This is a genomic window from Paenibacillus sp. FSL R5-0519 (assembly GCF_037974275.1).
Taxonomy (GTDB): domain Bacteria; phylum Bacillota; class Bacilli; order Paenibacillales; family Paenibacillaceae; genus Paenibacillus.
This window is the reverse complement of the sequence record NZ_CP150234.1, coordinates 2,766,474-2,824,144: the sequence shown is the minus strand read 5'-3', so window position 1 is coordinate 2,824,144 and position 57,671 is coordinate 2,766,474. Positions and strand designations below refer to the sequence as shown.

50 protein-coding genes and 1 pseudogene (2 of these 51 cut by a window edge) are annotated in these 57,671 nt (G+C 45.7%); 8 read left to right on the top strand and 43 right to left on the bottom strand.

The window, feature by feature from the left end; translation table 11 throughout:
* From MKY73_RS13005 to MKY73_RS12995, 3 genes are all read right to left on the bottom strand, one after another.
* Positions 1–996: the 5' portion of a LacI family DNA-binding transcriptional regulator gene (locus MKY73_RS13005; RefSeq protein WP_339307910.1), read on the bottom strand. The gene continues 54 nt to the left of window position 1, outside the view; 996 of the gene's 1,050 nt are visible here — the first part of the coding sequence; the start codon lies at positions 994–996; its stop codon lies beyond the left edge, outside the window.
* Positions 997–1,274: 278 nt separating this feature from the next.
* On the bottom strand, positions 1,275–2,357 hold the full coding sequence (gene glpX, locus MKY73_RS13000) for a class II fructose-bisphosphatase (RefSeq protein ID WP_339307909.1): 1,083 nt from the start codon (positions 2,355–2,357) through the stop codon (positions 1,275–1,277).
* A 701-nt stretch (positions 2,358–3,058) separates the two neighbouring features.
* On the bottom strand, positions 3,059–3,568 hold the full coding sequence (locus MKY73_RS12995; protein ID WP_339307908.1) for a GNAT family N-acetyltransferase: 510 nt from the start codon (positions 3,566–3,568) through the stop codon (positions 3,059–3,061).
* A gap of 130 nt (positions 3,569–3,698) precedes the next feature.
* On the opposite strand from MKY73_RS12995, the gene MKY73_RS12990 reads away from it, so the two are divergent.
* The gene (locus MKY73_RS12990) at positions 3,699–4,343 is read left to right on the top strand and encodes a YitT family protein (RefSeq protein WP_339308572.1); all 645 of its coding nucleotides are present in this window, start codon (positions 3,699–3,701) and stop codon (positions 4,341–4,343) included.
* 79 nt (positions 4,344–4,422) lie between these two features.
* Here MKY73_RS12990 and MKY73_RS12985 read toward each other — a convergent pair whose 3' ends face one another.
* The 19 genes from MKY73_RS12985 to MKY73_RS12895 all read right to left on the bottom strand — a co-directional run bounded on the left by MKY73_RS12985 (position 4,423) and on the right by MKY73_RS12895 (position 31,261).
* Positions 4,423–7,002 (bottom strand): glycosyl hydrolase, encoded by a 2,580-nt coding sequence (locus tag MKY73_RS12985; RefSeq protein WP_339307907.1) that lies wholly within the window; start codon positions 7,000–7,002, stop codon positions 4,423–4,425.
* Between the two features lie 354 nt (positions 7,003–7,356).
* The gene (locus tag MKY73_RS12980) at positions 7,357–7,875 is read right to left on the bottom strand and encodes a (2Fe-2S)-binding protein (RefSeq protein WP_339307906.1); all 519 of its coding nucleotides are present in this window, start codon (positions 7,873–7,875) and stop codon (positions 7,357–7,359) included.
* The gene (locus MKY73_RS12975) at positions 7,872–10,322 is read right to left on the bottom strand and encodes a molybdopterin cofactor-binding domain-containing protein (RefSeq protein ID WP_339307904.1); all 2,451 of its coding nucleotides are present in this window, start codon (positions 10,320–10,322) and stop codon (positions 7,872–7,874) included. Before MKY73_RS12975 ends, MKY73_RS12980 begins: the two co-directional genes overlap by 4 nt.
* A gap of 33 nt (positions 10,323–10,355) precedes the next feature.
* Entirely contained in the window at positions 10,356–11,273 is a 918-nt protein-coding gene (locus tag MKY73_RS12970; protein WP_339307903.1) for an FAD binding domain-containing protein, read from the bottom strand.
* A 269-nt stretch (positions 11,274–11,542) separates the two neighbouring features.
* Positions 11,543–12,211: a nucleotidyltransferase family protein gene (locus MKY73_RS12965; protein ID WP_339307901.1), complete on the bottom strand. Its 669-nt coding sequence runs from the start codon at positions 12,209–12,211 to the stop codon at positions 11,543–11,545.
* Positions 12,177–13,385, bottom strand: a complete 1,209-nt coding sequence (locus MKY73_RS12960; RefSeq protein ID WP_339307900.1) for an XdhC family protein — start codon at positions 13,383–13,385, stop codon at positions 12,177–12,179. The genes MKY73_RS12965 and MKY73_RS12960 overlap by 35 nt, the downstream gene beginning before the upstream one ends.
* 42 nt (positions 13,386–13,427) lie before the next feature.
* Positions 13,428–14,750 carry a 5'-deoxyadenosine deaminase gene (locus MKY73_RS12955; RefSeq protein WP_062834805.1) on the bottom strand — a complete coding sequence of 441 codons (1,323 nt, stop codon included), beginning with the start codon at positions 14,748–14,750 and terminating at the stop codon, positions 13,428–13,430.
* Between the two features lie 60 nt (positions 14,751–14,810).
* Positions 14,811–16,406: a gamma-glutamyltransferase gene (gene ggt, locus MKY73_RS12950; protein WP_339307899.1), complete on the bottom strand. Its 1,596-nt coding sequence runs from the start codon at positions 16,404–16,406 to the stop codon at positions 14,811–14,813.
* Complete coding sequence (locus tag MKY73_RS12945; RefSeq protein WP_339307898.1) at positions 16,400–17,641, bottom strand: alanine--glyoxylate aminotransferase family protein; 1,242 nt, start codon at positions 17,639–17,641, stop codon at positions 16,400–16,402. The genes ggt and MKY73_RS12945 overlap by 7 nt, the downstream gene beginning before the upstream one ends.
* 6 nt (positions 17,642–17,647) lie before the next feature.
* Positions 17,648–18,955, bottom strand: coding sequence for a M20 family metallo-hydrolase (locus tag MKY73_RS12940; RefSeq protein ID WP_339307897.1), 1,308 nt, complete (start codon positions 18,953–18,955; stop codon positions 17,648–17,650).
* Entirely contained in the window at positions 18,952–20,355 is a 1,404-nt protein-coding gene (allB, locus tag MKY73_RS12935) for an allantoinase AllB (RefSeq protein ID WP_339307896.1), read from the bottom strand. The genes MKY73_RS12940 and allB overlap by 4 nt, the downstream gene beginning before the upstream one ends.
* Before the next feature lie 43 nt (positions 20,356–20,398).
* Positions 20,399–20,776: a hydroxyisourate hydrolase gene (uraH, locus tag MKY73_RS12930; protein WP_091019526.1), complete on the bottom strand. Its 378-nt coding sequence runs from the start codon at positions 20,774–20,776 to the stop codon at positions 20,399–20,401.
* On the bottom strand, positions 20,776–22,281 hold the full coding sequence (pucL, locus tag MKY73_RS12925) for a factor-independent urate hydroxylase (protein ID WP_339307895.1): 1,506 nt from the start codon (positions 22,279–22,281) through the stop codon (positions 20,776–20,778). The genes uraH and pucL overlap by 1 nt, the downstream gene beginning before the upstream one ends.
* Positions 22,282–22,520: 239 nt before the next feature.
* Positions 22,521–24,143 carry a PucR family transcriptional regulator ligand-binding domain-containing protein gene (locus MKY73_RS12920; protein ID WP_339307893.1) on the bottom strand — a complete coding sequence of 541 codons (1,623 nt, stop codon included), beginning with the start codon at positions 24,141–24,143 and terminating at the stop codon, positions 22,521–22,523.
* 221 nt (positions 24,144–24,364) lie between these two features.
* Positions 24,365–27,109 carry a CHASE3 domain-containing protein gene (locus MKY73_RS12915; RefSeq protein ID WP_339307892.1) on the bottom strand — a complete coding sequence of 915 codons (2,745 nt, stop codon included), beginning with the start codon at positions 27,107–27,109 and terminating at the stop codon, positions 24,365–24,367.
* A 178-nt stretch (positions 27,110–27,287) separates the two neighbouring features.
* Complete coding sequence (gene fumC / locus MKY73_RS12910; protein WP_074095411.1) at positions 27,288–28,676, bottom strand: class II fumarate hydratase; 1,389 nt, start codon at positions 28,674–28,676, stop codon at positions 27,288–27,290.
* Between the two features lie 132 nt (positions 28,677–28,808).
* Positions 28,809–29,819, bottom strand: coding sequence for an aldose 1-epimerase (locus MKY73_RS12905; protein ID WP_339307890.1), 1,011 nt, complete (start codon positions 29,817–29,819; stop codon positions 28,809–28,811).
* Between the two features lie 179 nt (positions 29,820–29,998).
* On the bottom strand, positions 29,999–30,808 hold the full coding sequence (locus MKY73_RS12900; protein WP_339307888.1) for an MBL fold metallo-hydrolase: 810 nt from the start codon (positions 30,806–30,808) through the stop codon (positions 29,999–30,001).
* A gap of 180 nt (positions 30,809–30,988) precedes the next feature.
* Positions 30,989–31,261, bottom strand: coding sequence for a hypothetical protein (locus tag MKY73_RS12895; protein ID WP_339255752.1), 273 nt, complete (start codon positions 31,259–31,261; stop codon positions 30,989–30,991).
* Positions 31,262–31,494: 233 nt separating this feature from the next.
* Here MKY73_RS12895 and MKY73_RS12890 point away from each other — a divergent pair, with 233 nt between their 5' ends.
* From MKY73_RS12890 to MKY73_RS12875, 4 genes are all read left to right on the top strand, one after another.
* The gene (locus tag MKY73_RS12890; RefSeq protein WP_339307886.1) at positions 31,495–32,727 is read left to right on the top strand and encodes an aminopeptidase; all 1,233 of its coding nucleotides are present in this window, start codon (positions 31,495–31,497) and stop codon (positions 32,725–32,727) included.
* An 87-nt stretch (positions 32,728–32,814) separates the two neighbouring features.
* Positions 32,815–34,047, top strand: coding sequence for an aminopeptidase (locus tag MKY73_RS12885; protein ID WP_339307884.1), 1,233 nt, complete (start codon positions 32,815–32,817; stop codon positions 34,045–34,047).
* A gap of 244 nt (positions 34,048–34,291) precedes the next feature.
* Positions 34,292–34,882 carry a sigma-70 family RNA polymerase sigma factor gene (locus MKY73_RS12880; RefSeq protein WP_339234332.1) on the top strand — a complete coding sequence of 197 codons (591 nt, stop codon included), beginning with the start codon at positions 34,292–34,294 and terminating at the stop codon, positions 34,880–34,882.
* Positions 34,860–35,813, top strand: coding sequence for a hypothetical protein (locus MKY73_RS12875; protein ID WP_339307883.1), 954 nt, complete (start codon positions 34,860–34,862; stop codon positions 35,811–35,813). Before MKY73_RS12880 ends, MKY73_RS12875 begins: the two co-directional genes overlap by 23 nt.
* A 2-nt stretch (positions 35,814–35,815) precedes the next feature.
* Here MKY73_RS12875 and MKY73_RS12870 read toward each other — a convergent pair whose 3' ends face one another.
* The 16 genes from MKY73_RS12870 to MKY73_RS12795 all read right to left on the bottom strand — a co-directional run bounded on the left by MKY73_RS12870 (position 35,816) and on the right by MKY73_RS12795 (position 50,254).
* Positions 35,816–36,328 carry a hypothetical protein gene (locus MKY73_RS12870; protein WP_339307882.1) on the bottom strand — a complete coding sequence of 171 codons (513 nt, stop codon included), beginning with the start codon at positions 36,326–36,328 and terminating at the stop codon, positions 35,816–35,818.
* A gap of 282 nt (positions 36,329–36,610) precedes the next feature.
* Positions 36,611–37,927 (bottom strand): hemolysin family protein, encoded by a 1,317-nt coding sequence (locus tag MKY73_RS12865; RefSeq protein WP_339307881.1) that lies wholly within the window; start codon positions 37,925–37,927, stop codon positions 36,611–36,613.
* 380 nt (positions 37,928–38,307) lie between these two features.
* The gene (locus tag MKY73_RS12860; protein ID WP_339307880.1) at positions 38,308–39,894 is read right to left on the bottom strand and encodes a sigma-70 family RNA polymerase sigma factor; all 1,587 of its coding nucleotides are present in this window, start codon (positions 39,892–39,894) and stop codon (positions 38,308–38,310) included.
* A 223-nt stretch (positions 39,895–40,117) separates the two neighbouring features.
* Positions 40,118–40,519 carry a spore coat protein GerQ gene (gerQ, locus tag MKY73_RS12855; protein WP_339243111.1) on the bottom strand — a complete coding sequence of 134 codons (402 nt, stop codon included), beginning with the start codon at positions 40,517–40,519 and terminating at the stop codon, positions 40,118–40,120.
* Between the two features lie 159 nt (positions 40,520–40,678).
* Positions 40,679–41,101, bottom strand: coding sequence for a cell wall hydrolase (locus MKY73_RS12850; RefSeq protein ID WP_278294688.1), 423 nt, complete (start codon positions 41,099–41,101; stop codon positions 40,679–40,681).
* A 160-nt stretch (positions 41,102–41,261) separates the two neighbouring features.
* On the bottom strand, positions 41,262–42,947 hold the full coding sequence (locus MKY73_RS12845) for a hypothetical protein (protein WP_339307879.1): 1,686 nt from the start codon (positions 42,945–42,947) through the stop codon (positions 41,262–41,264).
* Positions 42,948–43,151: 204 nt separating this feature from the next.
* Positions 43,152–43,901, bottom strand: coding sequence for a glucose 1-dehydrogenase (locus MKY73_RS12840; RefSeq protein WP_339307877.1), 750 nt, complete (start codon positions 43,899–43,901; stop codon positions 43,152–43,154).
* A 147-nt stretch (positions 43,902–44,048) separates the two neighbouring features.
* Complete coding sequence (locus MKY73_RS12835) at positions 44,049–44,441, bottom strand: DUF2500 domain-containing protein (RefSeq protein ID WP_339307876.1); 393 nt, start codon at positions 44,439–44,441, stop codon at positions 44,049–44,051.
* Positions 44,442–44,551: 110 nt separating this feature from the next.
* Positions 44,552–45,145 carry a C39 family peptidase gene (locus MKY73_RS12830; RefSeq protein WP_339307874.1) on the bottom strand — a complete coding sequence of 198 codons (594 nt, stop codon included), beginning with the start codon at positions 45,143–45,145 and terminating at the stop codon, positions 44,552–44,554.
* A gap of 41 nt (positions 45,146–45,186) precedes the next feature.
* A complete protein-coding gene (locus MKY73_RS12825; RefSeq protein WP_339307873.1) occupies positions 45,187–45,729 on the bottom strand; it encodes a GNAT family protein in 543 nt (180 codons plus the stop codon).
* A 90-nt stretch (positions 45,730–45,819) separates the two neighbouring features.
* Positions 45,820–46,269 (bottom strand): AAA family ATPase, encoded by a 450-nt coding sequence (locus tag MKY73_RS12820; RefSeq protein ID WP_339307871.1) that lies wholly within the window; start codon positions 46,267–46,269, stop codon positions 45,820–45,822.
* Positions 46,270–46,303: 34 nt separating this feature from the next.
* On the bottom strand, positions 46,304–46,846 hold the full coding sequence (locus MKY73_RS12815; protein WP_339307869.1) for a GNAT family protein: 543 nt from the start codon (positions 46,844–46,846) through the stop codon (positions 46,304–46,306).
* A 23-nt stretch (positions 46,847–46,869) separates the two neighbouring features.
* The gene (locus MKY73_RS12810) at positions 46,870–47,616 is read right to left on the bottom strand and encodes a class I SAM-dependent methyltransferase (RefSeq protein ID WP_339307867.1); all 747 of its coding nucleotides are present in this window, start codon (positions 47,614–47,616) and stop codon (positions 46,870–46,872) included.
* Positions 47,617–47,698: 82 nt separating this feature from the next.
* Positions 47,699–48,124, bottom strand: coding sequence for an NUDIX hydrolase (locus MKY73_RS12805; protein ID WP_339234368.1), 426 nt, complete (start codon positions 48,122–48,124; stop codon positions 47,699–47,701).
* Between the two features lie 59 nt (positions 48,125–48,183).
* Complete coding sequence (locus MKY73_RS12800) at positions 48,184–48,963, bottom strand: phosphotransferase (RefSeq protein WP_339307866.1); 780 nt, start codon at positions 48,961–48,963, stop codon at positions 48,184–48,186.
* Positions 48,964–49,309: 346 nt separating this feature from the next.
* A complete protein-coding gene (locus MKY73_RS12795; protein ID WP_339307864.1) occupies positions 49,310–50,254 on the bottom strand; it encodes an MBL fold metallo-hydrolase in 945 nt (314 codons plus the stop codon).
* 228 nt (positions 50,255–50,482) lie between these two features.
* Here MKY73_RS12795 and MKY73_RS12790 point away from each other — a divergent pair, with 228 nt between their 5' ends.
* On the top strand, positions 50,483–50,884 hold the full coding sequence (locus MKY73_RS12790) for a MerR family transcriptional regulator (protein WP_339307862.1): 402 nt from the start codon (positions 50,483–50,485) through the stop codon (positions 50,882–50,884).
* Between the two features lie 95 nt (positions 50,885–50,979).
* Positions 50,980–51,571, top strand: a pseudogene (locus MKY73_RS12785) (DUF2441 domain-containing protein).
* Positions 51,572–52,218: 647 nt separating this feature from the next.
* On the opposite strand, the gene MKY73_RS12780 reads toward MKY73_RS12785, so the two are convergent.
* The 4 genes from MKY73_RS12780 to MKY73_RS12765 form a co-directional block, all read right to left on the bottom strand.
* A complete protein-coding gene (locus tag MKY73_RS12780; protein ID WP_339307860.1) occupies positions 52,219–52,896 on the bottom strand; it encodes a hypothetical protein in 678 nt (225 codons plus the stop codon).
* Between the two features lie 68 nt (positions 52,897–52,964).
* Positions 52,965–53,378 carry a hypothetical protein gene (locus MKY73_RS12775; RefSeq protein WP_339307858.1) on the bottom strand — a complete coding sequence of 138 codons (414 nt, stop codon included), beginning with the start codon at positions 53,376–53,378 and terminating at the stop codon, positions 52,965–52,967.
* Positions 53,379–53,922: 544 nt separating this feature from the next.
* Positions 53,923–54,132: a hypothetical protein gene (locus tag MKY73_RS12770; protein ID WP_339234377.1), complete on the bottom strand. Its 210-nt coding sequence runs from the start codon at positions 54,130–54,132 to the stop codon at positions 53,923–53,925.
* A gap of 147 nt (positions 54,133–54,279) precedes the next feature.
* Positions 54,280–55,557, bottom strand: a complete 1,278-nt coding sequence (locus MKY73_RS12765; protein WP_339307856.1) for a YCF48-related protein — start codon at positions 55,555–55,557, stop codon at positions 54,280–54,282.
* Between the two features lie 336 nt (positions 55,558–55,893).
* Between MKY73_RS12765 and MKY73_RS12760 the strand changes: the two genes are divergently transcribed.
* Positions 55,894–56,823, top strand: a complete 930-nt coding sequence (locus MKY73_RS12760) for an L-lactate dehydrogenase (protein ID WP_253437053.1) — start codon at positions 55,894–55,896, stop codon at positions 56,821–56,823.
* Between the two features lie 292 nt (positions 56,824–57,115).
* On the opposite strand, the gene MKY73_RS12755 is transcribed toward MKY73_RS12760, so the two are convergent.
* On the bottom strand, positions 57,116–57,671 hold the 3' portion of the coding sequence (locus tag MKY73_RS12755; RefSeq protein ID WP_339307854.1) for a tyrosine-type recombinase/integrase. The gene runs 365 nt beyond the window's last position; 556 of the gene's 921 nt are visible here — the last part of the coding sequence; its start codon lies off the right edge, out of view — the gene reads right to left on this strand; the stop codon is at positions 57,116–57,118.

Sequence of the window (57,671 nt, the reverse complement as noted above, 5' to 3'; positions counted from 1 at the left end):
CGCTGATTCGCTTACCGTTGAAACAAGGTTATTCGCTTGATGCCTCTCACCCACAGACCCATGCATAACCTTCGATGCTGCAAGTTCACCCATCTCAAAAAATGGAACCCTGACGCTGCTCAGCGGCGGAACCGCCATCTCGGCGGCATCGGAGTCGTCATAACCCACAAATGCCGGGAAATCCGCAGGCCCTATTCCCCGCTCACGCAAACCATGCATCACACCAATGGCCATCCGGTCATTGGCCGCAAATACAGCATCAATCTCATGTAGCCGATCTGCTACAATCGCTGCTGCCTCAATGCCGCTTCGTCTGCTATAATTCCCCTCAAGCAACAGACTCGGGTCCAGTTCCATACCTGCTTCTTGCAGACCAAGACGGACACCTTCCATTCGTTCCTGGCTGTTGGAATAGCTGTCTGGACCATTGAGAAAAGCGATTTTGCGATACCCCTGATCCGTCAGATGTCGTATGGCAAGCCTGCTGCCTTCCACATGATCCGCATCCACTTCCGTAAACAATTGGCCCGCAAAATGCTGATTCATAACACAGAACGGGTGTCCTTCCTGGTGAAGCTGCTGCATGGCTGCCAGTTCTTCATGTTCATCTCTGGCACCAAGGATAATGCAAGCGTCCACTTTCTGACGCCGGAACAGATCCGTATAATTCATTACTTCACCGGGTGTCCGGAACATAACCAGCAGATCCATGCCATGGTCTCTGGCTTTGCTTCCAATCCCACTCAGCATTTCCGAGAAAAAATACGCCGAGAACAGATGCGCCTTCGGAACATAAGGTAATACCACGCCAAGGTTCCCGCTTTTACTTCTGGCAAAACTGCGAGCAAGAGCACTGGGCACATAGCCTAACTGTTCGGAAGCTTCAAGAACCTTGCGGCGTGTCTCTTCCTTAATAGGGCCTACCCCATTATGCACCCGGGAGACCGTCGCCTCGGAAACACCCGCAAGATCAGCCACTTCTTTACGAGATGCCATGATTCCCCCCCCCTTTCTCGCTCATCATTAATAATCAAATAAATAAAAATCGATATTTATGTACGCGCGTACATTTTCTCATGCCATGTAACCGTTGTCAATGCTTTAATACAAAAAATAATGAGGGTTCGGATTAATCCAAGCCCTCATTATTATCTTACCAGAGATGGTACTTTCAATGATTCAAGCACCTGTAATCTTAGGGGTTCAAGTTACTTATCAAACTTAAATACAAGGATTTCAGTTGATCCTGTTTGTTCAATTATGGGGAGTCCAGCTCACAACGTGGTTGTAACGCCAAGATCAACGGAGGATTGACTAAACTCAGCCTGCTCCATCGTTTTCACATGACTCGGAATGCGGTCCGATGGTTCTGGCGTGGATTGGAGCTGTCTTACTTTGTGCAGCACTTCTTTGTTAGGTAAGAAGTGTTGGGAACGAATAAAACGAATGGTTTTGGTTTTGGCACGCATGACAATCGAATCCGTCTCGGCGCGATCATCTGCAAGATACCGTACCCCTCCCAGAATCTCACCTGGCGTCACTCCCGTTGCGGCAAAAATGACGTCCTCCGTGCCGATCATATCCTGCATCGTTAACACTTTGTATGGATTATCAATCCCCATCTGCAGGCAGCGCTGGAATTCGTCCGCATTGGCAGGCATCAGGCGACCTTGAATCTCGCCTCCCAGGCAAGACAGCGCTGCGGCAGCCAGCACACCTTCTGGCGCTCCTCCAGATCCGACATAGAGATCTATACCCGCCTCGGGGAAGGCCGGTGCCATCGCACCCGCAACATCACCGTCACTGAGGAACTTGATCCGCACGCCGACTTTGCGTAAGGTCTTGATTATGCTCTCATGGCGCACACGATCCAGAATCATTACCGTCAGATCCGAGATGTTTTTGTTCAATGCGGAAGCAGCTTTCTCCAGTGTGACTTCAACCGGATCTTCAATGCTGACCTTGCCTACTAACGCAGGGCCTACCGCCAGTTTCTCCATATACATGTCCGGTGCGTGGAGCAGGTTACCTTTTCCCGCCACTGCAATAACCGATAGAGCGTTGTTTAGTCCTTTGGCCACAATTTCTGTACCTTCGAGCGGGTCTACAGCCACGTCCACCTCTGGCCCCTCAGCGTTGCCCACTTCCTCGCCGATGTACAACATGGGTGCTTCATCCATTTCTCCTTCACCGATTACCACCGTGCCGCGAATGGACACGGAATCGAACATGGCGCGCATGGCCAAAGTAGCCGCTTCATCTGCACTGTTCTTGTCGCCTCGTCCCATCCAGGGTGCTGAAGCTAACGCAGCCAATTCTGTTACTCTGACAATTTCCAACGCCAGTTCGCGTTCCATTTTTCCCACTTCCTTTCCAATTTCCAAAAGCATATCGTGAAAGCGGTACTAAATCCATCGCAAATCCATATGAAATTGATCTATAAAATGGCGTAGTAGCGCCTTTCGAACATTTTATACCTTATTTATCCAATTAATATTTTGATTCTTTTCCCTCCATTTTCGGTTCGTTTCACGAGTCCAATCCATTTGATTTCGCACTTAAAATATTAATTATACTTTCCATTTTCTGAGTAAAGATCTAAATGCTTTAACATGGAGATTTAACATGATCGTTTCATGCGCAAAAAGTTCTTTTAACATGAGGTATATACAACTTACATCGTGATTTTTAAGAACATAACGCTATCTAATAGGCTACAAACGAAAACGATTTTCGAATGGCTGTCCAAACGCAGAAAAAAACTAATAAATTGTAATGATTGTCCTTGAGGTCAATCGGCTCCCTTAACGATTATTGAACCAAATTTTACTGCCATTATGTATTAATCAGGACTTTAACTTTTACTAAAGCCATAGATACAGCTTATGAAGGTCATCGAAAATAATAAGTTTACATAATATTTGTTATGTGTTATTTCTCATCCGTTTCTTCTTTTTAGTATTCAACGGTACTGGCAAAACATAAAAAAGCCCGAGGGAATTCTGCTTAACAGCATTTTTTCCCCCAAGCTTATCCCCTCATTAAACCAGTTACAGGATCATTTGGTCATTATAAAGTCAATCTGCTCCTCATCTCCCATGTAAAAAGCATGAGATCCAGTCTGTACAAACCCCATCTTTTCATAAAATGCGATGGCATTTTCATTTTTCTCCCACACGCCTAACCAAATATTCGTTTTGTGATGTTCTGTTGCCAACTCAATGGCTTTGTGAAGCAATACTTTACCAAGGCCATGTTTTTGGAACTCTTTTCTGATATATACCCGCTCAATCTCAAGGGATTCCACGCCCATCTTCTCAGATTGCGCATCATTGATATTTACTTTCATGTACCCTGCAAGTTCATGGTTGACATAAATAAAAAGAAATTGCGAATCCGCCATGGACAGTTCCGTTTCTAATTGCTCCCGATTAAACGCCTTTTCCAGATAAGCTTTCATGTTTTCGGGTGAATTTTGCGCTTTGAACGTTTCATTAAACGTCTCATAACTAATCTCCTGCAGTTCACTTACATGTTCAATGGTACATCTCTCTGTACGAATCATCATCTATATTCACATTCCTTTAACAAATTAATCATGAATCATTTGTTGCAAATGCAATTAAAAAGGATTACATTGAATTTATCTTATTTTTGTTGCATTTGCAACATAATATTAAAAAAGAGGTTGAATGAATTTGAAATATGTGCTTTTTGTCGCAGGTATTCTAATCCTAACGCTTGGCATTTCCCTTACCATCCAATCTGAACTGGGCACCTCACCGTTTGATGCACTTCTGGTGGGGCTTTCCCAACATGTAGGGCTAAGTGTAGGAAGCTGGGAGGTCATCATTGCACTCTTATTAATCGGATGCAATTCCCTTCTAAAGCTGCAAAAACCCGAGTATCTGGGGCTCGTCACCGCATTCATTACTGGTGTGGGGATTGATCTATGGCTTTATGTATCTGAATCTTTAGTCACGCCCGAAGTCTGGTACAGCAAACTCATGACTTTTGTCATTGGATTAGCGATCATAAGTATCGGCACGGCCATCTATTTACAGACTAATTTCGCACCCATTCCGATTGACCGCCTAACATTAATCCTGCATGAACTCACTCGAACTCCCTTATTTGTATCGAGAACATTGATTTACTTAGTATTTTTGATATTGGCATTCCTGGTCGGTGGGCCGATCGGGCTTGGAACGTTGTTAACCGTATGTTTTGCAGGTCTACTTCTTCAGTTCATCATGGCCTACACGAAAAGGATAATAGATCGCCTATTAACAGACATGGATATATCGTCACGTACTGAGCGTGAAAAAGAACATTCCGTCTAATGGTTGTACACCGTCTACATCATAAAAGGCTGGATCAGAGGTTAACCCCCTGATCCAGCCCATAAACCGTGCTTCTACCTTACGGCTCAATTCCCCACACAAGCTGACCGTTCACATACCCGGTAACCTTATCATGGTTTGCGAACTGACTATTGGAGGCCTTGAACGAGTAATCGTTCGTCTGAGTGTAATTCAACCAATTGTTTTTGGAAAAGCGTGCTTGAACCTCTGCACTCTGGCCCGCATTCAGTGATCCCGCTGCACTTGTAAAGCCCACTTCAAGATAATGATCCGCCCCGGCAACTGGCGTCGCCAATTTAACGAAATTGCTCGTAACATTCGCACTACCCATACTGGCCCAGTCTGACCAGAACGTCTGAGTTTCTTCCCCGTCAATGGTATAGTAATACCGGAGTTTTACATCACTCAACAGGATGGCCGAATTACCAGAGTTGACCAATTTGAATTTGGGTGATATTCCGTTCGTGGATGCACTTGTATTGCCGTTAAACGCTTGAATCGTCAAATCTCCGGCAGGTACAGTAACTGTACTGTCTACTACGTTCACTGTTAATACAGCGTTATTTCCTCCATTGAAGTGAAAGGTCAATACGTTCTGTCCCAAGGGCAGCGTAGCAAGATAGGTTTTATTCAGAACAAAAGCAGAGCTGGATGCTGTATAATGCTGACCCGCTACAAGTGTGACATTCCCCTTCGTGATGCTTGTGAGTTGACGGCCATTTAAGGTCATAGATACATTAATGTCTTGCGCGGAATTCGTCGCTTTATCAAATGTTGCATTCACAGGAGAGATCGCAGCATTCGTACTCGGTGTTGAATCCACAATTTTGACTTTTAACACAGGGTCCTGCCCTTGATTAAAATCCAGAACAATCGAATGCTCGCCAACTGGCAGGGTCGTCAGATAAGCTTTTTTCAGCAGTAATGTGCTTCCACTCAGGGTATAGTCCGTATTTACGGTCAACACATTGTTTCCTGCCCGGAGAGCAGTTAGCGTATTACCATTTGCATTCACGGTTACGGTTTTATCGCTTTGATTGGGTGCATATTTGTCAAATTCAGCGTTTCCAGGTGTGATGGATGCGCTTGGGTTGGGATTGTTAACCTTTAAATTCGGCAGCTCATCCAACGTAATGACATAATCACTTTGATAGAGCGTTTTCAATGTTGCCGGGTAATTAAATGCAGAACTCATCAGATGCTCGCCATACCAAGGACAGAAGTACAACCATCCTGATTTCTCCTCTGTCAGATTTTTCACGCTTGGAATCGTGTCGTTCTCCGTCATTGCTACCATTTTCGTACCGCCTGTCAACTCAACAAGCTTATAGAAGATCGAGGTGATCGCATCCTCATTGGGCACGCCGGACAAGCCGTCATAACGGTTGTAGATCGTATTATATTTATCGTATCCGACGAGATCCACCTGATCATCGCCTGGATACCAGGCCGGAGAAGTACTATATACATAGCTGTTGTAGGTCCAGATCAGATTGTGCAAGCCATACGTCTCCGTTAGTTCGGTATAGAGCATATCCCACAGCTCTTTGTACACCTCTGCGCCTGCCGAAGCCCACCAGAACCAGGCTCCTTCCCCGTTCAGTCCGCCGTTGCCCTCTGCTTCATGATACGGACGGAATAGAACCGGCACGTTGTTGTCCTGCAAGATCAGCAGTTGTTCAGCCAGATCCTCAATGGTCATCATCACGTATTGATACTCTTTGGTACCGGGAATGACCGCATTCGCTGTATTAAAATTCGTCTCGGTTGGCTTGTAGGTAGCTTCTTTCCAATCAACAAAGTCCCCTAGCTCATACGTATTGAAATTGCGGGGTACATTGATATGCCAGGAAGCTGTTGCAATACCTTCACGGTTATTCACCCAATCAATCATGCGATCGGTTGTACCGTCCTCCCAACCATACAGCGGATTGTAATTCATGAAATCAAAGCCGCGAATAGCCGGATACTTTCCGGTCAGATCATGAATCCATTCGAATTCAAGCTCTGAATCTCCGTCATTCCCTCCCCCGTAGATTTCTTGCTGTCCAGAAATAATATGGTTACCATATACCTCCGTTAAATAGTTCATCAGAATTTGCGTTTCCGGTGTGGCCTCAGGATCACTTAGAATAGGCTGTACATTCAGCGGGTCCAGATCTGCATAATCCACGGTAAACGTATCAAAATACGCGAAGCCCCAACCAGCCTTCAGCTCAATGGTATTGCTACCCTGATTCAGCTTGTGAAAGCCAAAATCGAAGTCTGACCATGTAGTCGTGTAAGGCAGCATGTACGCACCTTTTGTAACCCCATTCACGATTAGATTTTGAGACCTTCCATCCGCACTGAGCTCCTGCATATATCGTGTGGAGATTGCGTACATGCCGGTTTCCGGGACAGTAACAGTGAACGTTAATGTGCCAGAGTTCTGCATCCAGACAAATCCGGCCCCTGAGAATCCGGGCTTGGGTTGTCCATAGATCGAAGTGACCACTTGAAGATCTGGAGTGAGCTGCGCATCTTCGCTTTCGATGGTGAACAGTGGGGTGTCTGCATGAACGGGCGCTGTCATTAATCCAAGCAGCAGGGCCAATGCCAGCATCATTGCGGTTGCCTTTTTGAGCCAATTTTTCATCAATTCCATCTTCCTTCCCAAGTGAAATATGATAGTGAAATGTCAATGAACCCATTCATGATGACGCTTTCATTGTAAACATAGCATGTGCATCAATTTTTGTAAATATATGGTGATTATGATTATACAGACTTCTGTTATACCAACACTTTAAACATTAATTCCTAAAACAATCTGTAACCTAATGATTTACCGAAAACGATTCATTATCTCACCATAATCGGGCCTGAACTTCACCTCCCGTTATGTGATAGAAAACATACAAAAACAAAAAAAAGCATTCAGGGATCGAATGCTTTTTTAAAGAATGTTTCTTCAATTTATCTTGCTTAAGTCTACGTTCTGCGTTCCGTCTCATCGAACAGTCTCCTCAGCAGACGTTTCCTTTATCGCACAGCTTTCCCCTGCCTTGCGTACCGCCCGAATAATGCCACCGTAACCGGTACAACGACATAGATTCCCGCACAATCCCGTTTCAATCTGTTCCTTTGTAGGCTCAGGATGTGCATCCAGCAATGCCTTGGTTGAGATTATCATGCCCGGAGTGCAGTAACCGCACTGGAAGCCACCTTCCTCCACAAAAGCCTCTTGAATCGGATGCAGAGTCCCTTTCTCATCCCCGTGCAGACCTTCAATCGTTGTAATGTCACTGCCATTAAATTGATAAGCCATGACAAGACAGGAGTTCACGGGCTCTCCATCCATCAGAACGATACATGCGCCGCAGCGACCAACTTCGCAGGATACTTTGGTACCCGTCAGTTGCAAATGAGTCCGAAGCACATCGACAAGTCGGGTCGTTTGCGCGATCTCCAGATGTTTCTCTTCGCCATTCACAACGGCTGTCCAGTGACTTTCAAGTGGCTTACTCATGATGGACTCACTCCTTCCTGCAAAGGTACATTTAAAGGTCTGACCAGTTGTTCTCTCGGTACAGGAAGCCGATTAACCCATACGCCTGTCGCCTGGTGAATGGCGGCTGTAATGGCTGGCGCAAGCGCTACGGAACCAATCTCACCAATGCCCCTCGGGCCGAATGAATCCCCCTCAGGCAAGTCTTCAATGGCTTCAACCTCCAGATGGGTATGAATATCCTTAATGGTTGGGATCAGATACGTGTCGAGGTTCGTGGTTACATAGCGGCTGTCCTGCATGACCGCATCCTCCGTCAGCGTGAATCCAAGGGCCATGACACTGCCGCCTTCAATCTGTCCGATATAGCCCATGGGGTTGATTACCGGACCTGCCGCTACGACATGGCGTGTATCCAGCAGCTTGGTCTCTCCGGTTAACGTATTAACTTCCACCTCTGCCGCAACCGCCGCATACGTATATAAATAATGCCCGCCTACCACATTGTCCGGCGTAGTTGGATAATCGAACTTTGTATCGAAAATCCATTCATCGGCTTCGCCCTGCGTCGCGAGTTCAGCATACGAGATCACGAAGCCTGAACGCAATCCTGCTTTCGCAATCGGATCAGATGCACCTTCATGTTCAGCATCTTGATCTGCTACATTCAGCGCTGGAATTTCCTTCTTGTCGCTCTTTCCTATTCTTTGCACATCTGTTTCTACTTCTGCTTCTGCTTCTGATGTTTCGGCAGGAAGCTGGCCTTTGCGCCATACACCACCAAGTCCTGTTACCAGTTCATCCGCCGGAATGCCTGACATCTCAGATGCAACAGCGAGAACACGGGAACGAAATGGAGTCTGCAACCGTTGAAGGGCCATCCAGGCCATTGTCGTTGAACGTGAAGCCGTACTTGAGCCGCTGTGTGGCACACGATCCGTATCTCCAATAATGATACTGAGATCCGATGCACTGCACTGGAATAGATCACACAGCATAATTTCCAGCGTTGCAATGAGTCCCTGACCGAATTCCTCGTAGCTGAATGCCACCTCAATCTTGCCTTCATTATTGAGGGACAAGCGACCGCCCGCAGGGTCTGGAATGCCATAACCCAGCCCTGCACCATGCATGGCAATGGCTGCTCCCACACCGCGTTTGATCCACGGCGGCAGAGTAGGATCTGTCGGGGGATGCTGATGTTTTTGCCACAGTTCGGAGCAATTCAGGGCCTCCCATACTTGGGACAGTCCATCCGTAACCAGTATGCGTTGATTCAGCGGTCCGGGATCATTCTTTTCCCTCATATTACGTCTGCGGAACTCCCAAGGGTCCATGTTCATGATCTCTGCAAGCCGATCCATCTGACCTTCCATGGCAAATATCGCCTGGTTCCCGCCAAATCCGCGAAACTCACCGGACAATCCATTATTCGTATACACAGACACACCTTCCACATCCACATGAGGGATGGCGTAGGGTCCAAGGCAATGCTCGGTACAGAAGTTCAGCACCGGTGCACCCAGTGTGGCATACGCGCCGGTATCTGCTGTAATGCGGACACGATGCGCTTGTATAATACCTTCCTGACTCATACCCGTTTGCATTTCAATCTTCATTGGATGTCGTTTCAACCCTGCACGCACGGATTCTTTACGTGAATTATGCATTTTCACAGGACGTCCGCATCTCAAGGCGAGCAATGCACCATAAGGTTGTACGTTGAGTTCATCTTTTCCGCCAAATGAACCACCAATCGGTGAAGAGACCACCCGGATATCTTCTTCAGGACAGCCAATAATGCGCGCAAGCTGCATCCGGTCTTTATAACCATGTTGCGTTGCCGCGTATACATTCAGCCTTCCCGCTTCATCCGGGACAAACAGGCCACCTTCCGTCTCCATATACGCATGCATCTGGCGAGGCGTATAATACGTCTCCGTCACGATATGATCACACGTGGCAAAAGCTTGCTCGGCATCTCCACGTTTGATCTCCGTCCGATGCAGCACATTACCCGGACCATGCTCATGCAGCTCTGGTGCGCCGGGCGCCAATGCAGCGTCGGTACTATTCAGCGGCGTGAGTTCCTCATACTCTACATGAATCGCATCCAGCGCAAGTGCTGCCCGTTCCGGGGAATCCGCAGCAACGGCTGCAATGGCATCCCCGACATAACGAACAATATCCTCGCAGAACACCGGCTGATCCGGGGTTGCTATGCCAAAACGATTCAGACCAGGCACATCTTTGGAGGTCAGAACCGCATAGACACCTTCCAACACCTCAGCTTCCGAAGTATCTATAGATAATATGCGAGCATGAGGATATTCACTTCGCAATACTCTTCCATGAATCATGTCAGGTAGCGTCATATCCGTCAGATATTGAAGCTGCCCGGTTACTTTGGGTGCCCCATCTGGCCGCAAGTGCCAGCGTTTCCCGCTCTGTTTCCGATTCAACAGCATGATCCCTCTCCCCCTTACCTTGATCCCATTTATCTATTCGAGAAGTGCTTCCCATAGCCCCGCGCCAAGTAGGTTGCCTACGGTCTGTTTACGATAATGTTCCGTTGCAAATGCATCGCCATAAGTAGTAAATTCGTCAGCCACAGTAGCTGCAAGATTAGCCGCTTGCATGACGGAAGCTTCGCTACCCAGAAGCTGTCGTTCCGTCTCCAGAAGTCGCATCGCCATGCCTGAGCCCCCGCCTGCAGCAATCGCAATCTTGGTCCAGCGATGATCCGAATCAATCTCACCGTATAACGCAACCGTCACCAGCGATGCACTGAACGTCTCCCGTCGACCCAGCTTGCGGTAAAAGGAAATTTCTCGTGCAGCAGGTCTGTGTTGCTCATCGTGCACATCGAACATCGATGACGATCTCATCGTAAGATGAATCGAGATCAATACATCCCCTGGATTACGGCTGCCATCCCGTCCGCCCTGAAGCCACGAAGACACACTGCGGATCTCAATTCCTTTGTCAGTCAACCAATGCAGTTCCGCATCATATACAAGCAAAGCAGGCAGCGTATCGCCTACTCCGGATACAATATTCCCGCCAATGGTTGCCACATTTCGAATGGAAGGAGCTGCAATTGCATTCACCGCTTCATGCAGAATCGGCAGTTGATGCAGCAACGTCTGTGTAGCACATTCCTTTAAACGGGTCATTGCACCAATGATGATCTCATCTCCACGATGAGATATACCGCTCATTTCAGGAATACGAGCCAGGCTAATCATGTGTTCAGGTGCTGGAACCAAGCCGCCCTCCCACTGGGTTCGCAGTAACGTTCCACCTGCTGTCAAACAATATATTCCCTTCAATTCACTTCTCAACGTTTGCAGTTCTTGCAGGCTCTCCGGCTGCCATACGGATGGCAATGCTCCAGAACCATATGCCGGTGTTACCATCGCTGCATCCCCTTTCTCTCTCTTCCTTGGGCAGGAAATTCAACCGTCTGATCCAGATAATTCTTCAAATCATATGAGAGTTAAGCAGCAACGTCAATTACCTTTACATCGTTTTGGATAAATGTATAAAACCTGCGTTCTATTTGTGCTTGATGCATGATGATCTATGAAAAGCTAACATGAAGTCTCTTTCGCCAGACGTGAAAAGAAGCCAAAAAGGCCAACCAGACTGCCTGGCTGACCTCATCATGTTATTAATTTATACATGGTCATTTATTTTCTCCTGTTATATAGTCTGCCTGCTCCGATTCATATACATGACTCAAAATGCGTTCCAATTCCAATTCCGTATCCGCATCCCAAAAACTCGTTTCAGCCAGGGGTACATGTACGCCTGAATAGTTGGCGCTGCGCATAATCTTGCGCGCCCCCTCATCTCCATGCAGAGACAACAGAGGTCCGAACATATGGGAGCGAAAAGCAACGGGCGGCTTGCCACCCTCTCCGTCAGTAGCTGCCGCATAGTCACACAGCTTGTGGGTAGCCAGTGCCGTAATCACCCGATTCATATCCTGCGCTTTTAATAGAGGCTGATCACCCAGCAACATGAGAACGCCCTCCGGTTGGTACTCCATGGCCGACAATACACCAGCATGAAGAGAGTTGGCCATGCCGCAAGCATAGTCAGAACAGACTACAATTCGAAGTCGCTTTGTGGGATGATACGCATACGCGACAGAATCAATCCATTTTACAGGCAGCCAAGCCAACGAATCTTCCGGTTTGACCACACAGACCACTTGATCCAGATCCGAATTCAGCGCCGCTTCCAGTGACCATGCAGCCAGTGACCTCCCGTCTGGCATGACAACCGAAAGTTTATCCCGACCAAGGCGACAACTCCTACCTGCTGCCAGAACGATGCCCGTCATTCGCATGTGCAACGCTTCCCTTCTCCACCACCCCAGAGCTCAAGGCAGAAACCTTATGTTTACATGCGATCAATTCCGCTGCAATGCTGATGGCGATCTGTTCGGGACCGTCTGCTCCGATGCTCAAACCAACGGGAGAATGCACATGTTTCAACGGTGGTAAGCCATCCAGCAGGCGGGCTGTTCGTGTTTTGGAACCCATGATGCCCAGATACGCGTACTCACAGTCCACTAACATCTCCAACAGCTCACGTTCGCGGGGAAAATTGTGACTCATCATAATCAGATAATCCCCGTTGTTTACATTTAACAGAGGCATGATCTCAGCTGGGAAACCCAGTACGAGTTCGGTTCCAGGAAACCGTTCCAAGGAGCATAAAGACTCTCGCCAATCGGCTACCACAACACGGAATCCTGCGGATTGGGAGAGCGTGGCAACAGGAATAACATCATTCCCGGCTCCGATGATAATCAGGCGAGGTTTGGGCGTGTACAGTGAAGTGAGTTGCTGCGGGAGATCCCAGGGATTGGTTGAAAACGCATCGCTTGTCGGTATTTCAGGTACAAGCGTAAGGCGAGGTAGTTCGGCATCGAGAGATGGTTGTGTTGATTCCGTATGTTCATGTTTAAGATTCCCACTGCTGTGTTGTACATCAACCTGCAATGAAGTTAGATTATCATTTGCCAGACGATCATGAGGAGGTACCAGCGCAGGTCGCAAGACTGGTTGGTGCCGCTTTTCCGCAGGTTCAATCCGTTTCCAGTCATATTCAACCCTCGTATAATCATCTTGGAACGTTCGGGTTAACGCTACCCAAGTACCGGATTGAAAAGACTCGTGCATCTTCTGCAAAATAAAGCGGAGATCATCACATACGGGTTCAAGCAGCACAACAACGAGTCCGCCGCAGCCAATCGTCTCACCCCAGGACAGATCATCCTCGGGCCGCATGTCATATTCCGCGAATTCCATCTGCTTCGTATCCAGAACATGGCTCACCCGGGCCTGAAGATCACTCTCCAGACATCCCGGGCTGATACTGCCATACATTTCGCCATCCTCGGTCAACAGCATAGAGACTCCCTGCTTACGATAAGCATGACCCTCTACCTTGATCGCAGTGGCGAGTACACAGTGCGTTTCGCGGGCTGCAATTGCACACAGATCATGCATTTCCATCGTCGTCTCCATCCTTTCTGGCATTGCATAAGATTGCTTCAATCAGATGCGCTTCATCAATCTTGCAATGCTTTTATCAGACTCACGCAGAACAATGCCACGATCAATCGTCTGAATCTTGCGATTCTTGAGTACAATGCTGCCATCGATAATAACGGTGTCCACACAGCTACGTGTTGCAGAATAAACCACGCGGGAATAGACATCTGTCTCATAGGAAGGGTACGTGTGGAAATCATCCAGATCCAGCAACAGCATATCTGCCTTTTTGCCCACTTCGAGACTGCCGATTTCCTTCGACAAACCAAGCACCTCTGCACCACCCATGGTAGCCATACGTAATACAGTCCGGGCATCCATCACCGTTGGACCATGAGGAATCTTCTGCATCAGCGCCGTGAGGCGCATCTCCTGAAACATATCCAGATTGTTGTTGCACGCCGCACCATCGGCCCCGATCCCAACCGCGATCTGACGATTCAGCAGATCTGGAATATCCGCTACCCCGGAGGAAAGCTTCATATTCGATCCAGGACAGTGAGTGACTTTGACTCCGCGCTTGCGGATGATCTCTTTCTCTTCCTCACTTAGCCATACACAGTGGGCCAACACCAATCTTGGAGTTGCCAGACCAATATGATCGAGGTACACGATGTTACGCATTCCACGTTCATGTTCTACCAGTTCAATCTCTCCGCGATTTTCGGAGGCATGGGTATGGACTTTGACATGATATTTATTGGACAGGTCGCGGACCTCTACCAGCAATTCTTCGGTACACGATACAACGAAGCGAGGACAGAACGCATATTGAATGCGACCTCCGCCAAACCCGTTCCATTTCTCCAGCAGATCCACACTTTGTTGCAGCGAAGTTGCCGTATTCTCACGCAAAGGTTCCGGAACCTCGTCACCATGATCCATCATCACCTTGCCAGAGATGACCCGGATGCCGCTCTGTGCCATCGCCTGAAAGGCCGAGTCTGTGTGATGTACCGTCTCCATATCCAGAATCGTCGTAGTACCGCTGGAGATTAATTCGCCGAGTCCAAGCATTGCTGAATAATACACAGACTCCTCATCATGCGCTGCTTCCAGCGGCCAGATCCGTTGACGAAGCCAATCCATCAGTTCCAGATCGTCCGCCCGTCCACGGAACAAGGTCTGACACAGATGAATATGCGTCTGGATGAAGCCAGGCAACAGCACTTTGCCGCGAGCATCAATGACCTGATCAGCCTGAACGTCAATGTGAGCTGCAATCTCCTTGATTTTATTATCCTCGATTAACAGATCTCCAATGAACACTTCCTCTTCTGCATTCATCGTCACAAGCTGTGCGCCTTTCAGCAGGATCGTTCCCATGCCAATCTCCCCTATCTGTGTCTGTCTATATAGTAGAACTTATAAGTGCTCACATAGCTGCTACCATCCAATAGCCATCCCGTCGCCCCTGGGGTCTGCCGCGCCGCTAATCATGCCGTCCTCACGAATGACAATGCCTTGCGACTGTCCCATAATACCGTCCCACGGTGCTCTAGCTTCAACGTTATGTCCCCACTTGGCCAGGGTTGCACATACGTCATCGTGATATCGGTTCTCCACACGCATCGTATCACCTTCTTCGCCCCATGTACGTCCATACACCCAACGTGGCAGGCTGATCGCTTCCTGAATATTCAGCCCGTAATCAAGCACGCCGGTAAGCACCGATAATTGGGTCTGCGGCTGGCCTTCTCCTCCCTGTGTACCCACGAGCATATAGGGTTTGCCATCTCGTGTAACAAGGCCCGGCATGAGGGTGTGGAATGAGCGTTTGTTCGGTTCCAGTACGTTGGCATCTCTCGGATCCAAGGAGAAAAAAGATCCCCGGTTCTGCATGATCACCCCTGTACCCCCTGGGACATACGCTGCACCAAAGTCAAAATACAGGCTCTGAATGAAGGAAACGGCGTTGCCTTCGCTATCTACAACCGCTGCATACGCCGTGTCCTGACCTATCGTTTTGGACAAAAACGGCTGTGCCACAGGTGGCGCAGATTGAATCTCATTCCACAATTGGTCTCCATAATCCTTGGATAACAGATGTTCCAGCGGTATGTCCCTGAAATCAGGGTCCGTCAGATACTGGTCACGATCACGAAACGCCTTTTTCACCACTTCCGCCATCAGATGATAGAATTCCGGTGAGGTACGTGCAACCGAGGACAGATCGATATGCTCCAGCATATTTAACATCATTAACATGGAGAAACCCTGCGAGTTGGGCGGCATCTGATGAACTTCATACCCACGGTACCCCGTACTGACCGGCTTCACCCACTCCCCTCGATGACCTGCAAAGTCCGCTGGTGCAAGCATACCTCCATCCTCACGAATAGCCGAAGTCAGCCGATCCGCGAGTTCTCCTGTATAAAAAGCATCTCGCCCTTCCGTCTGAATCAGACGAATGGAGGCAGCAAGATCAGACTGGATCAATAACTCGCCTTCCTGCAAAAGTGTACCCAAGGGCGCAAATACCGCTCGCAGCGGTGTATGCCCCATAATGTAATCTTCATCCCTTTCCATCCACAGGCGGAGATTCCGGGATACAGGGCATCCTTTTTCTGCATACTGCGCAGCAGGTTCAAGCAGTTGCCCCCAGCTTAACTTACCGTACCGGGACCAAACTTCCCACCAGGCATCGACCATTCCCGGAACCGTGATGGCACTAAGCACACCGCGCTGAGGAATCGCACTCATGCCCATCGCTTTGAACGTTTCTGCATGAATGCCTGCTGCTGAGCGGCCGCTTCCGTTATACGCGGTAATCTCACCGCTGGCTCCGTCATGAATCAGGAAGAAGGCATCCCCTCCAAGTCCGGTCATATGCGGATATACCACGCCCAGTGCTGCACTGACCGCAACAGCAGCATCATAAGCATTCCCGCCCTGCTGGAGGATGGAGCTTCCCACTGCACTCGCCAGATAATGAGGAGTAGTAACCATGACCTCTCTGGAGATTGGCATCTGATTTAACATAAGGCGCCCTCCTTCCCTGCATACACATCCAATGCGGCCTGCACTGCTTCACCGGCAGGCAATACGTGTCGATTACGTAATAGAACAGCTTCCAGCGCTCCAAGCACATGAAGTACGTTCTTGCGCTGGCAGCTGAATCCCATTGTACCGATTCGCCAGATTTGTCCTTTTAATGGCCCGAACGAACTGGCAATCTCAATACTGAAGTCGTTCAGCAACATGCTGCGCACCGACTCACCATCAATCCCCTCCGGAATCGTGATACAAGTGACCACCGGAAGCTTACTGGACATATCCCCATACAATTGCAGTCCCATTCCCTGGAGTCCAGCGACCAATGCACGTTCATTCACCAGATGTCTCTGGAACCTGGCTTCCAACCCTTCTTGCAGCAAAATGCGCAAACCTTCGTGAAGACCATAAAGCATGGAAGTAGCTTCTGTATGGTGGTTCAACCGGGCCGAACTCCAGTAATCCTGCAATTGGCTCAGGTCAAAATAATTACTGGCAATGGTGCGGCCTTCTGCCCGCGCACTAGTTGCGTCTCGCAGTCCACGTTCAACAGTTTTCCGGCTCATCAGCTTCTGTTCCACACGACTGTTGTACGTGAGAGGTGCCATCCCTGAAGGAACGGATAGGCATTTCTGCGTTCCGCCCATCACCGCATCCAGACACCAGGCATCCGTCTCCACCGGTGTCCCGCCAATGGTTGCTACAGCATCGACGACGAGTAAAATATCAAGGTCGCGACAGGCTTTACCAATGTCGGCAAGGGGCTGCATCTGACCAGTGGAAGTCTCACCATGAACCATCGCAACCAGACTTGGTTTATGGGCATGGATCGCCTTGATCACCTCTTCCGGATCAAATACCGTTCCCCATTCCGTTTCAAAAAAGACAACCTCTGCACCACAGCGTTCCGAGATTTCAACCAGCAGATGTCCGAATCGTCCATAGATCGGAACGAGAACTTTGTCACCGGGCTGGATCAGACTGACCAACACCGCTTCAATGCCTGAACGGGATGTGCCATCGACCGGATAACACCACTCGTTATCTGTCATGTATAACTCACGCAGCATCGCCATCGTCTCGTTCATCAAGGATGTGAACTCCGGGTCAAACTGCCCCAGGATCGGGAAGGATAATGCTCTGAGTACACGTGGATCAACTTCAACCGGTCCCGGGGTCATAATGGTCCGCAAGGACGGAGATAACTCTTTATAGCTGGACATCTGCATTCAACTCCCGTAACCGTATTTATAGAGTAGCCGGACCAGAACCCGAAAACCGTGCATCAGGTCTGCTTCAGCTGTATATTCAAGTGGATTATGACTGATACCGTCCTGACTCGGCACAAAAATCATGGCTGTCGGACAAGCCGGCTGAAAAATCTGCGAATCATGTCCCGCTCCGCTTGGCATTAGCCAATAGGACAACTTCTCCTGCTCACAGGTATCTTGGATGTCTGAGATCATCTCTGCATTCATAGGAATGGGCGTCACCGACAGATGTTCTTCCCAGTCCAGTCCGAGCTGCTGCTCGGCTGCGATCCGACTAAAAGCCTGAAGTATATCCTGCCAGCAGCGATCAATACTCTCCTGCCGGATATGGCGGATATCCAGTGAAAACACCGCTCGTGCTGCAACCACATTCCCCACACCCGGATCGGCTGTGATTCGCCCAACCGTGGCTACCAGCGGTTCTCCTGCTTGCAATGCAATATCCCTTACTGCAGTAATCATCTCAGCCGCTCCGGCTAATGCATCCTTGCGCCAGGACATCGGTGTCGTTCCCGCGTGATTCGCTTCTCCGCTTACCGTAATACTGAACCGCTTCTGACCTACAATGTCGGATACAACGCCAATCGAATGTCCGAGACGTTCCAGAACCTGACCTTGCTCAATATGAAGCTCAATAAAGGCACCATATTTTTTTGCGGCCGGTCTATATGCACTATCGGGTCCAAAGCCCGCATCGCGGATCGCTTGTGCAAAGGTGACGCCGTATTGATCCTTCAAATGCTCTACATCTTGCAGAGACGTTGTTCCTGTTATACTGCGTGAGCCCCAATATGCAAAAGGGAATCGACTTCCCTCTTCCTCACATAGGGAAACCACTTGAAGCGTGCGCTTCGGTGCTCCAAAATGCTTCTGCAAATACTCCAAAGCAAGGACACCGGCAACCACACCGTAAGCACCATCATACTTGCCTCCATACACCACGGTATCGATATGTGATCCGGTCACGATTGGTAATTCTTCAGTACCAGTCGCCGATCCCTTACCCTCGCCCTCCAGTGTGCCATAAAGATTACCGGACTGGTCGAACTCGGGAGACAGCCCTTTTTCCTGCATTTTGGCAGCAAGGGCACCTTGTGCTTCACACCAGGCCGAGTCATACAACAGCCGTGTGACGCCCCCCTGTGCATCCGCACCATATGTCGACAGCCAGTCAAGCATGGCTTGCAGCTCCACCTGTTCCACATTTGGCAAAGGAAGCGGTGCATTATTCGTACCGGATGACCGGTATACTCCAGACTCCGTCATGGATTCCCCTCCGTTCCCGCTTCGATGGGACTAGAAGAGTAAGCCACAATGTGTTGCCCGATAGGCACAGGGGATAAGCCGGATTCCGAGTTGTAGACGCGCTGCCCTCGGCAAAATACGTCTGTGATCTGACATTTAAATGTACGTCCTACATAAGGACTCTGTTGATGCGTGTAGAGCAGATCCTCTGTGTTCAGGGTTGTGCTCTTCTCCCAGTCAATCAGCACCAGGTCTGCATCCTTGCCAATTGCAATCTCTCCTTTGCTCTCCAGACCAAGCCTTCCAGCAGGTTGCAGAGAGAGCACTCTTCCGAGCAACGGAAGGTCAATATTGCGTTGAAGATGTCCATCCTCCAGCATGATTAGCAGTGTGCTTTGTGCCCCGGATATGCCGCCCCAGATTTCAAAGAAGTTATCCGATTGTTTCATGGATGGTGGGCAAGGAGAATGGTCTGAGGCGATAACATCAATCAATCCTGAAGTCAGTGCATCCCATAACTGCTCCTGTTCGGAAGAGCTGCGAAGCGGTGGAGCGCATTTTGCTACAGCACCCAAACGGACGACATCCTGATCGGTCAGCGTCAGATAATGAGGACATGTCTCTGAAGTGACATCCTGCCCACGCCGTTTGGCCTCTGCAATCAGATCCAGCGCTTCCCGGGTGCTAATATGCACAAAATGCAGCGCACACCCGGTCTGTTCGCCGTATTTCAACGCTCGGGCAACCGCGACGACTTCAGCTTCCACAGGACGAGACCGGACATAATCCATCGGTTCCGTCTTACCCTCTGCGATGCTTCTCGCACCGAGTTCGGCAACGATGCCTTCGTCCTCTGCATGAAGTGCCAGCACACGGTTTAATGTTGCAAGTTCTTTCATCCCGTCCAGCAGCGTATGGTCATCAGCTCTGGCAAAGATGTCTTCCCCTTCACCTCCCGGCTCGGACATAAATGCCTTGAATCCGGCAGCACCCAGCCGTGACAGTGGAGCAAGTTGCTCACGGTTTCCGGGAACCAAGCCTCCCCAGAAAGCATAATCCACATACGATTGGTCTGCCGCTGCTTTCATTTTCATCTCCCATGATTCCGGCCTTGTGGTTGGCGGTACGCCGTTAAGCGGCATATCGACATACGTCGTAATTCCCCCGGTGGCAAGGGCTGCCGAACCTGATCGGAATCCCTCCCAACTGGCGAGTCCGGGTTCATTGAAGTGTACATGAATGTCCACGACACCTGGCATCACTGTAAGTCCCTCAGCTTCTATGATCCATGTCGCTTCGCCAGCGGTCAGGCGTGTGGATATGTCTGTTATTTTTTCACCCGTAATGCCAATATCCAGTTGCTCTACCCGATCTCTCAGCACCACCCGGGCCCCCCGGATGATGGTATCAAATGTTGTCATGTGGATGACCCTCCCCCTGAATCCGAACCGGATGCGTGCATGCTTAGCTTCCCCGGTATGTACTGTAACCTCCTGGAGCAATCAATAATGGAATATGGTAATGGCTTGAGGCATCAGATACGGCAAACCGTATCGGAACAATCGTCCATAATGCCTGCCCCAGCTCCTCCAATGAACGATGTGCGTAATAACTCTCGACATGGAATTGAAGCTCATATATCGCTGGCTCCAACTTGCCTCCATCCAGCAGCGGTGCATCCAAACGCCCATCCGCATTGGTCACCGACTCAGCTACTTTTGTCTTGTTTTCCTGTTCTCCATCCCTCTTCAGGGTATACAGTTCGATCCGAACACCCGCAGCAGGGACACCCTTGGAGGTATCCAGCACATGTGTTGTAATTCGGCCATCAGACATCGACATTAGACGTCACCTTCTTTCCCGGCGTCACGGCCGCCTGTTCCCAGATCATCCCTTGTCATCGAGAAACCCTGGAATCCATAAGGTGGCCTCGGTTCGGTAAATACTTTGCCTTCTCCCTCTTTCACTTCCTCCAGCACTGTTTCCCAAGTCCGATTGTTGGATTCAAATGAAACCTCACTCAGTTGCTCAAATCGACTTAACAACCTTCGTCCAATCTGGTAGATCAGATGTTGAATGGAAGCGGATCGACACTCATGAAACACCGCAGCAGCCAAATCTCTGACCTGTTCCGCCGCTACATACCGTCCATGCTGATCATCCATGCCATCTCTCGGATCTTCATAACGCCAATTGATGTTCAGGAAAATAAATAACGGTCGATCCCATGTCTCTGGAAGAGTGGTATATTCATCCTGCATAAATCCGGCAAATTCACTGCCTTTGACCTTGATCAGTCTCAGATCAGCTACACCACTGAAATGGTTGCTTAGTTCAATCGAGCCTCCGGTTCGTTCTGCTTCAACGGCAGCTGTCGCACGATCATTCTGTGAATAACGAAATACGAGCGTACTCGGTCGATAACTTCCTTCTAATCCAATGGGTATATCTTCAAAAGGAATCTGGTCCGCTGTCATCTGAACCTTGCTCATCTGCGGATACGTCTCCAGGAAACGCCGACTCACCAGCGCAAGAAATCCTTCCACCGTTGCCCCTGTGTAATCCGCTGCATGTTTGAGAATAAAATTTTTCATTGAATCGGTTGCGACCACCAGCGAATTATCCCCTTCTGCAAAAGAAGGCAAGAATTCATCCCCCTGCACGGCCACCTTGATGTTCAATCCAAAGAGAATATTGCTGCGTCCCATAAAAGGAGATTCCGGAATGGACTGAATACCCGTCAACGGTTTGGCGTAGGAACGGTACATCCACACATCCCCTTTGCCGTAATACATGGTCCGCTGCTGCACTGCGGCTGGCTTGCTCACGAACTCATGTTCATGACCGATCTGTACAAGCCATTGCTCCAAACGTATGCCTGCAATCTTGAATACTTCCTTCAATGCAGTCTCGAATTCTTCTTCCCTGCCTCGGCGATGCCGTTGCCTCATGGATTCGAGGATGGAGCTTGCGGTATGGCCTTTTACAGCCAATATAAAAGGAAAGCCAAATTGGCTTGTATATGCTTTGTTTAATTGTTGAAGTTCGTTGTACTGCTCTTGTGAGAGTGAATCAAGGCCTGCTCCAGCTTGTTCCTGAACGGAATTGGTGCTCATGCTGATTCGTGCTCCAAGATCCGGGTGATTTCGAAGCAACTGCAACTTCACCTCATCATCCGATGCCTGAACCTCATTCTTCATCACATTCATCATCTGTTCAAATGAATCGAAAGGTCGTAAAAGCCCGGAACGTTCAGCCACCCATGGTGATTCCTCAAATAAGCCGCCAAACGTATGCACGAACTGCGTGATAGACCAGTTGTTAACAAGTTTAATTAAGTCGCTCATGTTAGAACCTCCGGTCTGTTATGGATTATTGTTCTTCATTCTAAGTGTCGTTCAATGTCGCGACAACAATATTTACGCAATTTTGTAATATAACATAACATCAGAGTTGCGATTTGTTTGCTGTGCACGGGAAGTTCAGCTTTTGTTGTCCTTAAACATGAAAAAACCGCACTCCATCAAGGGAATGCGGTTCATGGGTCTAAGCCCCAGTAGCATTGTAACGATGCACAAAGTGCGGTCTAGAGCTGCGCGTTGTGCGGTCTTGCAGCTGCTTTGTCCCGCACAAACTTGCGGAAGGTGAATACCAGCTTTAATTTGAGCAGATCATTCGTTTTCTTAAAGTCCATTTGCAGCAAGCTGCCAACTTTCTCCATACGATAAGTGACCGTGTTACGATGCACAAACAGCTGCTTGGCAGCTTCATTGATCAGTCCATCATTCTCGATAAAGGACTCCAATGTATTCATCAATACCTGATTGGGATCACCGTCCCTGGCAAGTAACGGTTCAAGCACTTTATTACAGTAGTTCTCCATGATGTTATCCGGTACATGTTGGAACACGTAGGCAAATTCCAGCATTTCAAATTGCAGCGCACGGTCTTTCATGCCGAACCGACGAGCCAGTTGTCGTGTATCCAGACACTCTTGGTAAGCTTCACGGAGCGATTTGGGTTCATGCTTCATCTTGCTGATCCAGAAACGCGGAGCCGGTGCTCCTTTTGCTTCTTGTGCTGCCAGAACATCACCGAAGCGGTTCAACAGAAAACCTGACAGCTCCTCTCCATAATCTCGCCCTGTTGGACAGGTATAGATGGACAGAATGCCATCTTCGATCTGAAAATGCTGTGAAGCCGTGAATTGCATCAGCGGATTGTACTGCAATTCGCGATGAATCTGTTTAAGCAACTTCCCCTCGGCAAACAGAGTTGGCTCAAGCGTAATCAGTACGCACTGATACGTTCCCTGGAACAGATGTACACCTTTGTTTTCACTCAAGGTGGTCAATTCCTGAATGGTTATTTTGTTATCCAGATACTGTGAAAGCAGCGTACGCATCTCATCTTGCACGGTCGGATTAATATGCTCTCGATACGTCATATCCATATAAAATGCCAGCACATCAGCAGCCTGTTGGAACAGTTCTTCTTCTGCCCGAAGGGATAGGGCTGAATCGGTAAATACCAGCAACGATCCGTATTCTTCATCATTTTGCTTGATCGGTACGCGATGACAACTTCCCTGATTCCATTTCACTCGGTGCATGACGGATTTCCAAGGCCAGCCTTGGGTTACAGCATCCCCTGCAATGCCCTCACTACCGTAAAGCACATGCCCACGAGAACCAATGACGGCAAGCGGATAGTTCAACACTGTGGCAAGTTCGGCGAACACATTCCGGTGTGGCTGCTGTTTCAGTGCAAACTGCATTAATTTCTTTTGCTTCTGCACAACCTCATGCAGCAATCGGTTACTGCGTTCATGTTCAGCCTTGAACAAAGCATTCATCTGGTCTGAGAAGGTGAATTGAAAAGGAAGCTCAAGCAATGGTAAACGAAGTCGATCAGCTTCCTCAACAATGCCTTGGGGAATGGACTGCCAGAAACGTCCCAGCTTGATGCCGAGTCCTGCACAGCCACGTTCATTCAAGCGCCGCATCAAACGTAGTGCATCTGTCTCACTGTCTTTCATAATAAAAGCGGTGGTGAACAACATTTCTCCGGATTTGATCCAATCCGCGATATCAGGAGCGTCCATGACATTAACGGATTTCATCATCCGTGAAGTCCCTTCTCCACCCGCAACCAGTTTGGCCTCGGATAACGGGTATACCTGTAAAGCCTCTTTAACCGTAAGTTGCATGGACACTACCTCCCATATATATAACACGATATAATGTCATTCTGATTATCAAAACTAAATTTCGTATCATTTCTCGAATTAAATCCATATTCAGTCGTTTTACTTTTATTTGTTGTTAAGTATTATAACATCATTTCATTCAATAAAGCTTACACGACAAAAAAATAAAACCTATGACCTAATTACAGCGCACTTTGCTGTAATCGGCATAGGTTTTCAGATCAGATTTCCATGGTTTCGTGATTCATCCATAATTTCATTCGAGATAATACATCTTTGACATTCAGCGGTTTGCTGAGATAGTCCGAAGCACCTGCAGCAATACATTTCTCCCGATCCTCTTTCATGGCCTTGGCTGTCAGTGCAATAATCGGAAGCTGAGTCATGCCAAGCCGTTCACGGATCTGGCGAGTTGTCTCATAACCATCCAGTTCCGGCATCATAATATCCATCATGATGATATCAGGCTTGACTCCTCCACGCTCCAGCAATTCCAGACATTCATACCCATTCTGAGCTGAAATGACATTCATGCCGTATTGCTCGAGAGCGTTAGCCAGTGCATATACATTTCGAATATCATCATCAACGACAAGCACTTGACGACCACTGAGCAAAGACTCTTCCAGAGGTGTCAATAAAATATCCGATTGTTCGGAAGTCATTGAAGGAAGTTTATTGATCTCAGGTCTAGTGCTTGCCACCTCATTCAAGAACAACCGCGATACATTCATAGTCTCTGGTTCATCTCTTCGCAGAGGCAGGAACAGCGTGAACACACTGCCATGTCCTTCACGACTTGTGGCCGAGATTGACCCACCCAGCAAAGTTGCAAGCGATTGAGAGATCGACAGACCAAGCCCTGTTCCGCCATATTTACGTGCCGTAGCCCCATCCGCCTGTTTGAATGCATCAAAGATCTGCAGAAGTTTGTTTTCCGCTATGCCAATCCCTGTATCACTGACGGAGAAAGCAATCACATCGGTCTCTTGATCTTCTACCTCAGGATGAGCCAAACTCACTTTGGAGATCGTTAAAGCAACTTCACCCTCACTGGTGAACTTGAATGCGTTCGAGAGCAGATTTCGAAGAATCTGATGCATTCTCATCTCGTCAGTCACGATGGTTTCCGGTAAAGGACTTTGGAGCTGAATTCGGAAATCTATTTTTTTCTGCTCAGCTGTTTTCAGGAAATATTGATTCATGACTTCAGGCAGACTGCTCAGATAAACATCATCAAAATCCACTTCCATCTGCCCGGCCTCTACCTTGGACAGATCAAGAATATCATTGATCAGATTCAGAAGGTCTTTACCTGACTTGTGAATGACCGAAGCATAGTTCTGTTCTTCACTATTCAAGTGTTGGTTTTTATTTTCAGACAATATTTCGGATAAAATCAACATGCTGTTAAGCGGTGTCCGCAGTTCATGGGACATGTTCGCCAGGAATTCGGATTTGTACCCCGAGCTTGTTCGTAACTGATCTGCCACAACTGCAAGTTCATTGGCTGATGTCTCAGCAGCGCTCTTCTGTATCTCCAGGCGTTCATTAAGCATATGAAGCTCTTCGGTCTGCATTTGCAGTTCCTCCGTCTGAGACAACATTTCTTCGGTCTGAGACTGAAGTTTCTCCGATTGTGCCTGTAACTCTTCATTTAGAACTTGTGACTCATCATATAATTGCTGTAATTCCATACGAGTGACGGTCGAGTGTAAAGAAACACCAAAAATGTCCGTCAGTTCTTGCATCAGCTTCATATCATTCTCTTGCAATGGCTTCATTGAAGCAAGCTCGATGACCGCAATCGTTCTGCCTTCGAAGAGGACCGGTACTACGGTAAGAGAGGTGGCAGATGTATATCCGAGACCCGAAGAGATTCGAATATAGTTCTGGGGCAGATCATTCATGCGCAAGACTCGCTTCTCCACGGCACTTTGACCCACCAGCCCCTCACCGGGGGCAAGCGACACTTTACCGAGCGAACGTTCTTTCTCTCCATCCGCAGCATATGCAGCCACACGCAGCAGTCGATTGTCTTTCCAGTAATACAAGACGCTGTAGGGAACTTCAAACAACATGGCAAGCTCGCTCAGGAACAAGCGGGACAATCCCTCCAGATTGGTCGGATTCTGCAAGAGTGTCGCAATGCCTGTGATCTGGTCCTTGACCCGATTCTGTTCCTGTACTTCATCCAGTAATTTGTTGGTTTCGTGGCCCAGGTCCCCCACTTCATCATGTGTCCGCACCTGAATTCGCTGCTTCAGGTTCCCACCTTTGGAGATATCACTGATGGTCTGCATAACATCTCGCAACGTTTTGACGATATTTCCGGATATCACAAGAGCCGCTGCAATTGATAACGCCGCGATAACCCCCCACAGCGTATACATAATCGTCAACAATGTGGAGCTCCGTGTGGCTAGATCGGTTACCCTTGCCTCAGTCAATGCGATCTCTGTGTTACGGAAGGTAGTAAGTTGGGAGCGTAGTAGATCCATTTCAGTTTTACCCGGATCAGTTTGAAAGAATGCAACAACTTTGGCTTGATCCTCTTGCTTTTTCAACTTTACCAACGGCTCCCCAGCAATCTCAATCCAGCGCGTAATATGAGTTTTGATGCTTTGCAGACTCTGCTGCTGCGAAGGATTGTCACTAATGAGAGCATTCAACTGATCATAGTTGGAACTCCATTGGGATAGACCTTGAGAATAAGGTTCCAAGTAACTCTCATTGCCTGTAATCATGAATCCACGCTGTCCTGTCTCCATGTTCAAGACATTTTTTTCAATCGCGTTGGTCAGATTATGTACTTCCAGATCATGATGAGAGATAAAATCATTTTCCTTCTGTAGTACATTAATTTGGGCCGTAAGCACTAGCAGAACAGCTCCAAACAAAAGCACAACCACAAGATAGCCCAATAAAATTTTGGAGCGTATCGTAAATCTTCTCGTTTTTGACAACGCGGAAACCTCCAAATATATACGAATCCCATTCTATTAAATGAAAAGTGGTGCATATGTAGTTTATATGGATACGTATAGTCTGACAAGCTCTAAGTTCATCGGTAAGCATAAGAAAAACGACCTGCTTGTGCAGGTCGCCCTCTTCATTGATCTATATTGCTCATTTGGTCTGATTTTAGGCCTTTGGAGCGATCATTTTGGCTGGATCGACATATTGATCAAATTGCTCTTCGGTAAGCAAGCCCGTTTGTAACGTCGCCTGTTTCAAAGACAAGCCTTCTTTATGCGCAAGCTTCGCAATTTTGGCTGCATTCTCATAACCAATGTGCGGGTTGAGCGCTGTAACCAGCATGAGCGAATTGTTCAGATTATGTTCAATCTGATCCAGGTTAGGCTCAATGCCTACGGCACACTTGTCATTAAACGCAATAATGGAGTCCGCCAGCAGTTGCACGGATTGCAAGAAGTTATAGATGATAACTGGTTTGAATACATTCAGTTCAAAATTACCCTGACTTGCCGCGAAACCAATCGCTGCATCATTACCCATGACCTGCGTAACCACCATCGTAATGGCCTCGCTCTGAGTTGGGTTGACTTTACCCGGCATAATGGAACTGCCTGGCTCATTCTCAGGAATACGGATCTCGCCCAATCCACTACGGGGGCCACTGGCCAACCAGCGAACATCATTGGCAATTTTCATCAAATCAGCTGCAAGCGCTTTAACGGCACCGTGCGCATATACAACTTCATCATGACTTGTAAGGGCGTGGAATTTGTTTGGTGCAGATACAAAATCTTTCCCTGTATGTTTGCCAATCTCCTTGGCAGTGAAGTCCCCAAAGTCCGGATGAGCATTGATGCCCGTTCCAACAGCTGTACCGCCGATCGCAAGCTCCTTCAGGTACTGTACACTTTCACGGATCATACGCTCACTCTTGCCCAACATGGCTTCCCAACCACTGATCTCCTGGCCAAGCGTAATTGGTGTTGCATCCTGAAGGTGGGTACGTCCAATCTTGATAATATCCTTGAATGCCTCCGACTTGTCTGCAAAAGTCGCTTTTAATACCGCAATGGCCGGCAAGAGCTGATCCTCAACAGCCAGAACACCTGCGACATGCAGAGCCGTTGGGAATGTATCGTTGGAGCTCTGGGACATGTTCACGTCATCATTTGGATGCAGACGCTCTTCTTTTCCCTTTTGCTCCAGCAGTTGGTTCCCCAGATTGGCAATCACTTCGTTCACGTTCATATTGGATTGCGTTCCGCTACCAGTCTGCCACACGACCAGTGGGAAATGGTCATCAATACGACCTGCAATAATCTCGTCTGCTGCATAAGCGATGGCATCGGACTTAGCGGCAGATAATTTACCTAATTTATGGTTACTGGCCGCAGCACTTTTTTTCAAAATGGCAAGGGCACGTATAACTTCCATCGGCATATGTTCGCTGCCAATCGGGAAATTCTCCTTGCTGCGCTGCGTCTGAGCTCCCCACAGCCTGTCGGCTGGTACTTTCATTTCGCCTAACGTATCTCTCTCAATGCGGTATTCCACTTGCTTGTCCTCCTCCAAAAAGATGGTTTGGGTCTCTACAAAGCGTGTGTATCTCGTCATATTATACATGATTTACGAGCAGGTTTTCACCTTTTCGACAAAATTGTAAGCGTAGCGCAAAACGAATATCAATTATTTTTGTGCCGCAATTGGATAAAGTCGACTGCTCTGTTCGAATAGTTCGCCTGGTGCCAGACCGACCAATCCGATTTCTTCTGCCGGGATGCCTTCAACATTAGGAGCGTTAACCAGGTTCATCTGTGGTTCAGGACAGAAGAATTCGCCACCCATGTTATTATTCCAGATCATCCAGTGCTTGTAGGAAGTACCCACATCATAGACCAGTTTGTCTCCAGTACGGTGATCCGTAAGTTCCATATAGTTACGACCATTCTGCGGTTCTGCAGTGTAATGATTATCCATGGCAGCAAAGAACGGACTAACTCCGTCTTTCTTCAATTGTTCTTCCTCAGGTGTAAGCGGTTGAAATTGTCCTGTTGGCAGAGAACGCTCATTCAATTCACGTCGTTGTCCAATCGTAACTTTGGCCGTGTAATCCGAGGATTGACTGTCCGGTGCAAATGGTACTGCAATTGCCGTATGGAATGCAAACAAATTAGGCATGGTTTCCTTTCCGGTGTTACGGACGATCAATTGCTGCTGAAGTCCTAGGCTGCTCAAAGAGTAGCGAAGCGTCACTGTGAACGTAAACGGCAGGTACTTATGGAATGTATGTCCTTCTTTCACGTCCTGGCTAAGCAGTACATAGCTCTCCAACTGGTCAGAACCGTACCCCTCAACCTTCCACTCGGCATCATGCAAAAATCCATGTAAATGGTTACCTGTAGCCGGTTCGTTCACAGGCAACTGATAGACTTGACCATTCCAAGGGAAACGTCCATCCTCATAACGATTCGGCGGAGATAGAATCGGAATTCCATAGACCGCTGGTGCAGCCATAAACTCATCCATCTGATCCTGATTCGGCTCTCTTAAGTAACGGAAACCCTTTTCTGTATCACGGAAAGCAACGAGGTTGGCACCCACGCTTGGAATAACAGCCGCTTCAAACTGATTAAAACGAAGCCAAATGGCCGGTATCCCTCCAAATTGTTCTTCAAATGCTGCATTTTGTTGTGTCATCGTTATATGTACCTCCTGCATACTAAGGTTATATTATACGGCTCGACTATATCATGCCCGAGCACAAAATACCAATCTATGAAAGAGAACAAATTCATGATAGAAAAACAAAAAAGACAGGAAAAAGACAGCTACAATCCCCTGCGGCTGTCTCTGCATACTTTCATATGTTCGTTGAATTAATCCACATATTTGCCGTGATCCGGCACAGTGCTCTCTTTAAAGTCCATATCAAGCCTCTTCAGGGATTCTCTCAGCATATCTCCGCTCAAGGCATGCCCATGCCCGGTAATTGCAAGTTTCGGCTCCAGATGCCTTATATGCTGAACCGATTGATGAGCAGCCTGCCAATCGGTTGTAAAATAGGAAGGCGGGCCATGCAACTGTTTGTCCTGAAGCAACACACTCCACAGCGATTCCTGCTTCACTGTAATGATTGCGTCTCCCGCAATTAACAGACGGTCCGCTTCACGAAACAGTGACACATGTCCAGGTGTATGTCCTGGCGTGTGCACCCACTCCCATCCTGCTAAGCCTGGAACAGTGTGATCTTTGGGTAAACTGAATATCCGATCATCCAGATTGATTGCCTCATTGGGATACGCGAATGACAACCTGGACATTAAACCTCCACCTACAGAAGGATCCGCTGGCGGGTAATCTTTCAATCCCGTTAAATACGGAATTTCAAGCGGATGAGCATACACGGGCACACCCCAGAATTGTTCCAGCTCAATAACGGTTCCTACATGGTCAAAGTGACCGTGTGTCAAAATGATCGCAGACGGCGGACCTTGAAATCGTTCTGTTGCAATCTGAACAATATGATCTGTGAACCTCGCCATTCCGGTGTCCACGAGGACCCAGTTCCTGCTTCCTGGCTCTCCGATGAACACGACATTAACGAATAGTGTACGTAAACTGAGAATATCGGGCGCGACTTCTTCAAGTCCCGTCAACCCTTCTGTAATCAGATTGTCAGATGCCATTCACGGTTACCTCCCATTTGGCGGATTATTTCTCTGGTTCCATTCATCTCGTAGACTTCCCTTTTCTGGATCATCTATTCAACATTTCCAATAAAATAGACGGTATACACCCTGTTTCGGGCATACACCGTCTAGTATAGTCATCGACACGACACAATAGAACAAGAACATCTCCGCCAGTTAAGCCGGATATGCCTCCAAAGCAGCATCGAGCAATTGATTGTACAGATCATCGTCATTCTCCAGTAACTCGTCCATACGCAGTAACTCTTCTTCATCACCGGATTGCTCCGTGAAATGCAAACTGTAGTCCCAATCTTTTCCGTTCTTGCTCATGAAGGTAATCTCATATACTGACTTTTCACCTTCTGTACGGAAAACGGTATTCCCTACGAAACTTTTTTCATCTTCACGGCGCATTTCAGCACGGATAATTTCAATATTCACAATCATTCTCTCCTTTAATCTTTCATCTACAGTCGGTCTCCAACATTTCTGGTAAACCTAGTTTGGTAATTATTATTGGTTAATTGTACAATATATAACGTAGCAACGTATACCTTATTCAATGAAGGAACCATTTGAGTCCTTACATAGTTGTAATGAGGACTATAATACGTGTTTGACCAACATCTATAATAGCCAACAAGCTACGATATTATTATCACATTGGAGGAAAAAATAGCATGAATACTTTCGAAACAAATCTGCAGCAATATGCTGAACTGGCTGTACAAGTCGGTGTCAATATCCATCCTGGGCAGACGCTTGTGGTTAATGCACCAATCTCGACAGCACATTTTGTACGACTGATTGTCAAAGCAGCTTATGGTAAAGGTGCCAAATTGGTTAAAGTAAACTGGAGCGACGAAACGGTTACACGTCTACATTACGATCTTGCACCCGATGAAGCCTTCTCCATTGAACCGAAATGGTTTGCAGCTGAAATGACTGAACTCGTTGAAGAAGGAGCAGCTGTACTGCACGTCATTGCTGAGAACCCGGATCTGCTGAACGGTGTAGCTCAGGAACGCATTATTACGAGTCAAAAAGTGCGCGGCAAAGCGCTCGAAAAATATCGTTCATATCAGATGGCCGACAAATTCAGCTGGTCTATTGTAGCCGTCCCTTCTCCGGAATGGGCTGCTAAAGTATTCCCGGACCTGCCGGAAGCACAGCAAGTGGACCGCTTGTGGGATGTTATTTTCAAAACCGTACGGATCGGTGAACAGGATGCTGTTGCCGAATGGAAAACCCATTTGCAAAATCTCGATTCCCGCGCTGATCTGCTGAACAACAAGAAGTACAAAAAGCTCCACTACACAGCTCCAGGCACAGACTTGACCATTGAACTTCCAGAAGGACATATCTGGGTATCTGGTGGAAGTGTGAATGAGCAAGGACATGTCTTTATTGCCAACATGCCTACCGAAGAAGTATTCACAGCTCCGCTGAAAACGGGTGTTAACGGTACCGTTCGCAGCACGAAACCACTGAGCTACGGCGGCAACCTGATTGACGGATTCTCCCTGACATTTGAGAACGGTCGAATCGTAGATTACACTGCTGAACAGGGACTGGATGCACTGAAAAACCTGATCGAGATGGATGAAGGTGCACACTATCTGGGTGAAGTAGCCCTTGTTCCTCATCAGTCACCGATTTCGGATACGAATATTTTGTTCTACAATACTTTGTTTGATGAGAATGCGTCCAACCATTTGGCGATCGGTAATGCTTATGCCTTCTGTCTGGAAGGTGGTAAAACGATGTCCAAAGAAGAGTTGATTGAACGTGGCATGAACTCCAGTCTCACTCATGTGGACTTCATGATTGGATCTGGAGAGATGAACATTCACGGTGTAACCTCCGAAGGTGCGGAAGAGCCGATCTTCCTGCAAGGAAACTGGGCTGTTTGATCGCTTTGATGTATTAGGAGAGAGGAGATCACTCCTCTCTTTTCCTGCGTCAACAGGTCACTAATTCAACAATTGGAGGGAACTCATATGTTAAGTTTTGAACAAAAACTGGATCGTTACGCTGAACTGGCTGTAAGAGTAGGTGCCAACGTGCAGCCCGGGCAAGTATTTGTTATTAGTGCGATGATTGATACCGCTGAATTCGTGCGCTTGCTGGTGCGTAAGGGATACGAGGCCGGTGCCAAGCAGGTTATTGTAAAATACGGTGATGAAACGGTGAATCGATTGCGGTTTGAGATGGCCCCTGAGGAATCCTTCCAAGAGCCGCCGAAGTGGCATGCAGCGGAGCTTGAAGAACTGGCGGCCAATAATGCAGCCTTCCTGACTGTATTGTCATCCAGCCCGGATCTGATGAAAGGTATTGATCCTGCGCGGATCTCGGCTCATCAGCGTACATTTGGTCAGGCGATGGCCAAGTACCGACAGTATCAACAGGCGGATAAAATGAGCTGGACGGGTGTGGCTTGTCCTTCTCCCGCTTGGGCAGCCAAAGTATTCCCGGATCTCCCTGCAACGGAGCAGGTTAACCAGCTGTGGGAAGCCATTTTTGCTGCGGTGAGAGCCGACCTGGAGGACCCTGTAGCGGCCTGGGAACAGCATATTGAACGACTGGAAACCAAGGCTGTGGCACTCAATAACAAAAAGTATCAAGCACTTCATTTCCTCTCCCCCGGGACGGATCTTACAGTCGAGCTACCAGATGGCCATATTTGGGCGCAGGCGGGTAGCGTAAATGAGCAAGGCATCCCTTTTGTTGCCAATATCCCGACAGAGGAAGTATTCACCGCTCCATCCAAGCATGGCGTTAATGGTAAGGTGTCCAGCACCAAACCACTCAGTTATGGCGGCAGTATCATTGATCGTTTTTCACTCACATTCGAGAACGGACGGATCGTTGATTTTCATGCTGAAGAAGGTCAGGACACACTGGAAAGACTCATTTCCATGGATGAAGGCTCTCATTACCTCGGCGAAGTCGCTTTGGTTCCCTTCCATTCACCGATCTCTGAGAGTGGCATCCTGTATTACACGACATTGTATGATGAGAATGCGTCCTGCCACCTTGCGATTGGCAGTTCCTATGCATTCAATATCGAAGGTGGCAAAACAATGTCTCCAGAAGAGCTTGCAGCTCGTGGCATGAATAGCAGTATCACCCATGTGGACTTCATGATGGGCTCCCCCGAGACGGACATCTACGGTATTACGGCAAACGGTGAACGTGAACCCATCTTCCTTAAGGGAGACTGGGCATTTTAACAGATTACGGAAAAGTGCTCGAAAGAAATATGCTCACTTTTCGGTCATAAGGCTGTCTTGCAACCATGTATTCATGGTTGCAAGACAGCCTTTTTATTAATTTTCAGCAAACTGTCCGGAGGCTGCACATGCTCTCTTCTTCTGGTTTTTCTCGGACCAACCTCCCATTGTATCGTTTCCATATTATGTTGTAAAATGTAATGATACCAATGTTTGTGGATTGTTCACCAGAAAGGAGAACATCATGGCCAATCGGCTCCAGTTACTACTTGCCTCAGATTTCCATAATTTAGGCTCTGCACTTCAAGAAGAAGTGTATTATGAATATTATAATATGGTTCATGGTCTTATCGTTTATATTATCAAGGAGCGTGCTGCAGCAGAAGATATTATTCAGGAAGCTTTTATCAAAATTATTAAAAACAAACCCATTTTCGAAGACGAGGTCAAACTGAAAGCCTGGCTCAAGGTCGTCACACGGAACACCGCTATTAATTATCTGAGAAAAAATAAAAATAACCGTAACCAATTGGATACGGATAGTGTTTTTATAGATATGGAGACGATGAATCAGACAGCAGCTTCCGTGGAAAGTATGGTAGAAACGCAGATGATGGAAGAGTCCATTGAATATTATCTCGGACAGCTCAAACCGGAATACCGTGTACTAGTGGAGTTACGGTGGAAAAAAGGTCTCTCCTACCGAGAGATGGCCGAACTGCTGGATACCTCCGAAGAGATTGTGAAGCAACGCTTGTTCAGAGCCCGCGGCAGTATCAAGAAGAAATTACATAAGGAATGGGGTGGAAGCATTGAGCAAAGGCAAGTCCGATAAGCATGTGGAGCAATTCGATTCCGAGCTAGAAGACGAATATTTCGACGCTGCGTTTGAAATGGCTTTTGATGAGGCTTTCCATCAAGCTGTCTCTGCCCCTTCCGCCTCCCATACCGAATCCATGCAGCAATCCTGGCAGAAGGTACAACGGGAAATTAACAGAATCGGTTTACGTAAAAAAAGAATACGTACCTTACGACTTTCAGTTGTCGTAGCTGCATCGGTGACCATTGGGGCCGTTATTTTCAGCCTGCCGTCCGGTACACAAGCGGTATCCCCATTCGTGCAATCCATCAAGGATTGGGGCAATGGCATGAAATCCATTATCATCGAAGATCGCACGACTCATCTGGGGGCTGATCCGTCAACCGCCAAAACGCCTCCACCACCGGAAACATCATTGGAAGATATTCTTAGATTACAAGAAGAAGACGCTCTTAATACACCTTCGTATGAGTTATCGAGCCACGTGCTTCGTCCAGTGCTTGTTACGGAAGAGATTGCACGTGAAGGGTTCATGGGTGACTTTCTGTTATCCAAGGCCATTCCGGAGCGATTCAACAAAGTGAAATTCGAACTCGTACTCGATACCGAAAACCCTGTGAATCCAGACGATTATTATGAGTCCACCCAAATGAGAGTTCAATATACCAGTGAAGGCAAGAGCATAGAGGAAGAGATTATCCAGTTTGATTATGTCTATGTCATGCCTGGGGAGAAAATTGAAGGAGCCATGCTTCGTGATATGAGCACCGTCAAGCTTGCTGACGGCACAGAAGCACTGATGTATATCGGCCCACCCTATAACTCCTTTCAATGGATGATGGGTTCCAACAATATGAGTCTGTTTGGCACCCTTTCGGAAGAAGAAATGACTGCGATCGCCAACGATTTTCAAGAGCAGAAGTTTCCCGGCAGCACCCGCCGATAAAATCAAAATAACACGGTGTCAGAGACATGTTTACTTGTATCCGTAGTACTTCCATCATACGCTGTATGAATACTGGTAACGCGATAATAATATCCTGGCATAACGGTCCAATCCGATTTGGCATTCAGTAAGTTTGTATTCGTTTCATTGTTGGAACTGGCTTTGAAAGTTACCCATGCTGTTCCTGTCCAGCGCTCAAGTCGATAATCTACGGAAAGTGTCTTCATTGCTGTATAGGTCGTAGTCTTGGTATTCACGATGGCCGAAAGGCCTCCTCCAGGGATAACTGCACCGACCGCCTGATAGATATGTCCACGTTCGCGAGTGTTAGCGAGCGAATGGATGGATGGTTCTGGCGGCGGTGGAGCTGTAAGTGCACCAGAGGACACCTTCATAATCGGGCTTGCAACGGCTGGTTCAGACGTAGGAATAACCAGAAGTGTTGGCACCATGAACAAGGCAACAAGGGTTATTTTTAGTATAGATACTGCACTCTTATTATTCATCTTCCGCATATTGATCCATCCTCCGCTTCTATACTTCATTTTGTGTAAGGGTATAAACGGACGAATCAGGTGACAGGTTTCAAAAAAAATTAGACGCTCCGATTCTATGTCGGCAGCGTCTTTTGTTTTTTTATACATTTTCAAATATGGTGAAACCTAAATTATTCCATCCCGTATGTATTCAGTAATGTAAGTATTGTTGTTCACACCCCAGGAATCATGAGCATGCAAAGAAGCCGTACGATGACCATTCGTCACCATACAGCTTCATTTGTTCGAATTTCGATCTGGCTAAGCGCCTTCTTCTTCAACCAACAGTTCCAGCTTAATCACATTCACTCGGGAAATCCGCTTATGCTCTGTCTCTTGAATGACAAATACATAACCTCCATACTCAACCGATTGACCGACCTCAGGTGGAATGGCATCCACTCTGGAGTATAGCCAACCTCCGATGGTATCGTAATCGGCACGGTCCATCTCCAGTCCGAATCGTTCACTGACTTCTTCAATCAGCATCATGCCATCAATAGAGTATTCCATCTCATCCACTTGCTCAATGGCAGGACGCTCCTGGTCGAATTCATCCTGAATCTCGCCTACGATCTCTTCCATGATATCTTCAAGTGTGACAAGCCCGGAGGTTCCCCCGTATTCATCAATCAGAATCGCAATCTGCGTTTTGCTACGCTGCATACGCTTAAGCAGATCACTGATCAGGGTCGTATCTGGCACAGCCAGGATCGGCCGGATTACGGAGATGGTATCCGTAAGTTGGGATCGCATCAGATCCTTAATGTGAATAAAGCCGATAATATGATCCTTGTCTCCGTTATATACCGGATACCTTGTTCGCATACTCTCACTGGCAATCTCCAGATTTTCCAGCATGGACTGATTGGCATTCAGACAGATCATTTCCGTCCGCGGAATCATAATTTCACGGGCGGTTGTATCCGTAAAATCAAATATATTATCAACAAGTGCTAATTCAGTATTATCAATTAAACCGCTCTTATTGCTTTCTTTCATGAGAATACGTAATTCATCTTCACTATGCGCGTCGTCCATCTCGGAAGCGGGTGCCATTCGGAACAGTCTCAACAAGCCGTTAGCCATACCGTTTAGTCCCCATATGAATGGATACATTAGCTTGTAGAAGAACGTTAGCAAGGCTGCAGACCACAGCGTGATCGTTTCAGACTTTCGAATCGCCATCGTCTTGGGCGCAAGTTCCCCCAGTACAATATGCAGGATTGTAATAATTACAAATGCAATGGCAATAGAGATTCCATGAACATAGACGGGTCCCAGTCCAAATGCGGTAAACATGGGCTCTAGCAAGTGTGCAATTGCGGGTTCTCCCAACCATCCAAGTCCCAGTGAAGCCAGCGTTATGCCTAATTGGCAAGCTGACAGATATGCATCCATATTGCGTATGATATTGGAAGCGTATATTGCATTTTTGTTACCTGTTTCCACCAAAGTCTCAATCCGGCTTCCACGAACTTTCACCATCGCGAATTCCGCCGACACAAAGAAACCATTCATTAATACAAGTAAACCGATCAATACTAAATTTAAAATACTCGGTAAGGGGTCACTCAAATTTTCATCCTATTCGCCGTCATTCTTCGGCAAATAGGTCCACCTCCTTCGAAAATGTAGGATATTAGCCATTCTGCCGCTCATATGCAATTTCAACTTCCCAATGCTTCCACCTCCACCTTGTTCTGTCGAATAACAAAGATATGCTTCTTTTATTATATAATTCTACACTACACAGTCAATCCGTGTCCTATGACAACGAAATGGCACAAACGCCTTTTTTCTTTAACAAAAGTAATGAATACGCTGTTTTTTTAACATTTCGCATAACCTTGATCCAACCAAACCAAAGAGAGTATCGCTCATGCTTCCGCGTGGCTGGATACTCTCCTTAAGCAATTCAGTTATTTCCTCAGATTCTATCCCTTAATTACGATTATTTACGATGTCGACTCCTTGTTTACTACAGTTCCAGAAGCAGAATCCCAGCGCCATCTGGTCTGTTCCCCGCTCGGATTATGCAATCCACCGATCCAGAATTCATCCTGTTTCAGCAGTGCCCAATCGACTTCTCCATTCAATACCTGAATTCCGAGTTCCGTTAGCGACAGGACTCCGTCCCGGAATGTTTCATCATCTTGCTTGAAATTAGGGAAAGTTGTTGCTCCAATCAGTTGAAGCAGAGCATGAGGTCCTTCTGTCATCCGCCTCAGATGTGCCCAGTATTCAAGATCACCCATCCCAAGAATATGCAGCTTGTCCCCTACCTCGCGAAACAAAGGATATGGACGATCTACTCCCGCTCTAACGGTCTCCAGGGTCGTCTGTTCAATGACTCCAAGGCCATTGGATACCGACGGTACACGGGACAAATGCGCCTTAAAGGCAGCTTTTGCGAAGGGTAGCGCAGAAGTATCTGCCTGTAAATAATCCAGATGATGCCGTATATCCGTTGACGTATAGGCTTCCCAGAACTGTGTACCGGCTTGTAGCTCCTTTTTCTCAATCAGATGCCAACTCCCGGACAACCGTTCGATCTGCGAGGAAGTAAGCTGACCCAATCCCCTAAAGTGCTTGATCTCTGGATACGAGTCAATACAAAGCAGATTTAGTTTCGTATTCTGGAGTGCTTGTCCGTTGAAATAATGTAACAGGTAAGATAACATCGTCTGGTCATAGAGATCGTATTCAAACCATAGGACAATCTCTTTATATTGTTGAAACGAATGCAACCTGCGTTCTAGCTCCTCAATCTGCAAGTATTTCGTCTGTGGAATGCCCAATTGCCGTTCCAATACGGATGCCCGATTCTTCCGCTCTTCTGCATCTCCCATATCTTGGACTACCGGTCCAAACGTATATAATTCTCTCCATACGAGGATATCCCCCTCGATTCCACTCTCTCTTAAACGATTGGCAGCGTGGTCCCCATTCATAATGTGTAACAATCCTTTTCCTCCTTCATATAAATCATTGAACATCGAGGCGAGATCTCTCACAGGCATAGAACGCTTAAGTTTGGATCGGGCATCGAACAGTCTTTTCTTTAATGCAGGTACGTTGACCCCGAGGAAATCCGATATTTCCTTAAGCGAGTATCCTTCCAAATAAAACAGTTCAACAGCTATCCGCATCGATGATGGAAGTATTGCAATAGAATCACGCAGCGTACGATTCATTTCGTTTTGCACCGCTTGTTTTTCCGGATTATGCGCCTGATCCTCCTCTTCATGGAAAACATGCTCCAACTCCTGAACGGGAATCATGGTATGCTGCTTGCGTCGTAGCCAGCGATAACACTGCCTCTCCACGATTACCTTGAACCACCCCGGGAAGGCCTCTGGGTCCTCCAGTTTGGACAGACTGCCAAAGGCCTCCGTAAAGGCCTCCTGCACAACATCTTCTGCCCAGAATGGTTCCCCCAGCCGGTGATGGGCTACAGTAAGAGCCATTCCGCGATATTGCGCCATCAGTTGCGCATAAGCTTCGAGTTCGCCCTTCATTGCTCCTTCAATCCATGACTTCAATGCTATGGACTCCCTTCATATAGGCCTGTTGCTTGTTCTGTTCATATATAAGTGCCATCTTTTTATCAAAAGGTTACGTCTGACTCAATTATTTTTGTAATGATTTCGCTTAAATGCTTATGTAAAAAGCCGTCCCGTCCGCGGATCATCTCCACATTCGGGACAGCATAATAAATCAGGATGTGTTAGACATATCCAATCAATTAAAACGGAGAACCACCAATTAGAATCTGCTTGGAGCTTGTGGGTAGTTGCCTACCACGCCCGGATATTGATACAACAATGGCTCATCAAATGTAGCATAGTCGAAATTGACCATCAACAGCATGATCCGTCTTCCAGTCTTCGGGTCGCTGATAATAATATGGTCACGGCCCGCTGCCTCAATAATACCTTGGAATATGCGAGCGTTCCATTCTTTGTTGCCTTCATATGTCATGTAGAACGTGCCGTACTTCCCGAGATTCAGACGCAGAATATTTTCAATGTACGATTGCTCAAATTGAGGAGCCGTTGTCGTAACCACAGCACCCGAGGGAGTCATTGGACTTCCGCTGGATACGAGTGGCGGTACACTAGTTGAGCTAGGGGATACCATTCCTGGCGTTGGTGACATGCTAGGCATGCTGTTACCAATTTTGTAAGATGTACCTTGAACCTGAGAGTTGGCTTGTTGACCCAACACAGAATTCGCTTGCTGGCCCAATACGGAATTCGCTTGCTGACCCATCGTTTGAGTCGTAGGTTGATACGGTTGATTAATCATAGTGATTCCTCCCCAAATTTAATAGACTTCCGGACAGTCGTCGCCTGTCGGACTGAAGAAACAATGTGCTTTGAAACGTCCTGTATTTTGCTGGTTATACCACGTATCCGGACAGTCGCCCACAGGTCGAAAAAACCACAATGAATTGCTGGCTGGCCAAAACCGTTCTCCATTAATTACACGTTGTGCCAGACGAATCTCGGATTGTCTCGCCCGTTGGTAGAAGTAACCCTTCTGTGTTGACTCGAAGCCTCCGGGGTTCTGAAATACCATGCGGTTGATGTCACGAATATCTTTGAAGTCCAGACAATCCACCAGCACCCGGTTCACACCTACATTACCTACAAGCAGCATGCCTTGTTCGCCGTCACCTTCAGCCTCCGCCCTCAGCAGCCTAGCCAGCAGCTTGACGTCCTCTGAGTTGGCTTTAATAACAGCCATAGTCTGTTTCCTCCTTTGTTTCAGCTGTTCATCACCGTACATCGTATTGTGCAGGAGCCCATTCGGTGACACGATTCCATCTTTTTTCCATAAAAAAAAGCCCGGAACCCCACCCAAGGTGAAGTCCCGAAGCAATTCGTTTCTTATAATACTCGCCGGTTTAAGGCTTGGCTTCAATCCAATAATCATAGGCATGTACAATGTTGCCCTGGTAAGCCTGATGTTCGGCCAGCAGATCGGGAAGCTTGGCGAGCTGAAGTTCCATCTCTGCTGCCCCTTTCTCATAAAAAGAAATATGCTGACCTTCATGGTTCTGCTTCATTTCTACCGAAATCATTAACCTTTTGCCCAGACGATCTGCAATCTCCATCTCCTGACTCACAACAGCAGCAATGCCATTGGACCCTTCTGCCTGATTACGGAATGCCATCATCGACACATGATCAAGTGTATCAATCATAAACTCTGTCACAGACATGTCTTTTCCCGGCAACGGGAAGGTATCCAGCCATACAGCAAGGTCTGCACTTGTTTCGAGATCACTGTCCTTCTTCGTTTCTTCCTGGAAAAATGTAATGTTGGCTGCCCATTCGGTCAACAGGGTGTCCCGATTATTCTCCCATTCCGGCAAAGTGTAAGGTTCAATATCCAGATGGATACCTTCAAATCGTTCATCCGGCTCGGATTCCGCATTATAGTTTTTCACATAATCAATCAGGCGCTGAATGCGTGGACGGTTTTCCTTTTTGCCCCAGATCGGATGTCCACCCATCGCATGGATCTCAATACCCTGCGCTTTTGCCCGTTTCACAAAACTGCGGTAACTCGAATACGGTTGATCCAGATCTAACCGAACATACAACCAGTTAATATTTTGCTCTCTCGCAAACTCTAGTATGTGCTCTCCCCCGTCATTCGTCACCTGAGAGGCCTCCCAGATATACGTCCCCCGAATCTCGGGTTGATTGGCTGGAATCTCCGGTAATGGCAGTTCTGACGGCTCCAGTTGTCCCCAGTATACGATGTCATGTACAGCAGAACCGGCGTATGAAGTATGTTCACTGAATGCGGAGGCAACTTCTTCAATAACGCTTTCCAGCTGCGCTGCACCTTTACCAGCAAAAGTCGTGAATTCCTCGCCAGGCATCGGTTTGGTGTTCAACCCAACCGTTACACTCACATTGCTGGCGTCGGCCCAGTTCATTTCCTGTTCAATTAAACGTATGATACCGTTGTTTCCTTGTGCGTTATCACGGTAAGCGAGTAAAGTGACATGATCCACTTGTTCGATGAACCAACGTGACAATGGTTCGTTATCTGCATCCTGCGAAACTCTATTTCCTGTGATGGTATAGGAATCCAGCCAAAATGGCAGGTCCATATTCACGGCAACCGCGCCATTCTGTCTCACTTGCTCAAATAACAGATTCATATTGGCCACCCAGGATTGTATCAGTGGTTTGGCATCTTCCTGCCAAGCTGGTAACACATAGGGCTTGATATCCAGATGTATGGCATCAAATTGCTCGTTGGGCTCAGCAGCCTGATTGTAGTCACTTACCCAGGAAGCTAATCTGAGCATGGGGCCTTCACGACCACTAACTGCCCAGGATGGATCGCCTCCTAGCGCTTCAACCGCGATACCTGCACGGCTGGCTTTGGCTATAAACGTCTGGTATACCTCCTTGGACAACGTCATGTCTACATTTACGTATAGCCTGCTTATCTTATGTCTAGCTGCATTGGCCAACAGCTCATCTCCGTTGCTAACAGACTGTGCCTGCCATACCCAGGCCGCCCGTATATCCGCGCCGTCAGCTTCAGCAGGTGACTCATTCCCTATCATTATCATCCCTCCGATCAGCAGTAACAGCCAAAATACCTTCCGGGATTGTTTCCCGAACATATACTCCCTCCATTCCTCTACGGTTGTAAAATCACATTTATTATAGCAACCGAGTTATCAAAAACAAATAAGCCCAAGTGCTTAACTTGGGCTTATTACTCTTAAGTTGGTATAGTGGCGGGCTCGCCCGGATCGATCCCGGTTCTAGTCCTCATATATCATTTTTCGGGTCATGCCTCCATCAATAACGAGGTTGGTCCCTGTGACAAAGGTATTGCTTGGATCAGATAAATATAGACAAGCACGGGAGATATCCGAAGGAACACCCACTCGCCCGGATGGATGCTGTTCATGATCCTCCTTCTTCAATTTCTCCACGTCACCCGTCTCAATCCATCCCGGACTGATACAATTGACCCGAATTTGGTCTTTACCCAGTGAGACCGCCAGGGCATGCGTGAGAGCTACTATCGCTCCTTTGGATGCGGCATAAGCTTCGGTATCCGGCTCAGACATCAGTGCACGTGTAGAAGCCATGTTGATAATGGCACCCCCGTGCTCATTGCTTTTCATATGTTTGGCTGCTTCCCGACTTGCCAAAAAGCAACTTCTCACATTTGTATTGAGTACATCGTCCCATTCTTCCAGCGTTAGCTCATAGGGGGACTTCCATTTGGCGAGTCCTGCATTATTCACCAACACATCAATTTGATTGAACTCTTCCACGGTTGTGCGAAAAAGGTTCGTAATGTCCCGCTCAATCCGAACATCACATTGGACAAAAATGGCTTCTCCACCTTCATTACGAATGGAAGCCGCAGCTGCCGCACCCTCCGCTTCCTGGTAGTCAGCAAGTACAACTTTGGCACCGGCGACCGCGTAAGCCTCAGCCACACTCCGTCCAATTCCCTGTGCCGCACCGGTTACAACAACTACCTGATCTGTAAATGACATGTTCATTGCCTCCTCTATGGTAATGATCCTTTGATCATAATCTCAGTATGCCTCTTCTTATATAAATACACGTTAAAGCCATTAAGAAACGCTTGTCCAGCAAATAATCAAAAAAAGCTCACGCCATCCTGGCGCAAGCTGCTTAGTTTAACCCCGTAAGCGTTCGGAATACACACGATTATATCGCTCGAAGCCTACATAACGCGTTCCTTTAAACGAGAGCCGTCCTTCGTCTCCCTCAGCACACAAACCATACTCTTCGCCACTCACTTTGAATTCGAGTCGATCTCCACTCTCCACTTCAAAGGTGACGTAGTATAACGTTCGTGCTGTACTGCCTGGTTCAGATTGCGTCTGGCTCAACTTCATCCGTCTGCTGGTGATTCGTGAAGGCACGGTCAACAGCGGCTCCGAGTTGTTGCGTCCCCACCTCCATACCTCTTTTCCCATCGACAGAAGGACTATACCTATAATCAGAACAAATACAACCGGAAAGACGGTTCCAAACAAATCAAACATCCAGGATGATTCAATGCCCATGTCTCTCCCTCCGTTCATACAACTTAGGACAGCCGGAGTCTTGACCCGTCTCCTGTAATGTATATGCGGACGGACACGGAACTTGTTAACCCGATTAAATATTTGAACAATTAAATCTGTGCCGGATGTACCACGATATATGAGTTTTGACAAAAGGGCAACCATGACCTCCATACCGTGTTGAGTTCATTGATGCTGATTTTTCGGTTGTAATACTCTTCATCACAATTAACCTTGTGATCTAACGATTCTGCCAAGTAAAAATGCGTTTCATCATAACCAACAACGGGAACAAAATGCAAGTAACGTTGTTTGGCATGGACTTTAATAAATAAAATAACAGGCACTCCTTGGCTGATCTGTTGCTTCAACGTATTCACATTACCGCGTAAGTACATTGCCTGGTATCCTAGCTTTCTAAAAAAAACAACAACCGCTTTCGGATATACGGTTCCATCCAGCAATTTGCGTGGATAGGATTCATAAAGCTTAGTTCCGTTGGACTCCGAACCGAAATGTCTCAAGACGAACGCACTGGAAAATGCAGCACATTCATTATTCTTTTGCATATCCAGTTGATTGGAAGATTGAATGTAATATGTACTTGGCACATTGACGCTGTTCATGCGATCTTTCTTGGGAAAACTGAAATAGATAGAGATCACCCATAGGATAATCAACCAAAGTAATACATTGAGAAACAATCCGTGCCCTCCTTCGCTTAGCAGACAATATGCTCTTCCGATTAAGTATCCCATTCACCAGATAACAGACTATAAGTCACTATATTCTCGTAATGATCATAAACCCATTGAGCTTCTCGCGATATACCCTCATTTGTAAATCCAATTTTCTCTGGTATAGCTCTGCTTTTAAAATTGTTTTCTGCACATTGTATGATCACACGATTTAACTTCAACTCGTTAAAGAGATATTTAAGCAATTGTTCTATTGATTGGGTAATGATTCCTTTGCCCTGTGCTGACTCAGCTAAAAAATATCCAATGCTCGTTGCTCTATTGTTCCAATCAATATAGTGCAACCCTAACATCCCGACCAATTGTCCATTAAACCATATTCCGGAATCAAAACCGTTTCGCTCTTCATAATTACGTGTCCATAACTCTATTACAGAATCTAAATCTTGGGGCGATTGCCGTTTATCAACCCAGAGTAACCACGTTCTCAAGTGCTTTCTATTCTCATCTATTAATGCATACAACACATCTCGATCTTGAGATTCGATCAGCTTTAATACAATAGATTCATTTACTTGAAAAGGTAACATCTGTTCCTCCCACTCAATCTAACTATCAGGTTATTTTAGGTGTTCATTCCTCGCACCAGTTTTTTAGAACCCATTCTTTGATCTGTTCAGCTACTTCCTCTGCTGTAAGTTCTGCCGTTTCGATTTTTTTTGCATGGGCGGGTCAAATGCAGTTTCCGAATTCTGGAGTAGCCAATTTGCAAAATTCTTGTGATCTTCGATCGAGTTCTCATCCCACCCACGAGCTCTTAAACGCGTCTCGCGAGTAACGTCGTCACAATGCAAATTCATATATAGAATCTGATCAAATCGATCGATGTAGTCGGACGATGCAATGTTTTTCGGCACCATCGTTCCGCATAAAACGGTTCCTCGTCCACTTAGGGATATGCTATACGCAATCCTCAACCAATTCTCTTTGGCAATCTGCCAATCCACGTTATCGATGATATCCATATCAAAGACGTCAAATTCGGGAAGCTGCTTGCGAACAAGCGAGGAGATCGTTGTTTTTCCTGTTCCACTTGCGCCTGTCACTATAAATAAAGGTAATTTTCTCATAACTAGCTCCTTTAAATACATACATTTTAATTAATTACGTTCTCCATTGATCTGCTTTCAATCCATAGATAATTCTGTTTAGATAAACACCGTTAATATATTCGTAATCTCTTAATTCACCCTCATGTTGAAAGCCTAATTTTTCAGGAATTGCGCGGCTTTTGAAATTATCTGTCGCTACGCCAATTTCAACTTTATTTAATTCAAGTTCATTAAAAGCGTAATCAATTAGCATTTTAATCGATTTTGTAATAAGTCCTCTACCTTCATATTCCTTACCTAGCCAATATCCTATTTCAGTTTTCTTGTTTTCTTGATCAATGTATAAGTAGCCAATAGAACCAGCAAGCTCGTCTTCACACCAGATTCCTAGCCAATAACCATCATCTTCAGCATATCGTATACGTGTTCTCTTGATGAAGGATCTTGAATCATCTTCTGTTAATGTCATATTGGGGAACTTCAACCATGCTCCTATATGATCCCTGTTTCGATCGATCAGATTATATAATTGGGGTGCATCTTTCATTGCCAATAGCGATACATAGGTAGCAGTATCCAATTGATATTTAAACATAGTCCACTCTCCGATTCATTTATTTATCGTTTTCTTGCTTTAATCACAAAGGTAACAGGTAACATCTTCGCTCTTTTATGGAGATTATCGTTATGATCATGTAATTGCATGATATCCTCATCGGATTCTTCGATCATGTGTTCAATGACAAATCCCGCTTTCGCCAAAGCATTGATATAGGTTGATATTTGACGATCGGCTAAAGTTAATTCACCCTGAACAAAATCAGGAGATACCGCATACCACGATTCATCAGCATATGGCTTATGAAAAACAAATCTGTCGTTTTCTTCAACGACACATCTATGAATTGGATGAGACCAACTGAAAGTAAAAATGCCATCTTTCTTTAAATAAGAAGCGATTCGGCTGAAAGTACCTTGAAGATCAGTGGTCCAACCGATGGCATAAATTGAATACACAGCATCAAAATAATTCGTAGGAATACCACATTCCTCTTCCATGGGTGAACATATCAATGTTGCCGAAATACCGTGTGTCCTCAAGTGTTGTTGTGTCTTTTCTATCTGTTTCTGTGATATATCCATACCCCACAGTTCACCAGCATTGTGATCCCCATGATACTGCAAGGATTGGCCATCTCCACAGCCCACCTCTAACATTTTTAATCCTGAGACATCCCCAAATAGTTGGTGTTTTTCTTCTGATATGAATGCTCCATAATGCGGAAGCACGATTGCTCTCAAATAATCATTCCCTCTTGTATCCCAATAGAAGCTGTTTGTTTCATAAACACTTTTCTTGTTCATCTGTTAGCCTCCCATTTATAAACTACATCCAGAACATCACTTGTTACCCTCGTTGAAATATGTAATCTCATTTCCGGAAACATTAAATATTACTCTTATCACTGAACTCAATACAAAAAGGTTGCATCTCAGGGTTTAAACAAACCTCTATTCTTTCTCTGAAGTTTTTCCATTCGACTTTTAGAATGGCTTCTTCAATTGGAAAGAAACCAGAGTCTAAACTCTCCGATGATGTCGTTAATTCCCCACCTATTGGTTTGGCTAAAAATAATGTGTTACATATTGAATTTTCGATATTCTGAAAGATGCCGCAGAATTTGATGATTTCAATGTCGATGCCAGATTCTTCTTTCGTCTCTCTAATTGCAGCTTGACTAAGAGATTCCCCTTCTTCGACTTGACCACCCGGCATTTCCCATCCTCTTCGTGGGCCTCTAATAAGTAATAATTCATTTTTGTCGTTGATCACGATTGCAGCGGCAGATACGATATGTTTTGGAGGGCTCATTTGTTTTACTCCTTCTATAGAGATTGATATACGTTGGAATATAATAATATAAAACCAGACTAAAAGAAGTTATATATCCCGTCTTCAAAATAATTGTATTCTTCATCCGTTATTCTTAACTTTCCATAACCGTTATAAAATATTTCTTTATCTCTTTCATTATCAAACGCATTAGGTTTCGGTCTAATGGCTAATGCTACATCATATCTTGGATCGCCATATGCCGCCCCTGCCCAGTCAATAACGCCAACAATATTACCATCATTAACTAGCACATTATCTATAGTAAAATCTCCATGAATGAAAGTGTGATCTATTGGTTCTGGTCTTGCTTCTTTCAACTGTTGAAGTGGTTCTGCTGAGCCATCTACCGCAAAATGAGTTAGATTATATTCTGCTTTGCTAAGCATTGTATCTAACCAGGGACTGTTATTGTTCAATAATTCAACAGGACAAGAACATTCATGTATTCTCTTTAAACAAAGCCCAAAGTTGAAAATCGCTTTTTCTTTACTTTCAAGGTCAGGCATTGTAGAGAGAAATTCTCTTAAACTTATTCCGTCAATATAATCCATCAGAAGCCATCTCGATGTCTCCTCCATATGAAACGAATATACCTTTGGAACAGGGAGTCCCGAATGATGAAGGTATTGAAGCACCTGATGTTCATCGGATAACCATTCATTATAAAGAGCGTTTTCTGTCTTCTTGATGATGTACTTTTGGTCGAACGTATCCAGAATAGCCACAGTAGAAGTATGACCTTGCTTAGGAAAAGTGATTTTCTGAATTTTCCCTATATGTTCTCTGATTTCAATGGGGAGATCCTTAATATTCATGGCTTCATCCTTCCTGTTATTTCGTACCTTTATCTCAAATTCCACATTTTGAGTAAATTACCTTAATTATTTCTATAATAACCCATGCTACAATAATTGCGAAGTGAATTTAAGAGCGCACATATTTATCAACAAATCAAAAAGAACACTCCCGCAGGAGCGTTCTCCGTGAATCTTTAGTCTAAGCGTACATCATGTCCATCTTTACTATAATTTCCGCTCACTTACGTTTGTAGTTGTACAAGTTGATTTATTACTTCCCATCCGAGTTCTAGTTATTGTGACAACACCCCGCAGCTCACTGGCTTTTTAATCTGGCTGAGTTAAAGGCAGTGATAGTTGTGTCTCATCTATTATTTTGAACAAGCATTGTATTAAAGAGCCAGCGAAAATTCCATTTGAAATACTGCACTAAATGCCAATCTTCATAGCCACTTAACACACCTTTATTTAACCAGTAAGACTCTGGTTTTCCGCTCGTCACAGCTTCAGACACATAAGCCATCGTTTTTTCTAAAAAGCGAATGACATCTAAAATTTTATCTGAAGTGGTCACATCTCCATGCCCCGGGATTACAGTATCTACCTTCAGATCTTTTTGAATGCGTCTAAGGATGCGTATCCAAGCATGTGGATTACCATATGGCATGACCGGAATTGTCTTATTGGTTATTAAATCACCAGCAATCAAGGTTCGTTCTTCAGGCACATATACAACTGCATCGCTCAAAGAATGACCGCCGCCGTAAGAAATAACTTCAACAGTGCGTTTTGCTCCTTTAATAACTAGTTTATCGTCAAAAGTTATCGTGGGTATCACCCTACGAAGGGAAGGGACAGCATTATACAAGGCTCTCTGCACGGAAAGATCATAGCCAATTTCGGTTAACATGTGCGAATCTTTTTCTAGTGAACTTACTTGATGCAGGCTATTTATTAACTTCTGAATATTTTGCTGCATAAGATCAACATTCACTTTACCCATTTCAGATAGTAAATCTCTGGTCCAAACGGTAGATATAAAATCACTTTCCATGAATTCCTGATTGCCGTTGACATGATCTCCATGGAAATGAGTATTGATCACATATTTAATTGGTTTATTCGTTAATTCTTCTGCGGTTTGACGTAACAAAGCCCCAGATTGCGGTAGATTAGTCGTGTCCACAACAACGGCCAGATCCCCCATGTCAATAATGGCCGCATTCCCCAGAGAACCACTGCTAGGTACTGAAATAGCCCCCCAGATACCTTCAGCTGCTTGTTGAATTGTGAAATATTTGTTGTTCATTATTTATTCCTCCATCAAAATAGTTTGAAACCATTGCTTTTACCTTTATGGCGTTTTGTTTTCATCTATGTTAATTAGCAACTTTAGCTTACAACTTAGAGTCAACTAGAAATCAAGTACAAATTTCTGAAATGAAGTTAGAGGGGAAAATACCAACTTCGAGCTGACTTAAAGATGTATAATTGTTTTATATTTTGGTTTAGAAAAAAAGGAGTGACACATAAAACAATGCTTACTATAAGCCATGTATCAGAAAGAACGGGGTTAACTCCTTATACGATTCGCTATTATGAGAAAATTGGTGTGCTTCAGGAACCAAATCGAACAAATGGAAGGACACGTACTTATACCGAAAGTGAGGTTTCATATATACAATGTTTAGTTAGATTGAAAAAATTGGGATTGTCGCTTGATGAAATTACAGAATTTACTCGTGACGGATGTGTACTGGATAAAATTCAACAGGGAGAAGAACTTGCTAAATTCACTCCAGCCTTACACATACGGATAGAAATTCTTGAGAAGCATCTAGTGGAGCTGGAATCCAAGCGGCATGAGCTTGAGTGCATGATTTCCCTTGCAAACGAGAAGTTAACCCTGTACCACAAACTAATACAACGAAGCAGCTGATCAAAATGATCGGCTGCTTCTGTTCAACTAAAGAGCAGGGAAATACCGGTAAATGCCGAAATTATCATGTAATAATGGTTAATAGGAGGTACGCGATGCAAGGAAGAGAACTACATGTTTATCACATTGTAACAAGAAAAAAGATGGATATAGGCCAAATCATTAACGCTGACAAAAACCAAAAAAACACCTTGTATCACTTCTTTTCTAAAAGGAACAGTTGAATTCCAAAGGTGAAGACTTTATTCAAATCTTGAACGATCATTATACTAATGAAGGTTTGAGGTTGGACAAAGAGAATGCAGATGTAGCTATTCATTATGTGGAGCAAACATCAGAGCTATTAGAGAAGTGATCGTTGAAATGGTTAGAATGCAAGAATATCCAGAGTATCCTTCACAATTGTCTTGCTTATACGCTGCGAAAAACTATCAAGAAGCTTTGAAATGGAAAGAACTTTTTGATTCTTTCAATAGAAAGGTTTTACAAATAGTTAAACTTCGGGTTATTGGGGCTATCTTTGAAGGTGACGGACGCCTTTTACCCAAGGAAGAAGGTATGCCTTTCTAAGAAAAAATTGAACAAGCTAGAGAATATTGGAAAGGCAATATAAATAACGAACTTCCTGAGCTGTTAATTAACGGAAGAATTGAAGTGGTAGAAATTATTGATGAATTCTCCACTTAATCTTACGAAACGCTTCAACATCTATTAAGCTGACTTAAGAACGTTAGTACAATGGATTCGTGGACAGAAATGATCTATATTCCTTGCCAAGGACACTTGCAAAAATGATAACTTAAGGCTTGTACTGTGAATTGCACGTAGGTAAATAAACAAACAACCGGTACTCCCTGCTTGTTTGTACGGAGTTAAACCTTAGTAAAGGATTCAAACTGTTTCACTAACTATGCTTGGGTTGAATGAGCAATGTATTGTTCTGTACTAATAAGACGTTCAATCAGTTGGTGTTTGGTCATTTGTTGATAACGAAGCCGGACTGTGTTAAGTCCCGATTTAATAGGTGGGTTCATCATCTCAGTCATTGCTTTAATACTGTCAGTCTTAATTTTCAGAAAATAACATAAGGGTTGGATTGGGGATGACTATACATTGGAAGTATAACAACGCGGGAGAGATCACATAAATTTATGTGAATGGGGCAGATAAGTATTATCAAGCGGTCCGGATCGTCGAACGTTTACTAGACCGCAAGGCTACTGCTGAGCTGCAGACGAATAAAAGCCTGACACGTTGTGTGATAAAACTCTATAATTAAAAAAGACCCTCACTAACTTTTAGTAGTGGGGCTCTTTCATAATTTATTAGTCCGATTATTTAGTTAATGCAAAGAATAAGAATAAATTGTAGCCCGAGCCCATACCTGTAGCAGTTACTGTAGCTTCGGAGTTACCTCTAGGACCCGAAATATTTGTATCAGGATACCAACTCACGTATCCCCAGCCTGTATTATAACTAAATGTATTTGAAGTTGGAGTATATCTGAGCACCTTTTCAACTCCCAACCCTGTACCATCAGTTACTGCCGCGGTTCTATTACTAACAAGCATTAATGAATTTTCTGGCGTCCAAGAACCAGTAAATTTTGTGATTTGAATATCTTGCTTGTTATTACGATGGTTATAAGTTATATCTATTCTTGCTTTCACATTATTCTCTGCTTTACCACCTCCCCCTTCATCAAAAGTGCTTATCGTATCATTATCAGATGGTAGTGAAACTGTAACTTCATAACTTTCAGTAACAGATGTTACGGCATCGGAATTTTGAGTTCTCAATAATTCATTAGAATTATCTTGAGTTGAAATTTGTTTTACATCTTTAAGTTCAACATCAACTTTGTTTCCATTTTCGTCAGTTACTAAAGTACTGAATTCAATTTGAGGCGGGGATGGAGTACCAGCTGGTGTTGCGGTTGTAATCGCTGGTTTTGCAGTAACCCCAAAAATTAATCCTAAAGACAGAGCAAGCAATCCTAATTTCTTCTTCACTTATTAATCCTCCTTTTTTATATTATTATAAAATATACCATAATAATCAATTAAATTCCAATATTAGTCTAATTCTTCTTTGGCAAAGCTGACATTATAGAGAATCCTAAGATTATACTAGCCACAATCACTAAATAGTCATTAACAATAATATATTGATATATAGAATCATTTAACCATCCAAATGAGGCCCATACATAACTTAAAGAAGCAATAAGAGCCGGTAAAGTTATCACTAGGAAACCCGATGTGTCCTGTTGTTTTGTTGGACTCAATTGTCCTCTAATCATTAATCCAAGAACGACACCAATGCCTCCGAAAAAAACAATTGGTATAATTGTTATCAAAAAAGGACTAACATCAAATCTCGTTCTGGCTTGCGTAAGTTGGTTATTGAGTAACAGAGATCCAACTGCGAATAAAACAATAATTAAAACAAGATAAATCAAATTTTTGAAAATTCCATTTGCTTTAGTTTCCATTTAAGTATTCCCCTTTCTTCTGTCGGATATCCTAACTTTAACATTTGTGGGATTTAAAATCCATAATAATAATAATAAAAGGACTCTTCCAGCGTTATGCCAGTGAAGTCATTTTTACCGATGCTATCGTATTTGTTCCTATATCACCACAATTATCCTTTTTGTTCCGATAGTCCGAGATAATGAACCCATCGAAGTTTCAGGATCTACATGAATAACAGATACCAGGCTATTGCCTATAAAAGCAGTATACGTCAGTGGTGGGTTGAAATCTTTTGCTGGAAGTCTGTGGTGCCAGAGGGCCAAAGTCATTCATAGATGTCGCGGAATAAATAACCGGTTCAGTTGCTAACGTTCCTCTTACAATAGTAATTGTGATACCATCCGATATAACACTTTCAAATTGTTCTTTAATCGCTATAAAAAATGCACCCCCTAGAATTTCATTGGCTAAACCCAGAGGTTTTTCCTATGACTATTCTAAGTGGTGCACTTCAGGGGCAAAAACGTTGATATATCAGATTTCTTGATCCGTTTTGATAGACTAAGCGTACATCATGTCCATAAAACCGCGAGTTACTTCTCCACCTTCGGCTGGTTCGGGCTGGTCTGCCTTTGCGTGTTCTGCCATGCAAGCCTTCACCGCTTCCTCTGTCGTACAACGATTGGCATCATCACATGTGTAGCATAATTGAAGCATATATCTGGTTAAATCGTCCGCCTGCGTGAATTGAGTCTGACCGTTGGTTCTCATCTTCATCACTCCTTCTCTTGTTGAGTTAAATATATCACCTTCTAACAGTTTTATTTGTGATTTATTTCACAAATTAAACAAAAAAGAAAAGGAACCTTTCGGCTCCTCACTTTCCCTATATCTAATCACATCTAAAATACGCTACATTTAAAGCACTTTCCAATGTACACCGCCGTCCACTGTTTGCAGTAACAACGATCTTTTGGCATCGGTATTTTCAACCAATATCCAACCCAGCTTGGAGGTAATCATCTGAATTTTCACGATCTCCGGATAGTCTTCAAGAATTTTCTCCAGTACACTGCTCGCAGGAAGAGCGCTCCATGTTTTGCCCGCATCCTTGGTGTGGTAGGTTATGCCCTTTTGCATCGCCCAACCTTCTACAGCGTTCAGAAATACCGGTGAAAGGTTACGATTCGGACCCGTTTGTTTATTCAAAGTAAAATTGGATACCTTCCAGCTCTTTCCACCATCTGTAGTGAAAAAACCATTAAATGTCGTGCTCTCCCCTTGAGAACAGGACATTGACATCCAGGCTGACTGTGCTTCACGTCCAAAAAATTGGGGTGAACTGACACTAAAATTACCACACCCGTTGAATTTGTTTCGATCAAAGAAAGATGGCCCTTTATCCCAGTTCTCTCCACCGTCTGACGTTACGTACATCTTCGGTGTGCCGAACTCAATCGCTGTCAAGAAACCATGCTTCGGATCGGAGAAGGTCATACCTGTTGTGTATCCACGTTGAGAAATCTCATCTGCTTTCGATGTACCATCCCCATCACTCGATGACATCCGGTTCCAAGTGATTCCACCATCTTCGGTAAAGTAAAGTTTCTTGTCCTGCTTACCAATAGCGGTATCCACCGTGGTGAGAATCCATCCTTTTTCAGGAGATACAAAGGAGATCGCAGTCACTTTATCCGTCTTGGACAGCGATGATAGACTCCAACTTACCCCTCCATTGTTGGTACGAAGCACCATGGTGTCTGTTCCACCCATGCCTTCGCGAACAATCCAACCGTGCGTACGATCTACAAAATAAATGCTTTGTCCATATTGAGGGTTAGCCGGAAACTGTACATTTTCCGAAGGTGAAATATTGGTCCAGGTCTTTCCTTGATCCTGTGTATAATACAGACGCAGCGCATTACGCGTCACCCCCCATGCCAACCCTCCATTGTCATTAAGCAACTGGAAATCGGTCAAACGGGTCTGTATTTGATACTTGGCCATATCCGCAGATTCTGTACTGTTGACAGGGGGAACGACAGTTAATGTCTGCCCTGTATTCCCGGCATCCTCCTGCTGCTGTGGAGGTTCTGCTTCCGGAGGTTGATCTGAGTCGGTGCATGCAGCCAGTAAGGCTGCTATACCTATAGACAGCAATGCTGTCTGCGCGATTTTGATCCATTGCAAACGCAAGTGGGTTCCACCTCTCTCATCCAATATACAGGCGCGCATGCCTGTCCTATGGCGTTATATTTACGATTCATCAGAATCCACTGCTCCTATTCTACCACAAACCTTGCGTAAAAGGCTCATTGCCCCCTCTAGGGCTGCCCTACTCCCTCTTTTTAACTGAAGCTCTGGGCTAGGTGTTGCACATGTATTATCATTAATTTTATCCTAAACTGTTTTTCGACGGAATAATTGGTAAAAAGACATATAATGTGAACTATTTTATAGACAACACTCGCTTTCTATTCTGTAATCCCTTAATATGGATGGGAGTATAACCCAAAAGGAGTGGATATGAACATGACAAATAGTGCAGCATTGAAACCAAGTCGTGTCGTGATTGTAGGCATGGGTGCGGTGGGAACAACAACGGGATACACGCTAATGTTGAGACAGCGTTCGTCCGAGTTGGTATTTGTGGATGTGAATCATGATAAGGCAACCGGCGAAATGCTGGATATGAACCACGGTCTTCCGTTTACGGGAGGCGTGAAAGTATGGGCTGGCGATTATTCCGACTGCAAAGATGCAGATATCATTATTATTACAGCAGGTGCCTCCCAGAAACCAGGCGAAACCCGGATTGATCTGCTGAAGAAAAATGCAAGCATTTTCAAAGAAATTATTGAGCGTATTACTGAAGTGAATTCTCATGGTATTTTGTTAATTGCAACGAATCCTGTAGATATTTTGTCCTATACTTCATGGAAACAAAGCGGATGGCCTGCTTCCCGTGTCATCGGTTCAGGCACATTGCTCGATAGCGCACGTTTCCGTTACCTCATTGGTAAGAATAAAGGGATCGACCCACGTAGTATTCACGCCCACATTATTGGTGAGCATGGTGATTCCGAAGTACCGGTATGGAGCCTGGCTAACGTTGCAGGAACAGATCTGGAATTGGATGAAGAAACACAGCAGGATATCTTCGACCGTACCAAAAATGCAGCGTATGAGATTATTAATGCCAAAGGGGCCACTTCCTATGCAATCGCCCTTGCTCTGGACCGCATTGTAGCTGCAATTCTCGGCAACGAAGGCTCCGTTCTGAACGTGTCCACGTTACTTGAAGATTACAATGGCGTATCGGATGTATATCTGGGTGTTCCATGTGTTGTTGATCGCAACGGTGTGCGCGAGATCCTTCCTCTTCCGTTGAATGAAACCGAGAAAGTGGCTTTCCAGGCTTCTGCTAACAAATTAAAAGAACAGATCGCTGGATTGGAGTAATCCGGCCATAGAACACGCAATCTTTTATGTTATGAACGATTCAGCGCATTAAACGTTATGAACTATAAAATACACGTTATTGCCCAAAGGGCCATTTGTTTCTTCCGGAGAGAAGATTCAAATGGTTCTTTGCTTTGATTTCAATGATAAAAATGACTACTTCAGATACTAATTTTTTAATATAGTTTACATAATATTAATTATGTTATAATATTCACCATCTAAATGAACACAAAAAAGCCTGTCACTTGGACAGACTCTTATTTTGGATTACATATTGGCTTTCTTAGTTTTAATATATGGGGAGTTTAACGTCAAGCAGAGCCATAGCCTCTTCTTTCTCCCTACTGGTGACATGTGTATAGACAGTTGTCGTTTGAATCGATGCGTGACCGAGCAGCTCCTGCACCGTTCGCAAGTCGGCTCCACGCCGTAACATCATGGTCGCGAAGGAGTGACGCAACTTATGACTGGAGTAGTTTTGACGCTGATTGGCTGGTGATTCCTGCTGGAAGCGTTCAAAGGTTTCCGTAGATATGAGCTGAATGCTGCGAATCGACAGTCTCTTTCCTTTTTGCGAGACAAACAATGCTTCTTCTTTCGGTCGCCAAGGTTCCAAACGCTCAGCCATAGCTTGAGACAATACGTTTGCCACAGTCTCCGGTACAGGTAGCGAGCGCCATTTACGACCTTTACCAAATACATCCAATGTACGCCGCTGTGCATTATAGTCTTTGCAATCCAAAGCATGCACTTCTCCAACCCGTAATCCCATATACCCCATCAGCAGAAAAACAGCCAGATTGCGTGTGCGATACTTGCCTTCTACCGACTCCAGAAAACGTGTC

Excerpts from the sequence above, each read along its gene's own strand:
- glpX (WP_339307909.1), bottom strand. The coding sequence starts at position 2,357 with ATGGAACGCGAACTGGCGTTGGAAATTGTCAGAGTAACAGAATTGGCT.
- MKY73_RS12995 (WP_339307908.1), bottom strand. The coding sequence starts at position 3,568 with ATGATGATTCGTACAGAGAGATGTACCATTGAACATGTAAGTGAACTG.
- MKY73_RS12985 (WP_339307907.1), bottom strand. The coding sequence starts at position 7,002 with ATGAAAAATTGGCTCAAAAAGGCAACCGCAATGATGCTGGCATTGGCC.
- MKY73_RS12980 (WP_339307906.1), bottom strand. The coding sequence starts at position 7,875 with ATGAGTAAGCCACTTGAAAGTCACTGGACAGCCGTTGTGAATGGCGAA.
- MKY73_RS12975 (WP_339307904.1), bottom strand. The coding sequence starts at position 10,322 with ATGCTGTTGAATCGGAAACAGAGCGGGAAACGCTGGCACTTGCGGCCA.
- MKY73_RS12970 (WP_339307903.1), bottom strand. The coding sequence starts at position 11,273 with ATGGTAACACCGGCATATGGTTCTGGAGCATTGCCATCCGTATGGCAG.
- MKY73_RS12965 (WP_339307901.1), bottom strand. The coding sequence starts at position 12,211 with ATGCGAATGACGGGCATCGTTCTGGCAGCAGGTAGGAGTTGTCGCCTT.
- MKY73_RS12960 (WP_339307900.1), bottom strand. The coding sequence starts at position 13,385 with ATGGAAATGCATGATCTGTGTGCAATTGCAGCCCGCGAAACGCACTGT.
- MKY73_RS12955 (WP_062834805.1), bottom strand. The coding sequence starts at position 14,750 with ATGGGAACGATCCTGCTGAAAGGCGCACAGCTTGTGACGATGAATGCA.
- ggt (WP_339307899.1), bottom strand. The coding sequence starts at position 16,406 with ATGTTAAATCAGATGCCAATCTCCAGAGAGGTCATGGTTACTACTCCT.
- MKY73_RS12945 (WP_339307898.1), bottom strand. The coding sequence starts at position 17,641 with ATGTCCAGCTATAAAGAGTTATCTCCGTCCTTGCGGACCATTATGACC.
- MKY73_RS12940 (WP_339307897.1), bottom strand. The coding sequence starts at position 18,955 with ATGACGGAGTCTGGAGTATACCGGTCATCCGGTACGAATAATGCACCG.
- allB (WP_339307896.1), bottom strand. The coding sequence starts at position 20,355 with ATGACAACATTTGATACCATCATCCGGGGGGCCCGGGTGGTGCTGAGA.
- uraH (WP_091019526.1), bottom strand. The coding sequence starts at position 20,776 with ATGTCGATGTCTGATGGCCGAATTACAACACATGTGCTGGATACCTCC.
- pucL (WP_339307895.1), bottom strand. The coding sequence starts at position 22,281 with ATGAGCGACTTAATTAAACTTGTTAACAACTGGTCTATCACGCAGTTC.
- MKY73_RS12920 (WP_339307893.1), bottom strand. The coding sequence starts at position 24,143 with ATGCAACTTACGGTTAAAGAGGCTTTACAGGTATACCCGTTATCCGAG.
- MKY73_RS12905 (WP_339307890.1), bottom strand. The coding sequence starts at position 29,819 with ATGACACAACAAAATGCAGCATTTGAAGAACAATTTGGAGGGATACCG.
- MKY73_RS12900 (WP_339307888.1), bottom strand. The coding sequence starts at position 30,808 with ATGGCATCTGACAATCTGATTACAGAAGGGTTGACGGGACTTGAAGAA.
- MKY73_RS12895 (WP_339255752.1), bottom strand. The coding sequence starts at position 31,261 with ATGATTGTGAATATTGAAATTATCCGTGCTGAAATGCGCCGTGAAGAT.
- MKY73_RS12890 (WP_339307886.1), top strand. The coding sequence starts at position 31,495 with ATGAATACTTTCGAAACAAATCTGCAGCAATATGCTGAACTGGCTGTA.
- MKY73_RS12885 (WP_339307884.1), top strand. The coding sequence starts at position 32,815 with ATGTTAAGTTTTGAACAAAAACTGGATCGTTACGCTGAACTGGCTGTA.
- MKY73_RS12880 (WP_339234332.1), top strand. The coding sequence starts at position 34,292 with ATGGCCAATCGGCTCCAGTTACTACTTGCCTCAGATTTCCATAATTTA.
- MKY73_RS12870 (WP_339307882.1), bottom strand. The coding sequence starts at position 36,328 with ATGCGGAAGATGAATAATAAGAGTGCAGTATCTATACTAAAAATAACC.
- gerQ (WP_339243111.1), bottom strand. The coding sequence starts at position 40,519 with ATGCCTAGCATGTCACCAACGCCAGGAATGGTATCCCCTAGCTCAACT.
- MKY73_RS12850 (WP_278294688.1), bottom strand. The coding sequence starts at position 41,101 with ATGGCTGTTATTAAAGCCAACTCAGAGGACGTCAAGCTGCTGGCTAGG.
- MKY73_RS12845 (WP_339307879.1), bottom strand. The coding sequence starts at position 42,947 with ATGATAGGGAATGAGTCACCTGCTGAAGCTGACGGCGCGGATATACGG.
- MKY73_RS12840 (WP_339307877.1), bottom strand. The coding sequence starts at position 43,901 with ATGTCATTTACAGATCAGGTAGTTGTTGTAACCGGTGCGGCACAGGGA.
- MKY73_RS12835 (WP_339307876.1), bottom strand. The coding sequence starts at position 44,441 with ATGGGCATTGAATCATCCTGGATGTTTGATTTGTTTGGAACCGTCTTT.
- MKY73_RS12825 (WP_339307873.1), bottom strand. The coding sequence starts at position 45,729 with ATGTTACCTTTTCAAGTAAATGAATCTATTGTATTAAAGCTGATCGAA.
- MKY73_RS12820 (WP_339307871.1), bottom strand. The coding sequence starts at position 46,269 with ATGAGAAAATTACCTTTATTTATAGTGACAGGCGCAAGTGGAACAGGA.
- MKY73_RS12815 (WP_339307869.1), bottom strand. The coding sequence starts at position 46,846 with ATGTTTAAATATCAATTGGATACTGCTACCTATGTATCGCTATTGGCA.
- MKY73_RS12810 (WP_339307867.1), bottom strand. The coding sequence starts at position 47,616 with ATGAACAAGAAAAGTGTTTATGAAACAAACAGCTTCTATTGGGATACA.
- MKY73_RS12805 (WP_339234368.1), bottom strand. The coding sequence starts at position 48,124 with ATGAGCCCTCCAAAACATATCGTATCTGCCGCTGCAATCGTGATCAAC.
- MKY73_RS12800 (WP_339307866.1), bottom strand. The coding sequence starts at position 48,963 with ATGAATATTAAGGATCTCCCCATTGAAATCAGAGAACATATAGGGAAA.
- MKY73_RS12795 (WP_339307864.1), bottom strand. The coding sequence starts at position 50,254 with ATGAACAACAAATATTTCACAATTCAACAAGCAGCTGAAGGTATCTGG.
- MKY73_RS12790 (WP_339307862.1), top strand. The coding sequence starts at position 50,483 with ATGCTTACTATAAGCCATGTATCAGAAAGAACGGGGTTAACTCCTTAT.
- MKY73_RS12775 (WP_339307858.1), bottom strand. The coding sequence starts at position 53,378 with ATGGAAACTAAAGCAAATGGAATTTTCAAAAATTTGATTTATCTTGTT.
- MKY73_RS12770 (WP_339234377.1), bottom strand. The coding sequence starts at position 54,132 with ATGAGAACCAACGGTCAGACTCAATTCACGCAGGCGGACGATTTAACC.
- MKY73_RS12760 (WP_253437053.1), top strand. The coding sequence starts at position 55,894 with ATGACAAATAGTGCAGCATTGAAACCAAGTCGTGTCGTGATTGTAGGC.